38 protein-coding genes and 2 pseudogenes are annotated in these 42578 nt (G+C 41.2%); 26 read left to right on the top strand and 14 right to left on the bottom strand.

All coding sequences use genetic code 11. The features are described from left to right. Positions 1 to 162 precede the first annotated feature (162 nt). The 3 genes from dnaB (at position 163) to PN470_RS04705 (ending at position 4908) form a co-directional block, all read left to right on the top strand. The gene (gene dnaB, locus PN470_RS04715) at positions 163 to 1920 is read left to right on the top strand and encodes a replicative DNA helicase (protein WP_271935324.1); all 1758 of its coding nucleotides are present in this window, start codon (positions 163 to 165) and stop codon (positions 1918 to 1920) included. Between the two features lies 1 nt (position 1921). Beyond that, on the top strand, positions 1922 to 3499 hold the full coding sequence (locus PN470_RS04710; RefSeq protein WP_272103871.1) for a glycosyltransferase family 39 protein: 1578 nt from the start codon (positions 1922 to 1924) through the stop codon (positions 3497 to 3499). Between the two features lie 92 nt (positions 3500 to 3591). Then, entirely contained in the window at positions 3592 to 4908 is a 1317-nt protein-coding gene (locus tag PN470_RS04705) for a glycoside hydrolase family 10 protein (RefSeq protein ID WP_272103868.1), read from the top strand. 372 nt (positions 4909 to 5280) lie between these two features. Here the strand turns inward: PN470_RS04705 and PN470_RS04700 are convergent, their stop codons facing one another. Continuing rightward, positions 5281 to 7701, bottom strand: a complete 2421-nt coding sequence (locus tag PN470_RS04700) for a phosphoketolase family protein (RefSeq protein WP_272103866.1) — start codon at positions 7699 to 7701, stop codon at positions 5281 to 5283. 536 nt (positions 7702 to 8237) lie between these two features. On the opposite strand from PN470_RS04700, the gene gap reads away from it, so the two are divergent. The 3 genes from gap to ygfZ are packed head-to-tail and all read left to right on the top strand — an operon-like array spanning position 8238 to position 10710. After that, entirely contained in the window at positions 8238 to 9272 is a 1035-nt protein-coding gene (gene gap, locus PN470_RS04695) for a type I glyceraldehyde-3-phosphate dehydrogenase (protein WP_052277988.1), read from the top strand. Between the two features lie 59 nt (positions 9273 to 9331). Beyond that, positions 9332 to 9700, top strand: a complete 369-nt coding sequence (locus PN470_RS04690) for a hypothetical protein (RefSeq protein WP_002740015.1) — start codon at positions 9332 to 9334, stop codon at positions 9698 to 9700. After that, positions 9697 to 10710 (top strand): CAF17-like 4Fe-4S cluster assembly/insertion protein YgfZ, encoded by a 1014-nt coding sequence (ygfZ, locus tag PN470_RS04685; RefSeq protein ID WP_271935320.1) that lies wholly within the window; start codon positions 9697 to 9699, stop codon positions 10708 to 10710. The genes PN470_RS04690 and ygfZ overlap by 4 nt, the downstream gene beginning before the upstream one ends. A gap of 376 nt (positions 10711 to 11086) precedes the next feature. On the opposite strand, the gene PN470_RS04680 is transcribed toward ygfZ, so the two are convergent. The 6 genes from PN470_RS04680 to PN470_RS04655 form a co-directional block, all read right to left on the bottom strand. Next, complete coding sequence (locus PN470_RS04680) at positions 11087 to 12745, bottom strand: NAD+ synthase (RefSeq protein ID WP_272103864.1); 1659 nt, start codon at positions 12743 to 12745, stop codon at positions 11087 to 11089. A gap of 12 nt (positions 12746 to 12757) precedes the next feature. Next, positions 12758 to 13486, bottom strand: coding sequence for an NUDIX hydrolase (locus PN470_RS04675; RefSeq protein ID WP_272103862.1), 729 nt, complete (start codon positions 13484 to 13486; stop codon positions 12758 to 12760). After that, the gene (locus PN470_RS04670) at positions 13483 to 14049 is read right to left on the bottom strand and encodes a nicotinate-nucleotide adenylyltransferase (RefSeq protein ID WP_272103860.1); all 567 of its coding nucleotides are present in this window, start codon (positions 14047 to 14049) and stop codon (positions 13483 to 13485) included. Before PN470_RS04670 ends, PN470_RS04675 begins: the two co-directional genes overlap by 4 nt. A gap of 580 nt (positions 14050 to 14629) precedes the next feature. Continuing rightward, complete coding sequence (locus tag PN470_RS04665) at positions 14630 to 15070, bottom strand: hypothetical protein (protein WP_272103858.1); 441 nt, start codon at positions 15068 to 15070, stop codon at positions 14630 to 14632. 2 nt (positions 15071 to 15072) lie between these two features. Beyond that, positions 15073 to 15330, bottom strand: a complete 258-nt coding sequence (locus PN470_RS04660) for a hypothetical protein (protein ID WP_272103856.1) — start codon at positions 15328 to 15330, stop codon at positions 15073 to 15075. Positions 15331 to 15610: 280 nt separating this feature from the next. Continuing rightward, positions 15611 to 16693: a hypothetical protein gene (locus PN470_RS04655; protein ID WP_272103854.1), complete on the bottom strand. Its 1083-nt coding sequence runs from the start codon at positions 16691 to 16693 to the stop codon at positions 15611 to 15613. Between the two features lie 597 nt (positions 16694 to 17290). On the opposite strand from PN470_RS04655, the gene PN470_RS04650 reads away from it, so the two are divergent. From PN470_RS04650 to PN470_RS04640, 3 genes are all read left to right on the top strand, one after another. After that, positions 17291 to 17524 (top strand): DUF1830 domain-containing protein, encoded by a 234-nt coding sequence (locus tag PN470_RS04650; protein ID WP_069474791.1) that lies wholly within the window; start codon positions 17291 to 17293, stop codon positions 17522 to 17524. A gap of 276 nt (positions 17525 to 17800) precedes the next feature. After that, positions 17801 to 18247, top strand: coding sequence for a hypothetical protein (locus tag PN470_RS04645; protein WP_272103852.1), 447 nt, complete (start codon positions 17801 to 17803; stop codon positions 18245 to 18247). A gap of 100 nt (positions 18248 to 18347) precedes the next feature. Then, complete coding sequence (locus tag PN470_RS04640; protein ID WP_272103873.1) at positions 18348 to 20471, top strand: pentapeptide repeat-containing protein; 2124 nt, start codon at positions 18348 to 18350, stop codon at positions 20469 to 20471. A gap of 78 nt (positions 20472 to 20549) precedes the next feature. Here the strand turns inward: PN470_RS04640 and PN470_RS04635 are convergent, their stop codons facing one another. Further along, entirely contained in the window at positions 20550 to 20756 is a 207-nt protein-coding gene (locus tag PN470_RS04635; RefSeq protein ID WP_002740011.1) for a hypothetical protein, read from the bottom strand. 230 nt (positions 20757 to 20986) lie between these two features. Here PN470_RS04635 and PN470_RS04630 point away from each other — a divergent pair, with 230 nt between their 5' ends. Further along, positions 20987 to 21598, top strand: a complete 612-nt coding sequence (locus PN470_RS04630) for a Uma2 family endonuclease (protein WP_272103850.1) — start codon at positions 20987 to 20989, stop codon at positions 21596 to 21598. A gap of 92 nt (positions 21599 to 21690) precedes the next feature. Here the strand turns inward: PN470_RS04630 and PN470_RS04625 are convergent, their stop codons facing one another. Both PN470_RS04625 and PN470_RS04620 read right to left on the bottom strand, forming a co-directional pair. Continuing rightward, positions 21691 to 21945 carry a hypothetical protein gene (locus PN470_RS04625; protein ID WP_002750132.1) on the bottom strand — a complete coding sequence of 85 codons (255 nt, stop codon included), beginning with the start codon at positions 21943 to 21945 and terminating at the stop codon, positions 21691 to 21693. Next, a complete protein-coding gene (locus PN470_RS04620; protein ID WP_272103848.1) occupies positions 21942 to 23648 on the bottom strand; it encodes a potassium channel family protein in 1707 nt (568 codons plus the stop codon). Before PN470_RS04620 ends, PN470_RS04625 begins: the two co-directional genes overlap by 4 nt. Before the next feature lie 150 nt (positions 23649 to 23798). Between PN470_RS04620 and PN470_RS04615 the strand changes: the two genes are divergently transcribed. The 12 genes and pseudogenes from PN470_RS04615 to PN470_RS04560 all read left to right on the top strand — a co-directional run bounded on the left by PN470_RS04615 (position 23799) and on the right by PN470_RS04560 (position 34070). Then, a complete protein-coding gene (locus PN470_RS04615) occupies positions 23799 to 24689 on the top strand; it encodes a DUF4351 domain-containing protein (RefSeq protein WP_271938266.1) in 891 nt (296 codons plus the stop codon). A gap of 57 nt (positions 24690 to 24746) precedes the next feature. After that, positions 24747 to 25127, top strand: a pseudogene (locus tag PN470_RS04610) (DUF4351 domain-containing protein); the annotation flags it as partial. Between the two features lie 219 nt (positions 25128 to 25346). After that, positions 25347 to 25606 (top strand): annotated as a pseudogene (locus PN470_RS04605) (element excision factor XisH family protein); the annotation flags it as partial. Positions 25607 to 25767: 161 nt separating this feature from the next. Continuing rightward, the gene (locus PN470_RS04600; protein WP_103111509.1) at positions 25768 to 26154 is read left to right on the top strand and encodes a hypothetical protein; all 387 of its coding nucleotides are present in this window, start codon (positions 25768 to 25770) and stop codon (positions 26152 to 26154) included. A gap of 469 nt (positions 26155 to 26623) precedes the next feature. Further along, positions 26624 to 27307 (top strand): PEP-CTERM sorting domain-containing protein, encoded by a 684-nt coding sequence (locus tag PN470_RS04595; protein ID WP_272103845.1) that lies wholly within the window; start codon positions 26624 to 26626, stop codon positions 27305 to 27307. Between the two features lie 94 nt (positions 27308 to 27401). Next, positions 27402 to 27617, top strand: a complete 216-nt coding sequence (locus PN470_RS04590) for a hypothetical protein (RefSeq protein WP_103111510.1) — start codon at positions 27402 to 27404, stop codon at positions 27615 to 27617. Positions 27618 to 27804: 187 nt separating this feature from the next. Further along, on the top strand, positions 27805 to 28029 hold the full coding sequence (locus PN470_RS22095; protein ID WP_071821099.1) for a type II toxin-antitoxin system RelE family toxin: 225 nt from the start codon (positions 27805 to 27807) through the stop codon (positions 28027 to 28029). A 215-nt stretch (positions 28030 to 28244) separates the two neighbouring features. Then, the gene (gene larE, locus PN470_RS04580; RefSeq protein WP_272103842.1) at positions 28245 to 29054 is read left to right on the top strand and encodes an ATP-dependent sacrificial sulfur transferase LarE; all 810 of its coding nucleotides are present in this window, start codon (positions 28245 to 28247) and stop codon (positions 29052 to 29054) included. Between the two features lie 264 nt (positions 29055 to 29318). Beyond that, on the top strand, positions 29319 to 30329 hold the full coding sequence (locus tag PN470_RS04575) for a permease (protein ID WP_271938255.1): 1011 nt from the start codon (positions 29319 to 29321) through the stop codon (positions 30327 to 30329). A 24-nt stretch (positions 30330 to 30353) separates the two neighbouring features. Beyond that, positions 30354 to 31145 carry a TIGR03943 family putative permease subunit gene (locus tag PN470_RS04570; protein ID WP_002750118.1) on the top strand — a complete coding sequence of 264 codons (792 nt, stop codon included), beginning with the start codon at positions 30354 to 30356 and terminating at the stop codon, positions 31143 to 31145. Between the two features lie 39 nt (positions 31146 to 31184). Next, the gene (locus PN470_RS04565) at positions 31185 to 32663 is read left to right on the top strand and encodes a hypothetical protein (protein ID WP_271938252.1); all 1479 of its coding nucleotides are present in this window, start codon (positions 31185 to 31187) and stop codon (positions 32661 to 32663) included. Positions 32664 to 32693: 30 nt separating this feature from the next. Beyond that, positions 32694 to 34070, top strand: a complete 1377-nt coding sequence (locus tag PN470_RS04560; RefSeq protein ID WP_271938250.1) for an aldehyde dehydrogenase — start codon at positions 32694 to 32696, stop codon at positions 34068 to 34070. Between the two features lie 11 nt (positions 34071 to 34081). On the opposite strand, the gene PN470_RS04555 is transcribed toward PN470_RS04560, so the two are convergent. From PN470_RS04555 to PN470_RS04545, 3 genes are all read right to left on the bottom strand, one after another. Next, the gene (locus PN470_RS04555; protein WP_271938247.1) at positions 34082 to 35491 is read right to left on the bottom strand and encodes an isochorismate synthase; all 1410 of its coding nucleotides are present in this window, start codon (positions 35489 to 35491) and stop codon (positions 34082 to 34084) included. A 236-nt stretch (positions 35492 to 35727) separates the two neighbouring features. Continuing rightward, positions 35728 to 36132 (bottom strand): NIL domain-containing protein, encoded by a 405-nt coding sequence (locus tag PN470_RS04550; RefSeq protein WP_002739790.1) that lies wholly within the window; start codon positions 36130 to 36132, stop codon positions 35728 to 35730. Between the two features lie 32 nt (positions 36133 to 36164). Continuing rightward, positions 36165 to 36431, bottom strand: a complete 267-nt coding sequence (locus PN470_RS04545; RefSeq protein ID WP_002740128.1) for a hypothetical protein — start codon at positions 36429 to 36431, stop codon at positions 36165 to 36167. A gap of 103 nt (positions 36432 to 36534) precedes the next feature. On the opposite strand from PN470_RS04545, the gene PN470_RS04540 reads away from it, so the two are divergent. The 3 genes from PN470_RS04540 (at position 36535) to PN470_RS04530 (ending at position 39429) form a co-directional block, all read left to right on the top strand. Beyond that, positions 36535 to 37086: a thioredoxin family protein gene (locus PN470_RS04540; protein ID WP_002750106.1), complete on the top strand. Its 552-nt coding sequence runs from the start codon at positions 36535 to 36537 to the stop codon at positions 37084 to 37086. Positions 37087 to 37190: 104 nt separating this feature from the next. Then, a complete protein-coding gene (locus tag PN470_RS04535; RefSeq protein ID WP_002793156.1) occupies positions 37191 to 37544 on the top strand; it encodes a hypothetical protein in 354 nt (117 codons plus the stop codon). Next, the gene (locus PN470_RS04530; RefSeq protein ID WP_271938242.1) at positions 37513 to 39429 is read left to right on the top strand and encodes a hypothetical protein; all 1917 of its coding nucleotides are present in this window, start codon (positions 37513 to 37515) and stop codon (positions 39427 to 39429) included. The genes PN470_RS04535 and PN470_RS04530 overlap by 32 nt, the downstream gene beginning before the upstream one ends. 32 nt (positions 39430 to 39461) lie before the next feature. On the opposite strand, the gene ftsH is transcribed toward PN470_RS04530, so the two are convergent. Continuing rightward, positions 39462 to 41426: an ATP-dependent zinc metalloprotease FtsH gene (ftsH, locus tag PN470_RS04525; protein WP_271938239.1), complete on the bottom strand. Its 1965-nt coding sequence runs from the start codon at positions 41424 to 41426 to the stop codon at positions 39462 to 39464. A 132-nt stretch (positions 41427 to 41558) separates the two neighbouring features. Here ftsH and ccsB point away from each other — a divergent pair, with 132 nt between their 5' ends. Continuing rightward, entirely contained in the window at positions 41559 to 42545 is a 987-nt protein-coding gene (gene ccsB / locus PN470_RS04520; RefSeq protein ID WP_002739901.1) for a c-type cytochrome biogenesis protein CcsB, read from the top strand. The last annotated feature ends 33 nt before the right edge of the window (positions 42546 to 42578 follow it).

Here is a 42578-nt window from a genome sequence, read left to right as displayed (position 1 = left end):
GTGGGGTGTGGGGTGTGGGGTGTGGGGATGTGGGGATGTGGGGAGAATAAATAAAAACAATCTCCTGACTCCTGAATACTGAATCCTATCATTAACCTGAACATTTGTATTTAATTAGGGTGAATGACTATAATTAATGATAAAGCACAGTCAGCATTGACAATGATTAGCGATCAATCCCTCCCCCCCCAAAATATTGAAGCGGAAGAATCTATCTTAGGTGGTATTTTACTAGATCCAAAAGCGTTAGGTAGAATCAGTGATTTTTTAATTCCAGAAGCTTTCTATGTAAAAACCCATCAAGATATTTATCGTGCGGCGCTTGCTTTACAAGGGAAGGGAAAACCGACGGATTTAATGACGGTTAGCAGTTGGTTACAGGATAATCATCTGCTGGAAGAAATCGGGGGAATGCCGCGATTGTTACAATTAATTGAGCGCACTGTCTCGGCTGCCAACATCGATCGCTATGCTGAATTAGTGATGGATAAATATATGCGTCGTCAGTTAATTTCCACGGGGGGAGAAATTATTGAGTTAGCCAGGGATACGACGCTAGAATTAGAAAATGTTTTCGATGAATCGGAACAAAAGATTTTTCGTCTCACCCAAAAACGACCCCAGGAGGGTTTAATTTTTCTGGGGGATACTTTAATCGAAACTTTTAACGAAATTGAGAAGATGCAGGAGACCACCACTCTACCCGGTATCGAAACTCAATTTTATGATCTCGATGCGATGACCAGTGGTTTACAACCCTCGGATTTAGTTATTATCGCGGGTAGGCCTTCCATGGGAAAAACTTCTTTTGCTCTTAATATTGCCTATAATATCGCTCAACAGAATTTACCCGTGGCTGTCTTTAGTTTGGAGATGTCTAAGGAACAATTAGCCCAACGTTTGTTATCGAATGAGGCTAAAATCGAAAGTAATCGGATTCGATCGGGCCGTTTGGGACAAAATGATTTAGAGAAGGTTCTTGGGGGACTAGAAAAGTTATTAAATTTGCCCATATATATCGATGACAGTGCCAATTTAAGTGTGATTCAAATGCGTTCCCAAGTGCGGCGTTTACAGGCAGAAAAAAAAGGACAAATGGGATTAGTTTTAATCGATTATCTGCAATTAATGGAAGGTGGAGGTGATAATCGCGTTCAGGAAATTTCTAAAATTACCCGCAGTCTTAAGGGTTTAGCCAGAGAAATTCATGCTCCAGTAATTGCTCTTTCTCAGTTAAGTCGCGCTGTGGAATCTCGCAATAATAAAAGACCGATGATGTCCGATTTACGCGAGTCGGGATGTTTAGCGGGTGATAGTTTAGTTGAGTTAGCCGATCCTCGTGCTAAAGTGCCAATTTGTGAGTTAGTGAATTGCTCTAATTTTACGGTTTTTGCTCTTAATGAGGAAACAATGAAATTAGAAAAAGCACTGGTAACTAAGGTCTTTTCCACAGGATTTAAGCCAGTTTTTCGATTAACAACTCGTTTAGGTCGCACGATTAGAGCTACAGCCAATCATAAGTTTTTGACTGTCCACGGTTGGCAAAGATTAGATGAATTAAATATTGGTAATTATATCGCTTTACCTCGCTCTCTGAGTAATTCAGACCTAACTTTTAATTGGGATGAAGTTATGGCAATTCAAGCGGATGGAGAGACAGAAGTGTATGATTTAACAGTAGATAAATTGCATAACTTTATTGCCAATAATATCATCGTCCATAATAGTATCGAACAGGATGCGGATTTAATTATGATGTTATACCGAGATGAATATTATAACCCCGATAGTCCCGATCGAGGTGTGGCCGAAGTAATTATTACTAAACACCGTAACGGTCCCACCGGCACAATTAAGCTACTTTTTCAACCAGAATTTACCAAGTTTCTCAATCTTAAACAAAGTCGCTCTAATTATTAAAATGAAAGCAAATATTAATTATAAAACTCCCAATTGGCTCTTAATACTTTTGGCAATTATCCTAACTCTCGGTGTGGTTTTTCGTTTCGCAAATATCGATAAAAAAATCTATTGGCATGATGAATCCTACACCACCATTAGAACCACTGGTTATCAAGCAAAGGAAATCGCTGATACTATCTTTCAAAACCGTCTTTTATCTACCACAGAATTAGGAAAATTTCAACAACTGAAACCAGAAAGTAATGTTTTTGATACGATTCAATCTCTGGCTAAAGAAGACCCTCAACACCCACCTTTATACTTTATGATCTCTCGCTATTGGGAAAAAATATTCGGTTTTTCTCCCGTTTCTTCCCGCAGTTTAGCGATTGTTTTTAGTCTTCTCTCCCTGCCATTTATTTACTATCTATCCCTAGAATTATTTACATCAAAGTTAACGGCAATTTTAGCAGTAATTTTCTTGGCACTCTCTCCAGTTGATATAATATTTGCTCAAATGTCTCGCCAGTATAGTCTTTTAGTTTTGTTAACGATAATTAGTCAATTAATGCTGTTAAAATGCCTCAAAAAAAGAACTATTGTTAATTGGTATTTATACACCTTCTCTAATACTCTCGGACTCTACACCCATCTCTTTTTTATTCTCAACTTATTTGCTCAAGCAACCTTGATAATTTGGTATCTTGTTATGAAACCAGAGCGAAAAAATAACTTGATATTTTTCCTGTTATCTGGGTTAACGATGATGATTTTATATATACCCTGGTTACAGGTTTTTTTAACTAACTCTCAAAGGGCATTTAATTCCACCAGTTGGGCTGCCGTTAACTATCTCGATTGGGGATTGTTCGGTAAATTATGGCTCTTAACTTTTACTTCTCTATTTAGCGATAGCGATTTTGGTTTTAATAACATCTTCACCTATATATATAGACTGATTTTTTTAATCTTAATTATCTATGCTTTTGAGCGAGTTTATCGCTACAATAACCCGATAGTTTTTACTTTTCTGATTACCTCAACCCTAGTACCTTTCCTAGCTTTAGTCATTCCCGATCTAATTTTGACCACCACTAGATCAACTGTCACCCGTTATCTAATTGCCTCCTTTCCCACTATCTATATAACTGTAGCTTTTTTCTTGTCACAATTGCTTAATCAAGGTAAATTTTCAGGTAAAATTATCTTGACTTTTTTGTTAACTGCTAGTATAATATCGAACTTTAATAATGCTCTTTCCGAAACCAGTTGGGCAAAAGTTCCTAGTTATTGGAATGGCGAAGTTGCCAGAAAAATTAATGCTGTACCCAATGCCATTATTATCAGCGACGAAGGTAATGACTGGACTAACTTAGGTGATTTGCTTTCCCTTAATTATCGTCTTAATGCTGATGTACAATACTTCCTGACTACCACTAACCCCGATACCGATAAGTTAAAAGAAGTTCTAGAAATTCCCCAGGCCAACTTATTTCTTTTTCGTCCTTCCAATCGGTTATTAGTGGCCCTAGATCAATTCGATATTCGTCTTGATTATTTCTATCCTCAAGGTCAATTGTGGCGAGGGAAGAAATAGGTAAATATATATTTTGGGTCAATCTAGCCTCAAAGAGTTGAGCAAAGCTGTTATTATAACCAGTTAAAACCGTTAATTCTCACCCTAAAGAAATGACTTTTCTAATTCCGACTAGCGTTTGGCGGCAAATTCTTAAAAAGTTCCCTATACTACTATTCTTAGCATCTTTTCTGATAGTCGTATTCTTAGGCTATTTTTCTACCGCTTTCTCTCAAAGTCGAGATCCTGATATTCGCGGTGTTTGGATTACCACCAACGATACTGCGATGCTGATGGACAGGGATAAACGACAACAGGCGATCGAGCAATTAGTTAATCTTAATTTTAATGCTATCTATCCCGTGGTCTGGAATTCCGGTTATGCTCTCTATCCTAGCGCGATCGCGAAACGGGAAGGAATACAGCCTTTTGTGCCTACGGGAGCGCAGGGACAAGATATCTTGGCAGAATTGGTGGAACAAACCCGTGGCAGGGGATTATTGGTCATTCCTTGGTTTGAATTCGGATTTATGGCCCCTCCCACCTCAGAATTAGCCTTAAAACATCAGAACTGGTTAACTCAAAAACGCGACGGGGGGACCACTTGGGTGGGGGCAGCCGGTGAGGTGGTGTGGTTGAATCCTTTCCGTCCCGAGGTGCAGAATTTTCTGCGGGAGTTAGTCTTGGAAGTGGTGGGACAATACGATATTAACGGCATCCAATTCGACGATCATCTGAGTTTACCGAATGAATTCGGCTATGATCCCTATACTATCGCTCTTTATCAACAGGAAACGGAAAAAACACCTCCGGCTAACCCCCGGGATCCCGAATGGACAAAATGGCGGGCCGATAAAATCACCGCTTTTCTGGCTAATCTCAAAGAATCAATTGAGGCAATTAAACCGAATATACTGCTTTCGATCGCCCCTAATCCCTACGAATTCGCCTATAATGGTCATTTACAGGATTGGCTCGCTTGGGTGCGGCAAGGATTAGTCGATGAGTTAATCGTACAGGTTTATCGTCCCGATCTGCCCAGTTTTCTCAAACAATTAGAGCGTCCCGAAATTCAAGAAACCCAGCAAACTATCCCCACCGGTGTGGGGGTTTTAACCGGTTTACGCAATCGACCGATTGCCCTACCCTTGATTGAAGAAAAGGTATTGGCTGCTCGTCAACGGGGTTTAGGGGTGATTTTCTTCTTTTATGAAAGTCTCTGGCAGCAAGCTTTGGAACCTCCAGAAACCAGAAAAGCGGCAATTCAAGCAATGTTTTCGCAACCCATTACTCCCCGTCTTCCCGTGGTGGACAATCTCCCCTTAGTTAGTACGCCTGAACCTGTTTATCAGCCAGAACTAACCCCCACACCTCCCCCCTTAGCGCCGGACGGTATCGAAATTCCTGTAATTCCCCCTCCGGGTAGTTAATAGCAATTTTTGCCCAGAGAAATTACAGATCAAATCATCGAATTTAAGTCCCCCTTTTTCCCTTTTTTTTAACAGGGATGGAGATGCTGGGGGGATGAAAATTTTTTTAGTCAGATTTTGGAGAATTGGTATGAGTTAGACTTACTCATTCTCCGTATTGACATCTCAAACTGAATTGCTATGGTAAATCCCTTGATAGATAGGCATTTCAGTGTTTCAATCGGGACTCACTTCTGTGAAAACCGCTATATACAAACTCTATTAATTGCACCATAATTAAACTCAAATAATATTTTATTTAGGTGGAATAGGAAGATGAAATTTATCGATAAACTAATAAATTATCATCACCTAAACCACTTTCTAGCCTAATTAATAGGGCCATTTCCAGTTAGTAATCTCGTCCTTATCGATGCCATTGGTAAAAGCATAATCGAGATTATCGATAATGGCATTTTTCATTCGTTCTTTCACATGACCGGCAGCAGAACCTAATTTTGGCACGCGATCAATCACATCAATTACTAGATGAAAACGATCAACTTGGTTACGAATCGCTAATTCTAGGGGAGTATTAATATTCCCTTCTTCCTTGTAACCGCGCACATGAATACGTTCCTGATTACTGCGACGGTAGGTAAGTTTATGAATCAGCCAAGGATAACCGTGGAAATTAAAGATAATTGGCTTATCAGTGGTAAATAAACTATCAAAATCCCGTTCCGATAAACCATGGGGGTGTTCACTTTCCGACTGTAATTTAAACAGATCAACCACATTGATAAAGCGAACTTTTAAGTAAGGGAATTCCTCCCGCAGAATTGCCGTGGCCGCTAAAGATTCTTTAGTGATAATATCCCCACAGCAAGCCATAATTACATCTGGTTCATCGGGATTTGTTCCGTCATCATCGTTACTTGCCCAATCCCAAATACCGATACCTTTAGTGCAGTGTTTAATTGCTTCTTCAATGGTCAAGTATTGCAGGTGTTTCTGTTTATCAGCAACGATAATATTAGTGTAATCCTTGCTCTTGAGGCAGTGATTAGTCACACTTAATAAACAATTCCCATCGGGGGGAAGATAAACCCGCACCACGTCGGCACTTTTATTGGTTACTAAATCGATAAAACCGGGGTCTTGGTGACTAAAACCATTGTGATCCTGCCGCCAAACCACCGAGGATAATAACAGATTCCAAGAGGAAACAGAAGCACGCCAAGGCACATGATTTTTGCAGATATCGAGCCATTTAGCGTGTTGGTTGAACATGGAATCGATAACGTGGGCAAAAGCCTCGTAGGAGTGAAATAAACCGTGACGACCGGATAATAAATAACCCTCTAACCAACCGACTAAAGTATGTTCACTCAGCATCTCCATCACCCGACCATCGGCAGATAATTGGCTACCATCTAAATCCTCCGGATAGGTATCAGCTAACCAAGCTTTTTTAGTCACTTCATAGAGAGCCGCTAAACGATTAGAAGCAGTTTCATCGGGACCAAAAACGCGAAAATTAGTCATATTATTTCGCATTACATCCCGCAAAAATACCCCCATCACTCCCGTGTTTTCCGCTTCCACTTGGCCCGGGTGGGTGACATCTACGGCATATTGACGAAAATCGGGCATTTTTAGGTCTTTACGCAGCAATCCGCCGTTAGCGTGCGGATTAGCACTCATGCGACGATGACCCCTAGGAGCGAGTTCTTTAAATTCTGGCTTAAATTTACCCGTGGTATAGTCAAATAATTCCTCCGGGTTATAGCTTTTCATCCACTCCTCTAATTTTCTCAAGTGGTCGGGGTTTTCCTGCATGGCACCCATGGGGACTTGGTGAGCGCGCCAGAATCCTTCTACTTTATGACCATCAACGTTTTTCGGACCTGTCCAACCCTTGGGAGACCGGAGGATAATCATCGGCCAGGGGTAACGTTTAGCAATACCCGTGCTGCGAGCTTCCTGTTGATAGGAGCGAATCTGATTGATACAGTGTTCTAGGGTAGCGGCCATTTTTTGATGGCAGTGCATGAGGTCTTCATCTTCCTTACATTCGACGATGTAGGGAGTGTAACCGTAACCGACAAAGAGACTTTCTAACTCGTGCGTCGAAATACGGGAGAGAATGGTGGGATTAGCGATTTTATAACCGTTTAAGTTTAAAATTGGCAGTACCGCACCATCGCGAATCGGGTTAAGGAATTTATTCGAGTGCCATGCGGTAGCAAGGGGACCGGTTTCAGCTTCCCCATCACCCACCACCACGGCCGTAATTAGGTCGGGATTGTCGAAAACAGAACCGTAGGCATGGGAAACACTATAACCCAGTTCGCCGCCCTCATGGATAGAACCGGGGGTTTCGGGGGTGACGTGACTACCGATGTGACCGGGAAAAGAAAATTGTTTAAAGAATTTTTGTAATCCTTCCTCGTCTTCACTTTTATCGGGGTAAATTTCCGAATAGGTTCCTTCTAGATAAACCGGACCGAGTACCCCCGGCGCCCCATGGCCGGGACCGGCCATAAAAATCACATCGAGGTCGTATTTTTTGATTAAACGGTTGAGGTGAACGTAGGTAAAACTTAAGGCCGGACTTGCTCCCCAGTGACCAAGTAAACGATACTTAACGTGTTCGGGTTTAAGATGTTCTTTGAGCAGGGGATTATCGCGCAGATAAATCATACCTACAGCTAAATAGTTACAGGCGCGCCAATAGGCATGGGTTTTATAGAGTTCGTCTTGAGAAAGGGGATTTTGCTCTGTTAAGGGTCTTTCTGGTGCGGATACCATGAATATTTCTCCGATATCTATGAAGGATGAGATTAAGAGAGTTGATAGACAATTTCTCCAGATTATCGAGAGGGTTAACCCTCGGTCAGTTTTCAAACTGTAATCAAGAGTCTAACCTTTCGGAGCGTAAAAAACTATTAAAATAAGCTATATTTTGCCAATCCGGCCAGGGGAATTTATGTCAGTCGGGCGGCGTTTTTAAATCGCTTTTAAAGGCATATTAATATCTTCTTAACTTAGGTAACAATAATTCTCAGAAAAATTTTAATTATTTTTTAATGTCAGCTTTTCCCAAAATACTATAGGGTTACACCCTAGTTTGTCGGGAAGAGCCTAATTAGGCCTTCTCGATGCCAGTGGTGAGGACTACTAGGATAGCTTTTGAAGCACTGAAACTTAAAATCTTTCTATACTTCATCTAGCGAGCAACAAAAGCTGATTAGCATATATAGTGATTCTCTAGAGGCCAATCAATTCTCAAATTATTGTTTCTTGATCGTGCCTAAGCTTATCGCAGCTGCAAAGGAGTTTTTTTCATGACAAAAGTAAGAGTCGCTATCAACGGATTTGGTCGTATCGGTCGCCTCGTTTTTAGGGCGGGTATCCAAAATCCTGATTTCGAGTTTGTTGGTATCAATGATCTCGTCCCCCCCGATAATATTGCCTATCTGCTCAAATACGACTCCACCCACGGACGTTTTCAGGGTACGGTAGAAGCAAAAGAAGATGGCATCGTCGTGGATGGTAAGTTTATCCCCTGTTACTCGATTAAAGACCCCGCTCAACTACCCTGGGGTGCAACCGGGGCCGATTATGTGGTCGAGTCCACCGGTTTATTTACCACCGCCGAAGGAGCAGGAAAACACCTAGAAGCCGGGGCCAAACGGGTAGTTATCTCCGCACCCACCAAAGATCCCGACAAAATTCGTACCATTGTACTAGGCGTTAACGACAATGAGTACGATCCCGCTAAGGATCTGATCGTCTCTAACGCTAGTTGTACCACCAATTGTTTAGCCCCGATCACCAAAGTTATTAACGATAACTTCGGACTAGCGGAAGGATTAATGACCACGGTACACTCGATGACCGCCACTCAACCCACCGTGGATGGTCCATCGAAAAAAGATTGGCGCGGTGGTCGCGGCGCTGGTCAAAATATTATCCCCTCCTCCACGGGGGCAGCCAAAGCAGTAACCCTAGTTATTCCTTCCCTAAAAGGCAAATTAACCGGTATGGCCTTCCGTGTACCAACTCCCAACGTTTCGGCGGTGGATTTAACCTTTAAAACCGAAAAAGCCACCAGTTACGAGGAAATCTGCGCCGCTATGAAAGCCGCCAGCGAAGGACCGATGAAAGGTATCCTCGGTTATACCGATGAGGAAGTGGTATCGAGTGACTTTATCACCGACCCCCATTCCAGTATCTTTGATGCTAAAGCTGGCATTCAACTTAATGCCAATTTCTTTAAGGTCGTCTCTTGGTACGATAACGAGTGGGGTTATTCCTGCCGGATGTTAGACCTAATGAAAATGATGGCAGCTAAGGAAGCAACCCTAGTAACAGCCTAAATCAGTTATCAGTTATCAGTAAACAGTAAACTGATAACTGATAACTGATAACTGATAAGATGAATCCAAAATTTAAAGATATTATCGCTTGGGAACAGGCACAATTATTAATGCAGCCGGCATTTATTCGGGTGCTGGATAATCTGCGTAAACAGTTAGAAAATTCCCTCTGGAAAGGAACTTATACAGAAATTCAAGATCCCTATCCCAGTTATCTGCTCTGTTTGACTTATCTCGATCGCTCCGTTACTGTAAATATTTGGGAACTTTGTTTTCAAGTCTGTTTTCTCGATTATCCCACCGATGAGGGAGAGAGCGTCACCATCGATACCAGTCTCCTCGACCCCACCGGTGAACTAGATTGGCAGAGTTTGGAAACGAAAACCGAGCGCATTATTAACCGATTATTCGCTAATTTACCCCAATGAAAGCAGATTTAGAAACGATCAAGGCAGAGTATGCCGCTAATTTTCTGAAAAATTACAGTAATGATCCCCAAAATTTAGCATCCCAAACAATTTTAATCGATCGCTCCGATTGGGGTTTATTAGAATTAAAAGGCCAGGACCGACTGCGTTTTCTCCACAATCAAACCAGTAACGCTATCGATCGCCTGAAACCGGGTCAGGGTTGTGAGACAATTTTCCTTAACTCTACCGGTCGTACTCTCGATTTTGTCACAGTTTACTCTGGCGATGACTCCCTCCTCATCCTCGTTTCTCCCCAACGTCGTCAATTTTTACTGGAATTGATCGATCGCTATATTTTCCCCTTCGATAAAGTGGAAATTAGCGACTTAACCGATAATTTTGCCATTGTCACCCTAATAGGTACTGAAAGCGGGCAATACCTGCAAAAAATCGCCATTCCAGAGCAGATTTTAACGGGGGTGCAGCATAGTCATTATCTCCTTTCTGACCCCCCCCTGAGAGTGGCCGTCGGCACCGGCTTAGACCTACCCGGATATACTTTAATCGTTGCCGCCGCCGAAGCCGGTCCCCTCTGGGAAAATTTAATTAAAAATGGCGTTACTCCCGCCGATGAGCAGGTGTGGGAATACCTGAGAATCCATCAGGGCCGACCGGCAGTCGATCGAGAATTAACCGAAGATTATAACCCTTTAGAGGCCGGTTTATGGCGAGCGATTGTCTTTGATAAGGGCTGTTATATTGGTCAAGAAACTATCGCCCGTCTCAACACCTATAAAGGCGTAAAACAAAGACTTTGGGGCATAAAACTCAGCCAACCCGTCCCCAGCAATACCCCGATTATTTTAGAAGCGCAAAAAGTCGGTTTACTCACCAGTGTGCTGGAGGATTTTGGCTTGGGTTATGTGAAAACAAAAGCGGGAGGAGAGGGTTTAAAAGTACAAATCGGCGAGGCAACAGGAGAATTAATCTCTTTACCCTTCCTCTCTCACGAATACCCCTTTCAGTGAACAGTAATCAGTAAACAGTGATCAGTAATCAGTGAAAAGACAGTGGCAAACGGGTGCATCTCACATTTGCAGAAATACCGACAATCAGCAATTATCAGTGACTCTTAAATTAGTACAAAAATATGAACAATCGCGTGTAAGCATCCCACCGAAAAACTAATGCGCGGGGGGTTTGGGGGCGGCGCCACGCCCCCAACGGGGGGTTTGGGGGGTAGAACCCCCCAAAAGCTTGGATTGAGTGATAAAATCGAAAGTAACGCCCAATTTTAAAAGAGAGTTTCCCCTTAAAAATCCCAACTTCGTAGATTTACAAAAACGAGATACACCCGTAGAAAACTGCTATTTAATACTGATAACTGATAACTGAAAAACCCCCCTAACCCCAGCGACTAGCGATAGGCATTCGCCAACCAGTGCCAAAAGCGCGATCGCTAATTTTTAGACCCGGGGGGGCTTGTTTGCGCTTAAATTCGGCATTTTTAACTAATTTAATCACTTTCTGCACAATTTCAGGCTCAAAGCCGGCGGCGATAATTTGTTCGGCGGATTGATGGCGATCGATTAATAGTGCTAAAATAGCATCTAAAATCTCGTAGGGAGGTAAAGAATCTTGATCCTTCTGATTGGGTTTTAATTCAGCACTAGGAGCTTTATTAATCACATTAAGGGGAATAATTTCCCCGTGCCGATTTAACCAGCGACAGAGGGAATAAACGCGGGTTTTCGGCACATCAGCAATCACTGCTAAACCACCATTCATATCACCGTAAAGGGTGCAATATCCCACCGCCATTTCTGATTTATTGCCAGTGGATAATAGTAAATGACCGAATTTATTAGAGAGAGCCATCAATAAATTACCGCGAATGCGTGACTGAAGATTTTCTTCGGCAATACCGAAATCAGTACCCGCGAAAAGACCCTCTAAAAGTTGATCATAAGCGGTCATAATTTCTTGAATTGCTAACTTCTCACTTTTGATACCTAAATTATTAACTAAAGCCACCGCATCACTAATGGAATGGTCGGAACTATAGGGAGAAGGCATCATCACAGCGAGAACATTTTCTTTACCTAATGCGTCGCTGGCAATAGCGGCAACTAAACTGGAATCAATGCCACCACTCAAGCCGAAAATTACCCGTTTAAAACCGCATTTCTGCACATAATCTCGCACTCCTAAGACTAAAGCTCGATAAATTTCCTCATCTTCATCGACAGGTAAAGGATGAATAACTGCGGGTAACAAATCCTGATTAAACTCGATCAATTCTAGGCTAGAAGTAAATGCCTGAGCGCGATAAATTACTTCTCCTTGTCGGTTAAAAGCAACGCTATCACCATCAAAAATTAAATCATCATTACCTCCCACTTGATTAACATAAACTATCGGTAAATTATATCTAGTGGCACTATGGGATAATAAAGATTCTCGCAATTTTTGCTTACCGACACTGTAGGGAGAAGCGGAAAGATTAACGATTAAATCCACTCCCAAATTAGCTAAATCGGCGATGGGATTAACCGCGTATTGACGCTGACCCCAAAATTGTTCATCATTCCAAACATCTTCACAGATAGTTACACCAATTTTAAAATTATTTTCTGTTAGTTGAAAATATTGACTTTCTTTCCCAGAAGCAAAGTAACGATCCTCATCAAAAACATCGTAGGTAGGCAATAAACGTTTAGTAAAAATTTGTTTAATCTCTTGACTTTTTAACAAAACTATGCTATTAAATAGCGGCTTTTCTCCTCTGACCGTTGCCGAGGGATTTTTTTCGACAAAACCAACTAAGACGGCTAATTTTTCTGGTAATTGTTGGGACAATAATTGCAATTGTTGAGACATTTTCTCCACAAAACCCAGATTTAATAACAAGTCTCTGGGAGGATAACCACAGAGGGATAATTCCGGGGTTAAAAGTAATTCTGCTCCCTGATTAAATGCCGTTTGAGCGGCCTCTAAAATTCTTTGGGCATTTCCTTCGATATCTCCAACAATGGGATTTAATTGAGCGATAGCAATTCTCATATTTTTTCCTATTTAAACAAAAACTAACGGTTGCTCTTTAAAGGGAGCAAAAGCTTTTTCATCAAAGCGATATAAACTAGCGGGACGACCGGCACCACGAGAGACTTTTAAACCCATATCCTTGAGAAATCCTAATTTCAATAGCCGATTTCTGAAGTTAGAATAATCACTAAAATTTTTACCTAAAATTGTCTCATAAAATTGATAAAGATCATTTAAAGTAAATAATTCTGGTAAAACCTCAAAAGCGACGGGACTATATTCTACTTTATTGCGTAATCTTTGCCAGCCATATTCCAAAATTTGACCGTGATTAAAGGCTAAATCTGGCACTTTATCAATCATATACCAAGTGATATTATAATCCCGTTCAGTGATTAACTTTGCTTCTTCAAACCGCACTAAAGCGAAGTAACTCACCGATAGATAACGTACCCCAAAACTCGCGGCCGATGCAGGGGAATCTCCCTCTGGACTGCAAAAAGTATATAACTGTTCCAGATAGAGATTATTGACGCTAATTTTCTCGGCTAAAATTCGATAGGCTGCCGTTTCCAGTGATTCCCCATTTCTCACTAAAGTCCCGGGTAAACTCCAGTAATTACTAAAGGGTTCTTCCCGTCGTTTAATCAGAAGCACTAGCAGCCGATTTAATTGGGTATCAACGGAAAAGATCACGTTATCAACTCCGACTTTAAAATCAGCTAGAGATTTATTAGCTAGGGTCTTTGGCGGTTTCATGCGTAAAGTTTTTGACCTTCGATATAATCTTTAATCGGTGCAGGAACAGCCTGTTTATCGCCTTTTTCTCGATAATCTGTTGAGGATACAGCCGGAGCAAATACATCAGCAATTAGACAATCACCCCCTAATGTTTGCAGTTGTTCAATATCATCTTGGTTAATAGGATATCCGGGACGAGGAATCACGAGAATTTTGACTTTTTCTAGTAATTCTTGGCTACGATACCAGTGCTTAATTTGTCCGGCTAAATCGGAACCAATGACTAGGGTATATTCCTCCTGTTCTCCCCAAATTGTTTGCGCTTTTTCCACACTAATTAAGCTACGTCGATCGCTTAATTCTCGTCGCAGTTGTATATTATCCTTTGGGGGTTGAATATCCCGGATGAGCAAATTTAACATCCTCAGACGATGTTCGAGACTGGTTTGATGATTTTTAAAGGGATTATCGGCGGCCCAAACTGCAACGATATCGTACTGTTCCGATAACCATTTTAGTATGGCTTGATGACCGGCAGTAGGAGGATCGGCACTGGTTCCAAAAAGGGCAATTTTAAGCATAGGATTCAATTGCTTGCTCACTGAGGGATTAGTTTAACTCTGCTCAAGCTTGGCAAAGATTAACTTCTCCCCATTATAGTTGATTTTACCAAAATAGGGCAAGAGGATCAGTTATCTCCTGCAAAAGTAAGTTATCGAGCCGCTATCGGGTGAAAATATCTAAAACCCCAGATAAATTTGACATAATTTTAGGTTTTATGAATAGGATAGTTAGGGACTTGCGCTTTGATAATGTACCTTTTGGGCGAACGCAGTTCGCCCCTACATTGTGGACAAAATCCGTTACTGTAGGGGCGCAATGCTTGCGCCCTCCGATCGATCAGGTTTGCTGATCACCCTAAGTAGGGGGAGAGCCTTCGAGGTGTTAGGGACTTGCGCTTTGATAATGTGCCATCTGGCTGGTCTGGTTCTTCTACAGAGCGATTTTCTGGCTGGGATATTATTCCTACGCAAGTCCCTTATCTCTTATCTTTTGTCTGCTACTGAAGATTTTTGATTCTTGCAGGAGATATTATTTTTTATAAAATTGGTGAACTAATTCTCAAACGTACTAACCCACAAACAGAAGGAGGCAAACCCATTACGCTGCGCTATGACTCCCGTAGCACTTAGCAGCCCAAACCACTGGCTCGATTTCTCCCTTTTGGAGTTTTTCTAGCGGGGTTGCTCCCTCTAAACGAATATCACCCGTGAGCAGAAAGAGCATTTGTGTCCAAGCACCGTCTTCTTTTAAAACGGCTAACACTTGGTCTAAACCAGACAAAACTTTGCCATCAATAAATTGCCAAGCGGGATAAACTAATTCCTCGTTGACAGATAAACCTAAGACCCGATGATTGAGCCTCATAGTTTCTAATTCCAAAGAACTACAGGCTAAAACACTACAAACCTCAGCGCTGGTTAAGGTTCCGCCTTGCTTAGATAGGAACCGTTTCTTCGCTTCTTCGCCTCGTTTAATGGCAGCTGCCAACGCAGGGGCCAAAGCTAAAGGAGATTGTGTTTTTTGTATAGATTCTAACATTTTTAAGCAACCCTACCACCGTCAACAAGGCCTGTATAAAACAAATACAAGTCTCCCTTCAAATGTTTAGTTTCTTGTATCAGCTTACGTTTATCGTCCGAGTAGCCAATAACCTTACCTTTCTCTGGCCAGCCATATTTGTCGCGACCAGTGATCTCTACGACCACCCATTGATCGGGGTAATAGGATGAGACATCGGCTATACTCAAATCTTCTGTTTTGTGGCTAAGTGTCTTCATGGCTGAATCGGCTGCTTTCATAAGCTCCTCTAGAAATGTTTAATTTTTCTGTTGAACTGCTAAACCTGAAAATAATCCTAGACAAAGGTTTCAATAGCCTAGACCTGGACTCTATGATCCGTCTGAAACTTGCTCATTATCACAGACTTCGGTTTTCAACAACCAACAATTCTTATTATAATCCCGATCTCCATTTGTAGCCAACAATTGTTGCAACGGAGATAATGACGCTTACCGATAATGTCAACCAAAAAAAATTGGGGAGATAAGCCATTTGTAACTATCTCCCTCAAGCCTCAATTTAGTGGGTTGGCATTTTGCTTAGAGATTCAAAGGTTTTGTTGATGGCTTCTACTAATCCCCAGGAGTGGGAATAATAAACACCCGCTTCTACTTCCGCTTGGCGATCGCTGTGGGCATTTACCCAATCGCTTGCCGGTCGTCGGTGGTGGTAGTCATGTACTGGACTATCGCCCGTCAGGATCAGCAGTCGCACGGGTAAATGGTAGAAAAACAGCCGGAGCCACCAACGGGTTTCTCCCCAAAATTTGACCCAAAAGGGGTCAAAATCATTGAAAACAGCCGGCTCTTCGCAACAAAAAACAGCAGAGGTCATTTCGCCAGTTTTCTTAGCAAATCTGTGTTCTACACACTGACGTAGTACGCTACTGATCTCGAAAAACACGCTCAGAGTCGGAACAAACACTAATAAAAACCCGGCCCAAGTATGGGTAATGGTCACTAAACTTAAAATCGAGAGCCAAAAACCGACAGCCAGCCAGTTGTGTTTTACGTCCGTTGAAGAAAACGTTCCTTTTAGGCGATCGCCAAATTGACGGCAGTGGAAAGTCGGAGAAAAAATAAGCTTAGTTAAGTGTTGCCATGCTTGCTGCGGACTCATCTCTGGACGGAAACCCGCTTTGTAAAAAAACTCAAAGGTTTCATCACCGGGGCGCATTAATCCTTTGGAATGGTGAGTTTCGCAATGCTTTTTCTTGTAACTATTAAAAGGCATGGAGAGAGTAAGAATTGAAATGAATTCCCCTAACACTTCATTCCAAAAAGGATTGGCAAAAACAGCATTATGAGAGCAAGCGTGCATAATGGTTAGCCGTTGCATCCGTAAAGATGAGAGCAAACAGACTTGACTAATGGGAATTGCCCACAGGTGGGCGTTATCTACAAAGGCATAATTGCTGATGAGAAGACCAAAGGCAAAAAGTAAAAAGGTTAGAGAGATTTCTTCCCCTGCTGTTTTTCGGCGTGTCGCTTGTCCTGTGCGAGGTTTAGCGACTAACCAAGTAACCCAAGATTCTGGCAGAAACCCAGTCTTTTCGTGAATTTGTTCACGAGTATCCGAAGATGAACAATTTTGTAGTAACATAAAAATCACAAAAACTTAGTTTGATGGGTGGTAGCAATACCACCTTTTTATATTATTTTCAACGATCTCAATAAAGAACTCAACCAATTATTGTTGTTTTTTTTGTAGAGAAATATATCATTTTTTGCAATAATTATTGGTTTAAATATGCAACAATTGTTGGCTTGAGCTTGCAATAATTATTGGCTTTTAATTTTATAGTTTTGGAAACCAAATGCTTACCAGATTATGGCTTTAGTAATCTAGGCTCATCAATTTTTTCTTGGCAACAGTTCCGTGATTAGCCACGCTGAGGTTGTGTAGGGTATGGCAACCATTGGAGGGGCAGTCAATTGAACGACAAGAGTGGAAGATATTAGGAGAACTTTAACTTTTTGACTCGGCGACATACTGGCCTCCTCTTATTTCAAGTTTGTCCCTCATTGTACAAGTAAGTTATTGGCTGTCAACCCACAAAAGTTGCATAATATTTGAGATTTAAAGATGCAACAATTGTTGGTTTAACTTTGCAATAATTATTGGTTTTCAATTCCAGAATTTTGAATTATCGTACATACATAAGGTTCATCCCGTATTGCAGAAATGGAGGGGAATGGTATGTCGAATGCAACTGTTAATCAAGCAATTATCAACTGTGTATATGTAAACCGCACAGAAAAAACAGCTATTCTCAAAATTGACTTTATGGGACAATGGCTAGAGCGAGTCGTTGAGGTAGGCCAAGATTTTTGTTTTAAAGCTCCTGAAGGGGGACACTTAGATATTTTTACCTATGAGATGGCTACGATGATTCGGGAGGATAGAATTCCGTGTCGAGAATTGGCGATATAAGGATCGTCTGATTAAGGTCTTGCCAAAATTAAGGAGGGGATTGGTCGCCAAGCCTTGCAGTTTCTGGATTTGGAAACTAAACCCCTACCAGATTTTGGGTCTTGCAATAATTATTGGTTGATTTCTCTTTTGGTTTTATGGGACTATCGCAGAAGCAATATAACTTTCTGGTTATTATTGCAATACACTTTGAAACAGTATCGGTGACTACAAATACAGATATGTTAATTACCTTAGGATCGAGGATCACCCCAACCGAAGGAGAGATATACTTCTATGGCAACTCCCCCATCACTATGCGATGCCAAAAAGCAGGCAAGAAACTGTGGTTTGGATATACCCAAGCTAGAAGCTTTATTGAAAGAAATCAGACCCCTACCTGAAAAATACGAAATTATTTTCTATCTGGCGGCTGCAGGGCTTTATTCCGCTGATGATTTGGCTGAAAAGTTCAATCATAGCAGCGGCAAAAATCTAAACACAGATTTCAACAAAAATCTAGGAGACAATCTTAAACCTTACCTTGATTTAGCTGAAAGTGATCGTCTGGGAATTACTTCCCTAAGAAGGATTCTCTTTAACAAGGGCTATCTTCCTGACATTAATGACGATGAATCAGTGGAAGTTTTGCCAACACGCTACGATGAAAATTCGCAATTAGAGGAGCCTTCTGCTTCGGACCCAATTATTGTTGATCAGAATACCACCAATCAAGGAGATTGATTTAAAAATGGAAAACACAGAGTTATTGTGCGAGGTAACAACATCGGTCAGTCCCCATGCTGACATTATTAATGGTTTGTTAGCTCAACTAGACAATGAAATGGAAAACACAGAGTTATTGTGCGAGGTAACAACATCGGCCAGTCCCCATGCTGACATTATTAATAGGTTGTTAGCTCAACTAGACAATGAACAGGATAGCGATATCCGTGCTGAAATCATAAGGAAATTGGGAGAATATCCTGAGCCTCAACTTATTAAAAAACTTTGGGATTTGAGAAATAATCTCGAAAACGAATCTGATGATTTTGTGCAGTACGAAATTAAGCTTAGTCTGCATAAAGCGGCTACCCAAAAAGTTTTGACTCCAATAGGTATTGATTTTTTTCTGGATAACTTAGAGGTATTCCAATCAAAAGATAACAATTCTCAAGCTCCGAAAGTCTTAATTGATGCTGATCTGATTGAAGAGTTTTTATTACGAAATCAGACGACTCTTAACAGGGAAGCTGCTAGGGTTATGGGACTTGTTTTAGAGGGAAAAATTAATCCTTACATCGGCGAAATGGGATTAATCAAAATTTGGCATAATATCAAAAATCTGAAATCTAGAGAAGATGCCAATCGTTTGATCATTGAACTTCTGAGTAAAATTAACGTCGGTCAAGTTAACTTGAAAGACATTGACCTAGAAAAATATCCGAACGTTAACTTAAAAACGGCAATTCAAGTTGAGATTGCCAGAAAGTATAGCCTAGCAGGTATTATCACCATCAGAGATCGAGAATTCATTGCCAGTGGATATCCTTTTGTGGGGTCCCCTTCCTTATTCTTACAGTTTTTAGGGAAAGATACCTCGCCAGCATCTATCGAAAGAACTCTCAAAAATCTCGGTAAAGCGGCAATGGAACATGAAAAAGAAAAACTCAATCTTCTTTTAGAAAACGAGCATCAACAAAACTTATTCTTTGAAGATAATCTTTTGCTTTTTCAAGGCTGGAAAATTGAGAACTTTGAAATTCTTTGTGCCAATAACAATTTAACTTCCGCGACAGTTATCCTATGTAATACAAAAACCCAAGAGCGTTACACTGAATCAGCCTTTAAAAAAGGTTCAGTAGATGCACTTTGTACTGCTTTTAATGAGGCTCTAGCTCATTTAGTTGAGGTTAAACATACCCTTAAATCTATCTATTTAGCCAACTTGACACCGGGTCAAAAAGGAGAAGTAACTGTCAAGGCGGTGGTCGAGTATGATGGTAAAGAAGTTATTACCATCCACACCCATGAAAATATTCTCAAGGCTTATTTTTTCGCCTACGTCAAAGCGATGATTGCCGTTTATGCACCCGATGAATATCACCCCGATATTCATAGCACAAAAGAATTGACACATTTGCACAAAATTGGCGAACGAGATTTTTGGGGACTGAATTTCAGCCAAGTTAATTTAATGGATAGTGAGGCCAATCTTTTTGACGCAAAATTGATGGGATGTAACTTCAGTCAGGCTAATCTTTCGGGGGTTAATTTAACTAATGCTGATTTAACAGGAGCCGATTTGAGTCATGCCAATTTGAGCAAAGCTAATCTAACGGGAGCTAACTTGACCGATGTTAAATTAGATGAAAATAATCTAACCCTCCTTGATGGCACAATTTTGACTAACACAATTATGCCTGAAATTAACATTGAAATTAGCGGCGAATCTCGTTTAGAAAAGGTTGCTCAACTACTCAAACACATTGATCCTCAAAGTCAATCTCGAATCTTGGCTATTCACTCCATGACAGATTCCATCTGGTGGGATAATCCCCTTGGTCAAAAATTCTGGGAAGTTAACAAAGAACTAATCGAAAGGAAGATTTCTATTCAACGAGTCTTTATTCTTCCTGAAGCTCGGAATCCAAAGCATTTACAGGTGATTCAGGAACAACTTAACTCTGGCATAGAAGTTGCTTTGATTTGTCAGGAAAAAGCCAAAGATGTTGAAGGCTATCGTTGGGATGATACCAACCTATTGATTAGCGAAAACTTATCTGTTCCCAGAAATTCTTTTACAGCGAGAAGAACTATGAATGGTCAAACAGAATCAGGTTATATTTCCTATCAAACAAGAGTTGTCGAGACAGATAAAAGTATCTTTAACGCTCTATGGGAAAAATCCGAAAAACTCTCTACTGAAGCTAATATTCAGGAACAATTAGCAAACCTGAATACCTGACCCCGAATTTTATTGTTTTATTAATTGATGATCACAAGGCGATCGCTCTTTCTATTCTATTTTGATAAAAAGCGATCGCTAAAAAGAAATTTCTCGGTCGTTTGTCACACAATCCTGAAGATATAAATCAATTAGTTCCTGATAAGAAATTCCTTTTTCTTTTGCTTTTTTTTCAAAGAAATCAATGACATCAATCCTTAAAGGTAAAGTGACCTGCCGCTTGAGTTGTTGAGCAAAAGGATTAGGACGACTTTTCATATTAGCGAGATCATACTCTGATTTCATAAACAATAACCTCGATGAGGACAGTATAGTATTTTGGTTAAATTTAACGACTCAATTATAATACATACAATCAAATTAACGATAGTTCGCTCTTAAAAAATTTTTCTCTCTCACCTCAGAAAAACTGTGATCGCCGTTCTAATTCTATTTTGATAAAAAGCGATCGCTTCCCCACAATCCCTAAAAAATAACCATAAAATTAATTAATAGAATATCGGAGAAAGACAAAGATGATTATCGCTCAAGAAAAACCAACTATTGCGACAGTCACCAAAACCCCTGTCACTTTGGAAGCGTATCGGGCGATCGCTGAAACTTCTCAGGAACGTTATGAATATTGCCATGGAGAAATGATTCTTATGCCTGGAGGAACCGCAACCCACAGCGCAATCGCGATCAATATCTCGGTTTTTTTGGGATTTTTATTGAGAGATAGGGATTTTCGTCTCTATAACAGCGATCTGCGGCTGTGGATTCCTGAATATAATTGTGGAACCTATACCGATCTCATGGTTGTTAACCATGAACCAGAATTTAACGGCGATCGCAAAGACGAAATTCTTAATCCTTTATTTATTGTAGAGGTGCTTTCCCCCGCCACAGAAGCCTATGATCGAGGTGATAAATTTAGAAAATATCGTTCCCTGCCAAGTTTTTGTGAATATCTGCTCGTTAGTCAAACTGAACCCTACATTGAGCAATATTTTAGACTCGCACAGAGCAATCGCTGGCAATTGCAAACCTACGATCAACTTAGTCAAATAATCCCTCTAGAGAGTTTAAACGTTGAACTTCCCTTGCTAGAAATTTATCGTCGTGTTAGTTTTGCCGCAGCCTCATAAATCCCTTAATCCGATTAATAACCTTTCTATTTTGTTTGCATAAAAAGCGATCGCCCCACAGTAAGGAAGCGGTGAGAAGTAGTTCATTAGAACTATTCAGGATAGTTAGGCAGAGAATGATATTGAAAGATGCCAAAGATACTGCCGACACTGCCGACACTGAGAATACTGCCAACACTGCCAATACTGAGAATACTGCCGACACTGCCAATACTCAGCATACTGCCGATACTAACCAGACTTAAAATGCTGCTGGCACTAGCGAGACTTAAAATACTGCCGGCACTGCCTAAACTCAAGATACAGCGATAACTAGCTTTGCTCAGATAATTAAGACCGGAAATCATTTTAAATCGGGGAAAGATTGGGGAATAGTTAGGGAAGTATTTTGCCAAACCTGTTGTAAACGCATAGCCGGCATAGTTAGATAAAGAATATCACCTTGATCGAGAGTAATTTCCAGTAATTGCCAACCGTGGATAGTTTGACCCTGTTTTTCTAGGTAAAGCGGCACAAAATCGGCATTCATCGCCGCTTCCTTGATAATTTGCCCCATAAAAGGATGATTAGGTGTGATTAATGTAGCCAAAGCAACCCAGAGGAGATCATCGGTCATGCCATTACCGAGAATTCTACCGCCCAAAGCGGCCGCAGCGAAGGAATAGGTAGCCAGATCCCGGGGACATAATACCGTATCAAAATCAAAAACCTCTTGAATCGATCGCCCGAATTGTTCCTGAGAGCAGCGTAAAACTAGATTAATTTTAGGAGCGATCGCTTTAGCAGTGAGGGCAATCTCCACATTAATCATATCCTCGTAAGTAACCACGATCAAAGATTCAGCGTTGTTAATATTAGCCGTTTCTAGGGTAGCCACTAGACGCGCATCCTCGATGATAACGGGGATTCCCCAGGAGCGCACGGAATGCAAAAATCTATTATTGGGGTCCGATTCAATCACCACCACTTCACAGCCTTGCTCGTGCAATTGTCGCACGATCCGGGTGCCGATACCTCCTAAACCACAGATAATGTGATGATTGCGGACGGGAATGCGGGTAGCATCCCAAAACTGCTTAAAGCGACTACCGAGGATAAAATCGTTGAGGAGAGCATAACAGATACCGATAACCCCCGCACCGACAATCATCATGACCACGGTAAAAATTTTGATACTATCGGGGGTAGATTCGGCCACTTTTTCGTTACCTCCGGCGCCGGTAATCATCCCGACAGAGAAATAGAGGGAATCGACGAGGGAAATTTTTTGATTAACGCTGAGATAGGTAATGGTAGCAAGGGAAATCATCCCCAAGAGGGAAAGGGTGACAAGAATTACCGGTTGGACATAGTGCTGATAGGGACGGAGATTGAGCAGATTTCTCAGCCACTTTTGCAGTTTAAAACGCTGTTTTGCCTTAATTGTCGGTTTATTGCCGATAATGAGATGATCGCCAGTTGCGAGTTTTTTGCCTAAAAGAACTGCGGAAACCAGATCGATTTCGTCGTGAGCGGGGAGATAATAGATTAACATCCGGGCCGGATCGTCCCAAAGTTCGTAGAGGGGTAATCCCCACCAAGGATGATTTTCCTCGATAATTATCTCTTGAATTGGCCAAAGGCGATCGAATAGCTGTAATTGACCGATAGCTTTATTACCAAGGGCAGCAAAGGAAAAGATCGGGGCTGCTAGGGAAGCAACGCTCATGCTAACGTGAGCAGGGAGGGTTTGATCGAGTCTTTCTCCTAAAGTTTCGTTAAATAGTCGGTTAACTATCCGAATTTTCGGGTTAATTATCCTTGCGCGGGTGAGAATTTCCAGATTGAGTGCGTCGTTATCGATGGCCAAAACTAGGGTTTCTGCATCTGGAAGGCCAGCTTGCAGGAGAGTTTTAGGAGAGCAGGGATCGCCGATAATAATATCAGACTGGTATTCACAGACCATTTGGCGATCGCTAATCGCTACTACTGCCGCAGATTGTTGTTTGAGTAAACAAAAGATTTTATAACCCGTGCGACCTAATCCACAGACGATGATTTGCGGTTTCATTCGTCGAGCGCGTTTTTTGCTGATTAACCTTTCATTTGTAGCGCAAAAACTAGGAAAAATCTGTAACTAAAGCTGCAATGCTGCCAATTTTCCTAATCAGGCTTTGAAGATGATAAAATAACCCTGATCATCGATTGAATCACTTCAGCCTTGACTCGCTTTCTCTGGGATAAATTTAGTAAAGATTACCTCGAAACTTTTCTTGCTTCTTGCGGTGACGTGAAAACTAGCCTTGATGTGACGGCAGAAACTCAAGAAATCGATGTGTATTTTCGACCGACTTCCCCAGAAATACCGCCCGAATTAGGTTTATTAGGCCGATTAGCTCAAACCCCTTGTCTATTGGAACCCTATCGCAATCCGGTCACGATTGATGGCATTATTGCCTGTTTATCTAAACTGTTTACTGTGCGGGAACAATTACAAAGAGAAGCTCACCGCAATCAACAACCCTTATTAGCAGAAAATATTCCTAGACTATGGATACTAACTCCTACGGCCAGTCAAAGAATTATAACTGCTTTTTCCGCTCTCAATCATCCAGATTGGGGAGAAGGAATTTATTTTTTACCTCCAGCATTAACCACATCCCTTATTGTCCTGCATCAATTACCCGAAACCCCTGAAACCCTTTGGTTAAGATTATTAGGTAGAGGAGGAACCAGAACCAGAGCGATTGATGAATTAGAGTCCTTGTCTCCTAGTCATCCCTTTAAATCAGCTTCCTTAAAATTATTATACAATTTGAGTAGGAACTTGCAAGCCTTACCCAAAAGAACCCAGGAGGAGAGAAAATTTATCATGCGTTTAGCCCCTTTATACGAACAAGATAGAGAAGCAGCGATTCAAAAAGGTAGAATCGAAGGGATTCAACAAGAAGCATCCAAGTTAGTGCTACGCTTGCTTAAGCGACGTTTTGGTGAATTGCCCCCGCATATCACCGAAACTATTCAAAAACTCTCAGTAGAAAAATTAGAAGACTTAGGAGAAGCATTACTAGACTTTGAGACTCAAGCTGACTTAATTAATTGGCTGAACTAATAAATAGGCTTTGAAGATGATAAAATAACCATCATCATTGATTGAATCACTTCAGCCTTGACTCGCTTTCTCTGGGATAAATTTAGTAAAGATTACCTCGAAACTTTTCTTGCTTCTTCCGGTGACGTGAAAACTAGCCTTGATGTGACGGCAAAAACTCAAGAAATCGATGTGTATTTTCGACCGACTTCCCCAGAAATGCCGCCCGAATTAGGTTTATTGGGCAAATTAGCTCAAACCCCTTGTTTATTGGAACCCTATCGCAATCCGGTCACGATTGATGGCATTATTGCCTGTTTATCTAAACTGTTTACTGTGCGGGAACAATTACAAAGAGAAGCTCACCGTCATCAACAACCCTTATTATCAGAAAATATCCCTAGACTATGGATACTAACTCCTACTGCCAGTCAAAGAATTATAACTGTTTTTTCCGCTAAAGAAAAGTTATTATAAATCCAACAAAAAAGATTACAAGGAAGAGCGACTATTCCCGCAGCTGAGGTGGATAAAATATATGGGATAGAACCTTAAATGAGCTATTCTGTTACTTTTGAACCAGAGTCGATAACTTATTTAGATTTGATCACCGATTTTATCAGACTTAGGATTGTTAATAAAATTAAATATAACTAATGAAATTACTTTTTTAGAACCATGCCAGCAAAAGATATTTACCATGAAGCCGTGAAAAATGCCTTAATTAAAGACGGTTGGAGTATTTTAGCTGATCCTTATAAAATTAAATATAAAGATGTTGAATTTTTGCTGATTTAGCAGCAGAAAAACCTTTGGCTGCTGAAAGAAATGGACGTAAAATTGTTGTGGAAATCAAAAGCTTTTTAAGTCCCTCACCTATGAGATATTTTGAAATAGCTTTAGGACAATATATTTTATATCGAAATTTAATCAGTCTTGCCGTGAGTTAAGTTATCGGTAAATCTTGCCTCGAAATCTGAGGTTTATAAAAGAAGCTTAAAGGAGCTATTCTGTTACTTTTTAACCAGTTTATCCCTATGGGTAACAAGAATTTGAGGTATAATTATAATATCTCTATAAACCCGCATAAAAAAAGTTTATGGCTATTTCAATTACTTTAACCCTACCTGATGAGATTTTTAATCTAGATCAATCCTTAGCCCATTCAATTAACCGTGATCTTAATGATATATTAGTAGAAGCGATCGCTTTTTCTATTAGTCCCAATTATCAAGGCGAAAAAATCTCATCCCTAAATTCATTATCAGATGAAGAAATTATCAAATTAACTCAATTACAAATGGCATCGGAACAAGATCAAAGATTAAGCGAGTTGCTCAATCAACAACAAGAGAGGGATTTATCAACCTTTGAAAATAGGGAACTTTGGTCATTGATGCAAATTTATCAAATAAACTTGTTAAAGAAGGCACAAGGATTAAATGAAGCGGTTAAAAGAGGATTAATTTCACCCTTAGAAGCATGAATCCTAGCCCTATTCCCGACTATATTAAAGATAAAATTCGCCAACAAGCTAATACTAAATCTGGTTATTAAAAACTGATTATTTATTCCCCCTTTTGCATGAGGTTCTCTCCTTTATAAGTAGCCTATACTCAACGGATTTAGTATAATTGCTGATTGTCGGTATTCCTGCAAATGTAAGATGCACCAGGTCAATTTATTGCGGCGGAACCTAGGAGCAAAGGTGATAATTTCGGTCAAAGAAATAAGTAGAGGTAGAACCTCGCTTATCTGCATTCCAAGCTATAACCTGGCTTAGATTAACGAGTCAATAACCTAAAACTATTTTAAATATAAAAATCAATAAAAAATCATGATCAAATAACCCTTGACTTCCCCCCCCCCCTTGTGATAGCTTGTGTTGCATGATATTGGCGCAAAACTAGCGTTAAATATGACCATATTTCCGTCCTATTATGGGCATCAAATCCATGAAAAAATTACTGACAATTTTAACCCCCTTGACTCTGATGGGGTTGGCTGGGGTTACTCCTGCTCAAGCGGCAATAGTAGCTGGTTGGAATGAATTTAACGCTTCTACGGCATCCTATCCCAAAGCGGCGGATACTGTAGGTGCGAATATAACCAGCACTGGGTTAGATACCGCCGGGATAACTCGGCGTAATATTAGTTTCGCGTTGGGTGCTGGAACCAACAGTTGGAATACAACTAGCACTGTCAATACCAACCAATACGTGGAATTTGCCGTGCAACCGGGTGCAGGTTTTCAGGTCGATTTTACTAACTTGCAACTCAATGCGCGGCATGATGAAACGCGGCTAGATTTGGTCTTGCGCTCTAGTGTTGATGGGTTCACCAGTAATTTAGGGACACAAGTTAGCCTAACAACTAGCTATAATACCTACAGCTTTGACCTAAGCAGTTTAGCACCCCAAACCGGACCGGTGCAGTTCCGTCTCTATGGACTGAATGCTGAGTCCGACACTGTCTACTTCTATGCTGTCAACTCCGCTAATGTTGCCGGGGGTGGGTTTGTGGCTCTTAATGGGGATATCACTCCTGCTCCAACGGTTTCAACCCCGGAACCTAGTGGTATAGTGAGTTTAATCGCTGTTGGTGCGTTGGGTGCCGCTTCCCTTCGTCGTCGGGGATAAATTATCCTTGGCAGGGGCAACTACAGAGGGGTTGCCCCGAAATCTTGATATAATCGGGAGTGAGATCAATTATCTTTTCTGAATAGGGGCAAATATGCAGATAAAAGACATGACTCCCCAAGAGTTACAAAGTTTAATCCGTAATACAGTAGATGATACTCTAGATGAATACTTCGGGGATCCGGATGAGGGAAAACAAGTTAAAGAATCTTTTAAACAAAAGTTATTAGAAATCCAACAAAAAAGACTACAAGGAAGAGCGACTGTTCCAGCATCTGAGGTTTATAAAAGATATGGGATAGAACCTTAAATGAGCTATTCTGTTACTTTTGAACCAGAGTCGATAACTGATTTAGATTTGATCACAGATTTTAAGTAGCTGGTTATAATTAAATTAAAAATGGATTTTAGGTTCGATCCCCCCTGCCCCCCTTGATAAGGGGGGTGCCGATCCCCCCTTAGTCCCCCCTTTAATCCCCCCTTGATAAGGGGGGCATCTGAAAGTTTTTAATACCTACCTACTTATCAGACTGAGGATTCTTAATAAAATTAAATGGTTAGCTATCAACTTTGAACAGATAACTCCCCTACCTCTTACGAGAGAATGGTCAGGGTTTTACAAATTAAGAGTAGGAGATTATCGGGTTATTTATGAATTTGATCGAGAGAGTAGGATAATTATTATTGTTAGAGTAGGTCATAGAAGTGAAGTTTATGACTAAATACTTACTAAAATAATTGGGATCAGCAATAAGCTAAGACGCATTTTAACCGCCTATCCTTATGATAGCGAGATTATTTTCTAGTAAAAATTGCCAAAGACAGCCCAATTATTGACAAAATTATGGCAGTATAAATCGAGCGGTAGCCCTGATTAATTACGGCACGGCATATAATAAAAAACGGTCTCCCTAAACCAGTTGCCAAAATCGCCGCCATGCACAGTCAATTACTCGATAAACTCGGACAATTACAAAACCTCTTAAAAACCAGCGAAAAAGCTCTGATTGCCTATTCTGGGGGCGTGGATAGCACCCTAGTGGCAAAAGTGGCCTATGATCTGCTAGGGAGTCAAGCATTGGCAATTACGGCGGTTTCCCCTTCCCTACTGCCGGAAGAATTGGAAGAAGCGATCGCTCAGGCCGATCATATCGGTATTCCGCATGAATTGGTGGAAACCGAGGAAATGAATAACCCCAATTACACCAGTAATCCCGTTAATCGCTGTTATTTCTGCAAAAGTGAGCTACACGACACCCTTAAACCCCTTGCTCTAGCTCGTGGTTATTCCTACGTCATCGATGGCGTTAATGCTGATGATTTAAGGGATTATCGTCCCGGGATTCAAGCCGCTAGGGAGCGCGGCGCTCGTTCACCTTTGGCGGAAATTGCTATCACAAAAAGCGAAGTTCGTCAACTATCTCGTTACTTAAATTTACCTTGGTGGGATAAACCGGCGCAACCCTGTTTAAGTTCCCGTTTTCCCTACGGGGAGGAAATTAGCCTGGAGAAATTGCAAAGAGTCGGACGGGCGGAGATTTATCTGCGAAAATTAGGTTATCGTCAATTACGGGTGCGATCGAGCGGCGATACGGCACGGATTGAATTACCAGCAGCAGAAATCCCCGACTTTATTAATCGGACAAATTTAAGCGAATTGGTCGCTGATCTGCAAAAATTAGGCTTTATCTATGTCACCCTCGATCTAGAAGGTTATCAAAGCGGCAAGCTTAATCGAGTCCTCTAGTTCAGTGATCAGTGATCAGTAAACAGTAATCAGTGGACTGAAAACTCAAATCTGCTCTAACAGTTATCTTAATGGTGAGGTACGAAGCTTTCCTTTTGGGGAGTAGGTCGTCAATACCAAATTGGGTTATACTTCATCTTGACGAGAAAGGCTGTAACGGATAACTGGTCACTGATAACTGGTCACTGATAACTGATAGATGAACCTTTGTCTAGGGTTCCTCAGTCTTTACCCTTAAACCTCTAATTGCCAAGGCGAGGATAGATGAGTCAACTACAAAATGCCTTTACCCTATTCCTGAGCCTGTTGGTGGAAGCGATGCCTTTCTTACTGTTAGGGGTGATTCTCTCTAGTATTCTTTTAATATTTGTCGATGAACGTCGCCTAGTTGCCTTGATGCCTCGCAATGCTGTTTTAGGAGCATTTGTGGGGGGATGTATTGGGTTTTTGTTCCCCGTCTGCGAGTGTGGCAATGTACCCGTGGCGCGACGTTTACTTGTGCAAGGAATGCCGAATGCAGTAGCGGTTAGTTTTCTCTTAGCAGCGCCGACAATCAACCCGATTGTTATCTGGTCCACTTGGGTAGCTTTTCGCGATCAACCGGAAATTGTTTTCTATCGAGTTATCTTTTCTTTGTTCATCGCTACGGTTATCGGTATTATCTTTAGTATCCAAAAAGATCCCCGACCGCTCCTACAAACCTCTTTGGCAAAAAGCCTCAATTGGCAACCGGAAACACCGGAAAAAGAATCTATCCCACTACTACTACAATCCGGTTCTTTTCTGATCGGTAATTCTGGCAAAACTTTGCGCTTAGACGAAAGTTTTGTCGCTACTGCTGTCCTACCGGCGGTGCAAGCTATCCCGATGAAAAGGCGCTGGTTAACTTTTCTAGAAAACGTGGTGATGGAATTACGCGAATTAGGAGGAGTGTTAATCTTAGGAAGTGCTATAGCGGCCGGTTTACAGGTGTTTGTTCCCCGGGAATTTATTCTTAATTTGGGTCAGGATCCGATTACTTCGATCTTGGCAATGATGCTGTTAGCGGTCATTGTTTCGATTTGTTCCACAGTTGATTCTTTTTTTGCTCTCTCCTTTGCCTCTAGTTTTACCAGTAGTTCCCTGCTGGCTTTTCTAGTGTTTGGTCCAATGATTGACCTGAAAGGGATTGGTTTAATGTTGTCTATTTTTAAACCGAGAATGTTAATTTATCTCTTTGCTTTAGCAGCGCAAATGACTTTTTTACTCACCTTGGCTCACAGTTATTTATTTTAGGTCAGTCCCTAGATAGTTTTTCCCATGAATTCATCACGTCTAAAAATAATCGCCCCCCAATTTATCGATATTATTGCCCTAATCGGTTGGGGTTCATTACTATTTAAATACTGGATAACTGGACAATTAAATTTACTGATCCATCCTAATTATTTTATTCTTGTTCTCATCACCAGTATTGCTTTATTTGCCCTAGGATTAGTCAAGCTTTGGACATTATTAAAACAGTGGCAAAAAAAGATTAATTTAGATAGTAACGATAATCGATCGCATATTACCATTCTTCCCCAACATTTTGGCTCAGGTTTATTAGTAATAACTGCCCTTTTAGGCCTATTTATCGCTCCGCAGCCCCTCAGTAGTCAAATCGCATTACAGAGGGGAATTAGTGAATCTTTACCCCTAACTCGCGTGCAAACTCAATCCTTTGGTACTACCGTTAAACCTGAGGAAAAAAGTTTAATTGAATGGGTAAGAACTTTGAATGCTTACCCCGAACCTGATGCCTACACAGGACAACCGGTAAAAGTCACAGGTTTTGTGGTACAATTACCACAACTACCCGATAATTATTTATTAATTAGTCGCTTTATTCTTACCTGTTGTGCCGTGGATGCTTATCCCGTTGGTTTACCAGTGAAACTATCAGGAAGTCGCAGTCAATATCCCAATGATACCTGGTTAGAAATCACCGGAGAAATGGCCACGGAATCTTTACCCGTAGAGGTAGGAAAATCAACCACCAGAAGACAATTAGTAATTAAGGCCAAATCCGTGAAACCTATACCCACTCCTGCGGATCCCTACGGATATTAACAGTTAACTGTTATCAGTTGTTTCTAACCATCTACTATAATGCTGAAAACCTTACAACTACAACCGATTGATAAATTAGCGATAACATTAATTGTATCCCTAACCTTAGTAATTGGTGGCTTAATTTGGTTGGGTAATAGCTGTGGTAATCAATGTCTTTTACAAACTGGTCCAAGAGTCAAGGAATTTAGCTGGGAAAATCGAGAAATTGGAGCGGAAGATCAAGCATTTATTATCACTTTTGATCGCCCCATGGATCATGCTAGTGTAGAAAAAAATCTAGTTATCGATCCTGCGCTGCCGGGGAAGTTTAGTTGGGCCGGAAGACGATTAGCTTATACCCTCACTTCTCCCATTCCCTACGGAGAAAAATATCATCTGCAAATTGAAGGTGCGAGGGAACAATTTCCCAGCGGTAATCGATTAGGACAAACCCTGGCAATTTTTGAAAGAGAATTTAAAAGTCGCGATCGAGCTTTTGCCTATATTGGCACTAATGGGGAAGAACAGGGAAGATTAATTTTTTATAACTTGACCGAGGAGAAGAAAACCGTCTTAACTCCCGCAGATTTGACCGTTATGGCTTTTGAATTTTACCCTGATGGTAAAAAAATCCTCTTTTCGGCCGTGGCGAAAAATCAGGGAATACAGGGAATTCGTGAACTACAGCTTTACCAAGTTGATTTTGGCCAATCTTCCCCAAAAATTGAGTTAGTGCTAGACAATAAAGATTATCAAAATAATCATTTTGATTTATCTAAAGATGGGGAAACTATTGTCGTGCAGAGAATTGAGCGCCGCAATCCGATTAACTTCGATTTATGGGCAGTTAAATCGGGGGAAAAACCCAAACAATTAAACATTCAAGGTGGAGAATTTTTGATCGCACCTGATAGTAAAACTTTGGCTGTCACCCAGGGGGAAGGAATCGCACTTTTGCCTTTAAAAACTGAAACAAAACCCCTGGATTTTTTACCAAAATTTGGGCGAATTTTGAATTTTTCTGCCGATGGTACGGCCGCAGCAATGGTGAATTTTAATACTGATAATGCCAAAATGCGTTATATTCGATCGCTTTTTTATGTCAATAATCAAGGATTACAAAAACGCTTACTCAATCTACAAGGTTCGATTATAGATTGTCAATTTAATGCCACTGGTAGTGATTTATATTGTTTGTTAACTGAGTTAGTTACTAACAGTCAAGAGTACAAAGAAAAACCCTATTTTGCTAAAATAGATGTGAAGACTGGTCAAGTGACTCCCCTACTGGAATTAGCCGATTATCGTGATATTCACATTAGTTTATCTCCCGATAGTTTAGCGATTATTTTTGATCAACTTCGCACCAGTTATGATACTAATCCGACTAATCCCTTGACTACTGACTCAGGAGAAACAATTATCGGTGGTCGTTTGTGGATGTTAATTCCTCCCCTACAAGATGGAGTGAAAGCAAGTAAATCTGATTTAATTGAATTACCTCTAGCGGGAATTCGTCCCCAATGGATGCCATAGAATTTCATTATTAACTTAGGAATTATTTCGATGCTGTCAAACTCAGAAAAATTAGCCAAATTGCGTCAGTATTTTGTTAGTGGTGCCACTCGTTCCTATCAATTCCGTCGTCAGCAGTTAGAGAAGTTAAAACAGGCAATTATTAAATATGAAGGAGAGATATATCAAGCTTTATATAGGGATTTAAAGAAAAGTCCCGAAGATTGTTGGATTACTGAAAATGGTTTCCTTTTGGGGGAAATTAATAACGCTTTAAAAAATTTGCGCTCATGGATGCAACCCAAACCTGTTAAAACTAATCTCTTAAATTTTCCTTCCTCCAGTCAAATTATTCGGGAACCTTTGGGAGTGGTGTTAATTATTGGTGCTTGGAATTATCCCCTCCAATTGTTATTAGTGCCTTTAGTTGGTGCTATTGCTGCCGGTAACTGTGCGGTATTAAAACCGAGTGAATTTGCCTCAGCGACGGAAAAATTAGTAATTAAAATAATTCAAGAAATATTCCCTGAAGAATATGTGTTAATTGTACCCGGAGATGGTGCGGAAGTAATTCCGAATATGTTAGACAGTTTCACCTTTGATCATATATTTTTTACTGGCAGTACAAGGGTAGGAAAAATTATTTATCAACTAGCGGCAGAAAAGTTAATTCCTGTTACTCTAGAATTAGGGGGAAAAAGTCCCTGTGTTATCGAAGCTGATGCTAATATTTCCGTGGCAACTCGTCGCATTGCCGTGACAAAATTCTCTAATTGTGGTCAAATGTGTATCGCAGCTGATTATGTTTTAGTACATCAATCCCAGCAGGAGAATTTGATCAGAGAATTAGCTAATACTATTGTTAATTTTTTTGGTGAAGATGCCAGATTAAGTGCTGATTATGGTAAGATAATTAATGATAAACAATTTGATCGCCTGATTGACTTGCTCAAAGATGGTGAGATTGTTTTTGGTGGCAAAACTGATCGAGAAAATTTATATATTCAACCAACTTTATTAACTAATGTTTCCCTTGATGCTCCTATTATGCAAGGGGAAATATTCGGTCCAATTTTACCGATCATTGCCTTTAGCACTTTTGAGGAAGCTTTAGCAATTATTGCTAAAAACCCTAACCCTCTAGCTTTTTATCTGTTTACTACCAAGGCAAATACCGAAAAGAAATGGTTAGAATCAGTCCAGTTTGGGGGAGGTTGTATTAACAACAATAGTTTTCATTTTACTAATCCTAGTTTACCCTTTGGTGGTCGAGGAAATAGCGGTATTGGTAGCTATCATGGTCGTTTTTCCTTTGAGAATTTTAGTCACCAAAAAGCGATTATGAAAACACCTCTTTGGTTCAATCCCGCTTTAAAATATCCGCCTTTTGAGGGTAAATTAAACTTATTTAAGTTATTAGTTCGCTAAAAAGCTACAGTTTAAGTTAAAGCTTTTAAGAGAGCTTGAAATTTCAGCTGAATTTCTGCTAGTTCTTTTTCTGGATCGGAGCCGGCAACAATACCCGCACCGGCGTATAATCGCGCTTGATCGCCTTTAATTAATGCCGAACGAATACCAACAATAAACTCACTATTATTTTGACAATCAATCCAACCCAAAGGAGCGGCATAAAGAGAGCGATCGAAGGTTTCATAATGACGAATTTGTGCTAAAGCGATCTCGGTGGGAACCCCAGCAACAGCAGGAGTGGGGTGTAGTTGGGCAACAATTTCGAGGGGATGGATAGAGGGTTTTAGTTTGGCATGGATAGGAGTCCAGAGATGTTGAATATTGGAGAGTTTTAACAATCTAGAGGGAGAATTTTGCGGATTTAAGCCAATTTGTCGCAGTTTTTGGTTAATAAAGTCACTAACAGCCCGATGTTCCCGTTGTTCTTTTTCACTAGCGAGGAGTTTATTGGCAAAAAGAGCATCTTCGATCGCATTTTCTCCCCGGGGGGCGGATCCCGCTAAAGCATCGGTGATTAATTGCCCCTGATGGACAGTTAACAATCGTTCGGGACTAGCACCGATAAAATGATCTCCCCGTCCATTGCCGAGGGAAAAAGTGTAGCAATCGGGATGACGCTGACGCAAATTATCGAGACAGTTTACTAGATGAAAAGGACGAGGAGAAATCACGTCAAGAGCGTGAGCGAGGACAATTTTGCTAAATTTTTGAGCATGGATAGATTGGATGGCATCAGCAACAGCCGCTTGAAAATTATAGGTAGGATGAATATAATAACTACAGGAATCCTGGCGAGGATTTTGTCGGCAATTGCTGGAGTTATTTTGGATAATTTTGAGGTTATTAATAGTTTCTTCGAGGGAGTTTTCTATTTCTTTTTCGCCGGTGATTAAGAGATTAGTCAGGAAAAAATATTCCGATTGTTTTTTGATAATTTGAAACTTAGGCAGGGTTAGGGTAGCTGAGGGAAAGGGGGTAGCTGTTGCCGAGTCGAAAAAAGTGAAACTACAAAAGATGCGGGGAGTAATCTCGCTATAGTTATCAATTTTAATAATTCTTTGTTGACAGTTTTCAATAAATTTTTGAGCTTTTAAAAAACGTTGTTTGCCGTGGAAAGTAGCAGTAAAAGCGATGCCGTAGCCGAGAAAAGCAGTTTCTCGTTCGGGATTTTCCCAATAACAATGGGTGGGATAGCTAGAAGCAATCCGAGAGAGAATTTCTAGGAGATCAAGGGGGGAAATTTTTTGACAAAAACTGACGATCGACCGATTTCCCTTTTCTGCGGCTAACAGTTGCGGGTTGAGGATAAAGTTATAGAGGCCGCGAAGATCAGCAATCGGACTATCAGGATAGGAAAGGCGAGGAACGGCAGAAGTCATGTCAAGTTTTTTGTATTTTTTGCAAAAAAAACCATGATTAATGGTATGTAATCCCCACAGATGTGGCCAGAGTCAAGGCTCTCTTTTTAACTATGGTATCGGAGAAAGGGTCTTTAGGCAGAAAGCGAGCGGGATATTTGTGGCGATTAACCTCCTTGGCAACACATCAAGGCTTAAAATCTCCAGAGATGGCTATTATTTAAATGGGCAAAAAAATTAATTTAATAATTTCTATTTTACAAGTTTGTGGAAATTGCCACCACGGGACAAGTGGGGATACATTGTTCACAAACCACACAACGGGAACGCAAAAACTTAAGACGAAAACTTTCGGGATCAAGGGTTAAAGCTTCCGTGGGACAAACTCCCGTACATAAGCCACAATCGACGCATTTTTCTTCATCAATAACGATTTCGCGACTAACTTGGGAAACGCCAATATTTTGTAATTGTAACCATTCGATCGCCGCTTCTAACTCATCGATATCTCCCGATAATTCTAATACTAATGTTCCCACTTGATTGGGGGCAACTTGGGCGCGGATAATATTAGCGGCGACGTTAAAATCCTTTGCCAGTCGATAGGTAACGGGCATATGGACGGCTTTTTTGGGAAAAGTGAGAGTAACGCGTTTTTTCATGCAGCCTTTCCAATCAAAGAATCTTTTTTTGCTTATTTGCCGAAAACGGCTGGAATTACAATAGTAGCAGTGGCGGCAACGATCAGACCAAAAGCCAAATTAACTACCTGTTGATCAGCTTTTTGGTAGGTATCGATGCTAAGACTAAGTTCACGGATTTGGTTGATCACGTCTCCTAGCTTTTTTTCAATGTTTTGAACGTTACTTTCTAAAGTTTCTAATCGCCCCTCAATTGTATGAACGTCCCCTCCTAGCCTTTTTAGCTGTCCCTCTATTCGATCGAGTCTTTCTTCTGTCATAATTATTACCCATCTCTAACTTAATTGTAACTCAATCGACACCAATACTAAAAGAGCGCAGCAGTCGTTACAATAGGACAAAGTAAACTTTGATTAAATATCCATGACAGCCACCACACCCACCAACAAAACCAGAAATCTTCTGCTGGCAGTAACGGCAGTTATCCTTAGTGTAGCGATTTTCTTCGGCTTTCAAACCACCGCTAGTTCCGTATCTTTGGAAGCGCAAGCGGAAAAAGCGACACCTTTCGATCTTGCCGTCAGCAATGGTAAACCCACCCTGACAGAATTTTATGCTAATTGGTGTACCAGTTGTCAGGCGATGGCCCCTGAAATTGCCGAAATTAAAAAACAATACGGTAATGCCATTAATTTTGTTATGCTCAACGTTGATAATAATAAATGGTTGCCGGAAATTCTCCGTTATCGTGTGGATGGGATTCCCCATTTTGTATTTTTAAATAACCAAGGACAACCGGTTGCCCAAGCGATCGGAGAACAACCAAAATCAATTTTAACTGCTAATTTAGAAGCACTTTTAACTAATTCTACCCTACCCTATGCCACCACTACGGGAGAGACTTCTGATTTTAATATCCTTGTGGGTGCTAGTCAAACCGATCCCCGCAGTCACGGCAGTCAAGTTAAGCAGTAAGCAGTAAGCAGTTATCAGTTATCATTGGAAAGCTTAGGGCTGAAAGCTATCATTCAAGAGTCAACTATCAATCAGTACATTTCATTGACTAAAATCTTTTAACTATGGCGATTATTGTTCAACATTTGACCACAGGTAACGAATATATATTCCTAGGAGTTAGTGGGGGTGAAAGTAAGAATATTTTACCCACCAAAATGTTAGGAGATTTCTTCGCAACCGAGACTCCAGATAAATCGCGATCGGTGACGGTTTGTGATGATCAAGGCCGGATACTTTGGTTTCCCGTCACAGAAATAATTGTGGTGGAGGTAGATGGTCAAAAACCCGAAGAATTATTACCAGAAATTATCGCTCCTGAACCAGTTCCTTTACAATTAGATAAAGAGAATCAAACTCAGTCCCCAGAAAATCAAGGAAACATCGATGAATTTGCCGAAGATGACGATTGGATCTAGAATTAAATATCTAATTTTAGCGGGAATCATTGCCCTATTTACTGTAGGCTTTAACTCCCTCTATTCGGTTTCTCAAAACTTGATCGCTTCCTTCCCTGTTGCCGAAGTTGAAGCCCAATATCTTAACGATTGGACACCAGAATTAGAGGCAGAATTTCAACAAAGGGCAAAGCAAGTTATTAACCATTTTGCTAGGGCAGAAAGTTATGGCAATTTGTGGGGAGAAAACGAGAAAAAATCCTATGCTATGGCCATGTTTGATTTCTTGGCAGGAAACAGGCAAAAAGCCCTAGATTTCCTGCAGCAGGATGACCCACAAAAACGGGAACAGTTCCACACTGATTATATAGATTATTATTTTTCTTTTACCCTAAAAGGACAAATTAGAAAATATTTTCTTCTCGGAAAGTATCTCGATCCAGTTTATCGTCAGAGAATGTATAATGCGGCGAAAATTTGGACAGAAACCGACCCTTTACAACGGCCCCATCCTATCCACGGCACCGGCCAAGGAACGGGTAATGATTGGAGTATGAAAAGACGGGGTTTATGGGTAGATAGTCGCAATACTGATAACCTGCGAGCGATGCGCGAAACATCGGTTTATCTGATGGCCGAAGAAACAGGAAATGAGGCAACTCGTCAACTTTATAAAAGTAAAATTAAGCGCTACGTTTCAGCTTTATATAACATCGGGATGGGAGAATGGGATTCAGAAGTTTATCAAGGTCATACCTTTGCTGCCTATCTCAATCTCTACGATTTTTCTCAAGATACGGAAGTTAAACAATGGGCAAAAATGGCCTTAGATTGGTTATCCATGGCCGCTAGTGTTAAATATTATCGGGGTGGTTGGGGTGGCCCTGTAAAACGTGATTATGGTGATGGCCATGGCGTAATGCGATCACACGCAGGTCGCACTTTTTGGTTATACTTTGGTGATACTCCTGTCGCCAATAATCGCCAGGAATTGGACTCTCTTTATCTAATTACCAGTCATTATCGTCCTCCTTTAGCAGTGATGGAATTAGCCCGAAAAAACTTTAATAAACCGGTAGAAATTCTCGCCAGTAAACCCCTATATGAAAACTGGAAACCGGGCAATAATCAGAGTCCGGGTTATTGGGAAACTCAATTTATTGGGGCTAGTTATCAAATGGGTAGTCTGGCGGGAACTTTCCCCGATGGCGATGTGGCTCCGTTTAAATTCATGGCCTTTAATCAACACAAAGGAGTGGATTTTTTTGTGGCTAACACTGGCAAAAATGGCGTAAAACCGGGCAAAAATCCCGGGGATGAAATCGGACAATATCGTAATCTTTTAATCTGGTTACGTCCAGCAGACCAAGCTTTTTTCTGGCAATTACCGAAAACTGCCAAGGTAGAAAAAGATGATAATATCTGGTTTATTCAATTAGAAAAAACTTGGTTAGCCCTGAGATTAATAAATCTTTCTTCTCCTGAAATGATCGAGATTCCTAATTCCCCTTATCCCGATGATAATACCTACCAAGCTTTACCCACAGGTAACAATTATGCGGGTTTTGCTCTGGAAGTGGGGGAAGCGGCAACCCAGGGTAGTTATGAGAATTTCAAGAGCATATTTAAGCAAAAAAGTCAAGTAAATTTAACTCAAATTAAGCAAGGCAGGGTTTTATTTAAAGGCAGTCAAGGGCAGAGTTTACAATTGACCTATAATCAAATCAATCTACTGCCGATGTTAATTCGTAACGGTCAAAAGCACGATTGGTCAAAAAATTTCGCCCTTTATAACAGTTTAAGTCGAGATAACTCTCCCGTTTCTTTAGGATGGAAAGAGGGCAAATTAACCGTCAAAGCAGGGAAATATCAATTTTCTAATGCTTTGATTCTGTCTTCTCCTTAAGTTAGATATTCTGCACTATTTCTGAGGATTGCTCAGACCATTTGCGCTTGATTTAAGAATTCTTGCAATTTTTCTCCTTCGATTACTTCCGTGGTCAAAAGATTAGCAGTAATCGACTCTAATAAATTGCGGTTGTAACTAAGAATTGCTAGGGCTTTTTGGTAACTAGCGTCGATAATTTGTTTAACCTCTTCATCGATCGCTTTGGCCGTATTTTCCCCGATCGAACGCCTGGGACTACCCTGATTATTACCTAAAAAATTAGCCTGTCCTGTTTTATCGTAGGCTAGGGGACCCAAGGATTTACTCATACCATACATTGTCACCATTCTTTCAGCAATATCCGTCGCCCTTTGTAAATCATCGGAAGCACCATTAGTGACACTGCCAAAGATTAATTCTTCGGCTGCCCGACCGCCCAATAACATAGTAATTTGTTCTTTAAATTCGGTTTCTGTCATCAAAAAACGGTCTTCCGTGGGAATTTTCAGGGTATAACCCAAAGCGGATAAACCCCGGGGAACGATGGAAATTTTCTCGACGCGACCACCTCCAGGCATAACAGCACCAACTAAAGCATGGCCGACCTCGTGATAAGCGACGATTTTCTTTTCTTTTTCCGATAAAACCCGACTTTTCTTTTCTAAACCAGCGATAACTCTTTCTATCGCCTCTTTAAAGTCGATTTGACTGACTTTTTCCCGATTATTACGGGCAGCCAAGAGGGCAGCCTCATTGACGAGGTTGGCTAAATCGGCACCGGCAAAACCGGGGGTTTGGGTGGCGATCGCTTTGAGGTTAACATCTTCACCCATCTGGACTCGTTGGGCGTATATTTCCAAAATTGCCAATCGTCCCGCTAAATCGGGACGATCCACCAAAACTTGGCGATCAAAGCGCCCCGGACGCAATAAAGCGGCATCAAGAGTCTCTGGGCGATTGGTGGCGGCTAAAACGATGACGACGGCTTCTTTGGGACTAAAACCGTCCATTTCTGTCAAAAGTTGGTTTAAAGTCTGCTCGCGCTCATCATTACTGCCGCTAGTTCCCGATCCCGAACTTCTTGATTTACCGATCGCGTCCAATTCATCAATAAAAATGATGCTAGGGGCATTTTTCTTCGCTTGGGCAAATAGATCCCGCACCCGGGCTGCCCCAGTGCCGACAAATAATTCCACGAATTCCGAGGCCGAAATGCTAAAAAAAGTTACTCCCGCTTCTCCCGCGACCGCTTTTGCTAAGAGGGTTTTTCCTGTCCCCGGCGGTCCGACTAAGAGAACACCCTTAGGAATACGCGCCCCAATTTTATTAAAGCGCTCGGCATCCTTGAGAAATTCGACAATTTCCTTTAACTCGGTTTTTGCTTCCTCGGCCCCGGCCACATCACTGAAGGTAATCGGATATTTTTCGCCGTCTCCGTAAACTTTAGCGAGATTTTTATTAAAAAGCAGCGATTTACGCGTGTCATCGTTGCGATAGAACAGAAACTGCATGGCGGCGACTAAAATTAAGGGGGGAACCACCCAAGCGAGGAGAGTGCTGATCCAACTGTTTTCGGCCACAGGAATCGCCTCGAAGATTACGCCTTTTTGCTGTAATAGTTGGGGTAATTGGGGGTTATACACTGGAATCGTGGCCAAGACTCGTCCGGGGGCTAGATTACTGCTAGGTTTGCCCGCCAGAGAACTAGAATCACCGCGAAAGGGATTACTTGATCCCGGTGGATTAAGGGGGGGATTACCCAGAATAGGCAGGGATTCTAAAGGATTTTTTAATTGATAAAAGATGACTTGATTGCCAATTCTGACCCTACTGATGTCGCCCCGTTCCACTTTATTGATAAATTCGCTGTAGGGTTCGAGGGGAATATTGGATAATTCTGAGGGACGAGGGATAAGAAAATAGCCTAAAGCGGCAACACCAGAACAAATGATCAGGATTTTGCCTAACAGAGGCAAACGCGACCAGAAAAATTGATTATCTTCTTGATTAGTCATAATTTTTAGGGTGGGTCAGAGTGAAAATGCAAAGTTTATACTAACAATTCCCTGTCTCGATCGCCTTACCGATGGGATAGGATAGAGGATGGAATACTTGGTAGCGAGCGAGCGACAAACGAGAGAAATCCCATGAATTTAGTTAGCTTAGAGAACTTTCTCGATAACACTTCTTTTTTAGTCCTGTTTTTAACCATGCTGGTTTATTGGGCCGGGGCAGCCTTTCCTAGCATACCTTTGTTGCCGGGCCTGGGCAGCACGGGAGTGGCCATCGCTAACCTCTGTATCGCCGCTTTATTGGGAGCGCGTTGGTTAGAAGCGGGTTATTTCCCCATTAGCAATCTTTACGAATCTTTATTCTTTCTCGCTTGGGGTGTAACTGCGGTTCATTTAATTGCTGAGTACACTAGCCGCAGTCGCCTGGTGGGGGTGGTGACGACTCCTGTAGCCATGGGGATTACTGCTTTTGCCACTTTGTCCTTACCCGGAGAAATGCAAACTTCGGCGCCCTTGGTTCCGGCTTTAAAATCGAATTGGTTGATGATGCACGTTAGCGTCATGATGTTAAGTTATGCTGCTTTGATGGTGGGTTCCCTGATGGCGATCGCTTTTCTGATCGTCACGAGAGGTCAAAATATCGAGTTAAAAGGCAGTTCCGTGGGTACGGGGGCCTATCGTCTCCAAAATAAGTTATCTACCACTCTTTCTGCGCCAGTTTTCATGGAAACGGCTAACGGTGGCACAACCGCCCTTTTAACTCCCACCCTAACAGCGATGGCGACTCTTTCGCCCCAACGTCTTAGCTTGGCGGAAACCCTCGATAATATCAGTTATCGGGTCATTGGTCTCGGTTTTCCCCTTCTCACTATCGGTATCATCGCCGGAGCAGTTTGGGCGAATGAAGCTTGGGGTTCCTATTGGAGTTGGGATCCGAAAGAAACTTGGGCGCTAATCACTTGGTTAGTGTTTGCCGCTTATCTCCATGCCCGCATTACCCGGGGATGGCAGGGAAGAAAACCAGCTATTCTAGCAGCGAGTGGTTTTGTTGTGGTTTGGGTATGTTATTTAGGAGTGAATCTTTTAGGTAAAGGTCTTCATTCCTACGGTTGGTTTTTCTAAATCAGTTATAGGGGTGGGGTGTGGGGTGTGGGG

This window comes from Microcystis sp. CS-574, assembly GCF_028329095.1.
Classification (GTDB): Bacteria; Cyanobacteriota; Cyanobacteriia; order Cyanobacteriales; family Microcystaceae; genus Microcystis; species Microcystis ichthyoblabe_A.
The sequence above is the reverse complement of the archived record's forward strand: the minus strand, read 5'-3'. Positions and strand labels throughout refer to the sequence as shown.

Excerpts from the sequence above, each read along its gene's own strand:
- PN470_RS04565 (WP_271938252.1), top strand. The coding sequence starts at position 31,185 with ATGCTGAAAACCTTACAACTACAACCGATTGATAAATTAGCGATAACA.
- PN470_RS04540 (WP_002750106.1), top strand. The coding sequence starts at position 36,535 with ATGACAGCCACCACACCCACCAACAAAACCAGAAATCTTCTGCTGGCA.
- PN470_RS04595 (WP_272103845.1), top strand. The coding sequence starts at position 26,624 with ATGAAAAAATTACTGACAATTTTAACCCCCTTGACTCTGATGGGGTTG.
- PN470_RS04710 (WP_272103871.1), top strand. The coding sequence starts at position 1,922 with ATGAAAGCAAATATTAATTATAAAACTCCCAATTGGCTCTTAATACTT.
- gap (WP_052277988.1), top strand. The coding sequence starts at position 8,238 with ATGACAAAAGTAAGAGTCGCTATCAACGGATTTGGTCGTATCGGTCGC.
- PN470_RS04665 (WP_272103858.1), bottom strand. The coding sequence starts at position 15,070 with ATGTTAGAATCTATACAAAAAACACAATCTCCTTTAGCTTTGGCCCCT.
- PN470_RS04600 (WP_103111509.1), top strand. The coding sequence starts at position 25,768 with ATGGCTATTTCAATTACTTTAACCCTACCTGATGAGATTTTTAATCTA.
- ygfZ (WP_271935320.1), top strand. The coding sequence starts at position 9,697 with ATGAAAGCAGATTTAGAAACGATCAAGGCAGAGTATGCCGCTAATTTT.
- larE (WP_272103842.1), top strand. The coding sequence starts at position 28,245 with ATGCACAGTCAATTACTCGATAAACTCGGACAATTACAAAACCTCTTA.
- PN470_RS04575 (WP_271938255.1), top strand. The coding sequence starts at position 29,319 with ATGAGTCAACTACAAAATGCCTTTACCCTATTCCTGAGCCTGTTGGTG.
- PN470_RS04700 (WP_272103866.1), bottom strand. The coding sequence starts at position 7,701 with ATGGTATCCGCACCAGAAAGACCCTTAACAGAGCAAAATCCCCTTTCT.
- PN470_RS04620 (WP_272103848.1), bottom strand. The coding sequence starts at position 23,648 with ATGAAACCGCAAATCATCGTCTGTGGATTAGGTCGCACGGGTTATAAA.
- PN470_RS04675 (WP_272103862.1), bottom strand. The coding sequence starts at position 13,486 with ATGAAACCGCCAAAGACCCTAGCTAATAAATCTCTAGCTGATTTTAAA.
- PN470_RS04545 (WP_002740128.1), bottom strand. The coding sequence starts at position 36,431 with ATGACAGAAGAAAGACTCGATCGAATAGAGGGACAGCTAAAAAGGCTA.
- PN470_RS04630 (WP_272103850.1), top strand. The coding sequence starts at position 20,987 with ATGATTATCGCTCAAGAAAAACCAACTATTGCGACAGTCACCAAAACC.
- PN470_RS04625 (WP_002750132.1), bottom strand. The coding sequence starts at position 21,945 with ATGATTTCCGGTCTTAATTATCTGAGCAAAGCTAGTTATCGCTGTATC.
- PN470_RS04555 (WP_271938247.1), bottom strand. The coding sequence starts at position 35,491 with ATGACTTCTGCCGTTCCTCGCCTTTCCTATCCTGATAGTCCGATTGCT.
- PN470_RS04690 (WP_002740015.1), top strand. The coding sequence starts at position 9,332 with ATGAATCCAAAATTTAAAGATATTATCGCTTGGGAACAGGCACAATTA.
- PN470_RS04705 (WP_272103868.1), top strand. The coding sequence starts at position 3,592 with ATGACTTTTCTAATTCCGACTAGCGTTTGGCGGCAAATTCTTAAAAAG.
- ftsH (WP_271938239.1), bottom strand. The coding sequence starts at position 41,426 with ATGACTAATCAAGAAGATAATCAATTTTTCTGGTCGCGTTTGCCTCTG.
- PN470_RS04655 (WP_272103854.1), bottom strand. The coding sequence starts at position 16,693 with ATGTTACTACAAAATTGTTCATCTTCGGATACTCGTGAACAAATTCAC.
- PN470_RS04560 (WP_271938250.1), top strand. The coding sequence starts at position 32,694 with ATGCTGTCAAACTCAGAAAAATTAGCCAAATTGCGTCAGTATTTTGTT.
- PN470_RS04590 (WP_103111510.1), top strand. The coding sequence starts at position 27,402 with ATGCAGATAAAAGACATGACTCCCCAAGAGTTACAAAGTTTAATCCGT.
- PN470_RS04530 (WP_271938242.1), top strand. The coding sequence starts at position 37,513 with ATGAATTTGCCGAAGATGACGATTGGATCTAGAATTAAATATCTAATT.
- PN470_RS04680 (WP_272103864.1), bottom strand. The coding sequence starts at position 12,745 with ATGAGAATTGCTATCGCTCAATTAAATCCCATTGTTGGAGATATCGAA.
- PN470_RS04640 (WP_272103873.1), top strand. The coding sequence starts at position 18,348 with ATGGAAAACACAGAGTTATTGTGCGAGGTAACAACATCGGCCAGTCCC.
- PN470_RS04670 (WP_272103860.1), bottom strand. The coding sequence starts at position 14,049 with ATGCTTAAAATTGCCCTTTTTGGAACCAGTGCCGATCCTCCTACTGCC.
- PN470_RS04570 (WP_002750118.1), top strand. The coding sequence starts at position 30,354 with ATGAATTCATCACGTCTAAAAATAATCGCCCCCCAATTTATCGATATT.
- PN470_RS04550 (WP_002739790.1), bottom strand. The coding sequence starts at position 36,132 with ATGAAAAAACGCGTTACTCTCACTTTTCCCAAAAAAGCCGTCCATATG.
- PN470_RS04635 (WP_002740011.1), bottom strand. The coding sequence starts at position 20,756 with ATGAAATCAGAGTATGATCTCGCTAATATGAAAAGTCGTCCTAATCCT.
- ccsB (WP_002739901.1), top strand. The coding sequence starts at position 41,559 with ATGAATTTAGTTAGCTTAGAGAACTTTCTCGATAACACTTCTTTTTTA.
- PN470_RS04650 (WP_069474791.1), top strand. The coding sequence starts at position 17,291 with ATGTCGAATGCAACTGTTAATCAAGCAATTATCAACTGTGTATATGTA.
- dnaB (WP_271935324.1), top strand. The coding sequence starts at position 163 with ATGATTAGCGATCAATCCCTCCCCCCCCAAAATATTGAAGCGGAAGAA.
- PN470_RS04645 (WP_272103852.1), top strand. The coding sequence starts at position 17,801 with ATGGCAACTCCCCCATCACTATGCGATGCCAAAAAGCAGGCAAGAAAC.
- PN470_RS04535 (WP_002793156.1), top strand. The coding sequence starts at position 37,191 with ATGGCGATTATTGTTCAACATTTGACCACAGGTAACGAATATATATTC.
- PN470_RS04660 (WP_272103856.1), bottom strand. The coding sequence starts at position 15,330 with ATGAAAGCAGCCGATTCAGCCATGAAGACACTTAGCCACAAAACAGAA.